This window comes from Paracoccus onchidii (assembly GCF_028294535.1).
GTDB lineage: Bacteria > Pseudomonadota > Alphaproteobacteria > Rhodobacterales > Rhodobacteraceae > Paracoccus > Paracoccus onchidii.
Genome location: NZ_JAQBIE010000010.1, coordinates 1 through 57,671, shown reverse-complemented (window position 1 = coordinate 57,671; position 57,671 = coordinate 1). Strand labels below are relative to the sequence as shown.

Below are 57,671 nucleotides of genomic sequence, written 5' to 3'. Positions count from 1 at the left end.
CGGCTGGACCGAGGTGACGCCCTTGCCAAGTTCCTCGACGATCCCGACGGCTTCATGACCCAGAACGGCGGGAAACAACCCCTCGGGATCCGCCCCCGACAGGGTGAACATATCGGTATGGCACAGGCTGGTGGTGACGATGCGGATCAGAACCTCGCCCTCTTTGGGGCCTTCAAGGTCAATTTCTTCGATCTCCAGGGGGCGGTTCGGCTCCCATGCGATGGCGGCGCGGGTTTTCATGGCTGTCTCCGTTGCTCAGGTCGGCGCGTGAACAAGATCATGGCACCTCAGTTAACGTAATGTTATCACCTATCGCTAATTAGAATCGCGAGGCCCCGCAATTGCAAAATTTCAAACCAAGACTTTCGGTTGAGCAGGTCGAAGAAGGCCATGATCTTTCGCCGAAATTTGACGCCAATGGACTTATCCCGGTCGTCACCACCGATGCCGATAGCGGCGAAGTGCTGATGATGGGTGTCATGAATGACGATGCTCTGCGCCTGTCGATCGAAACCGGCGAGGCGCATTATTACAGTCGCTCACGACAATGCCTTTGGCACAAGGGCGCAACCAGTGGCTTGGTCCAGACCATTGTCGAAATGCGCATCGACGACGATCAGGATGCAGTCTGGCTACGGGTGCGGATCGCAGGCGGGGCCAGCTGTCATGTCGGATATCGCTCTTGTTTCTATCGGGCCGTGCCCCGGGGTGGCGGACCACTGGTCTTTACGGAATCCGAAAAGGCCTTTGACCCGATCGAGGTCTATGGTGATGCGCCGAATCCGACCCGGTTGTGACACGCATGGGGGGCGATCACGCCCCCCATGATGTGAATCCGCGCGGCTACAACCCGCCGGTTCGCGCGACCCGCGCCAGCACCTTCAGGAATGGTTGCGACTTGGCCGACAGCGCCGCGAATTCGGCCCGGATCGCGGCGTCGTCCAACCCGGCGCCGATGATCACCAGCCGCGTGCGCGCCTGACCATCGGGCCAGCTGTCCAAAAGCGTGATCGGATACAGACGGTGCTGCACGGCATGGACCATCGCCGGCACCGAAGGATCATCGCGCAGCGCGACAAGCCCCTTGATCCGCAAGATCCCCGGCCTTGCCGCGATCCCCGCGATGAAATCGCGAAAGGCCATATTGTCGATGGGGTCATCGCGCGTCAGTGGGACCGCCACCACATTGCCATGACGGTTGAGGTCGTGGAAATGGCCCGCATGGCCGATGTGGCTGTCATTCTCCAGCCAATCCTGCACATTCTCGCCCTTGCCAAAGGCGGTATAGCTGCCGGGCGTCAGCAGATCGCGGGCGATCTTCCGGTGTATGCGCACCGTCGGGTTGATCGCGCGCAGCTGCGGCGCAAGATCGGCATCGGCGCGGTTCACCACCACATGATCGGCAAAGGCAATCTGGCGCAGGCTTTCGGGATGGGCGTCCAGCGCAGCCTGCACGCCTTCGCCATTCACGACCGTGATCACCGATGATAGACGAAAGGCGCGCGCCACCGCGTGATCGCGCAGGCTGGTCGCCTGCAGCCCGCCCGGGATCAGGCTGTTAATGATCGGTGCCGGATCGGCCAGCCCCGTCGTTTCCACGATCACCCGCGAAAAGGGCGGCAGGCTGCCATCCTTGCGCCCGGCCAGCAACTGATCCAGCGAGGAGCGCAGATCGCTGCCTGCGGTGCAGCAGATGCAGCCGGTCGTTGTGACCATCGGACGCTCGGACCCCTCGCGGACCAGATCGTGATCCACCGGCACAAGGCCAAACTCGTTGATGATCAGCGCGGTGTCATGCAGCGCGGGATCCTGCAGCAACTGGTTCAGCAGGGTCGTCTTGCCCGCGCCAAGAAATCCGGTCAGCAAGAAGACCGGGATCTGCTCGGCTCGTTTCATGGCGTGTTCCTTTGCAGATGTTGCGGGATTGTCAAGCGATCGCTTTCGGAGGTGCGACCTCGGCCAGCAGCAGATCTGCGGCCTCGGCCAGTGACAGGCTGCGACCACCTTGTTCGCCCAGACGACGGATCGCGACGGTGCCCTCGGCCGCCTCTTTCGCGCCTATGGCCAAGATGACCGGCATCTTGGCCTGCGAATGTTCACGCACCTTGTAGGCGATGGTTTCGTTGCGCAGATCGGTTTTCACGCGCAATCCGCGCGCACGCAGGGTCTGCGCCACCTCGATGGCCCAGGGCTGGGCGTCAGAGGTGATCGAGGCGACCGTCACCTGCACCGGTGCCAGCCACAACGGCAGATGCCCGGCGAAATGTTCGATCAGGATGCCGGTAAAGCGTTCCAGCGAACCAAACATCGCCCGATGCAGAAGAACCGGCACCTCACGCGCGCCCGAGGCTGCGACATAAGTCGCGCCGAACCGTTCCGGCAGGTTGAAATCGACCTGCAAGGTGCCGCATTGCCAATCGCGGCCAATCGCGTCGCGCAGCACATATTCCAGCTTGGGGCCATAAAACGCCCCTTCACCTTCGAAAATCGAATAGGGCTGCCCGGCCAGATCCAGCGCCTGGCGCAGCGCCTCTTCGGCGCGATCCCATGTCGCGTCGTCGCCGATGCGGTTTTCGGGGCGCGTGGACAGCTTGATGCGGATGTCGCTGAAGCCATAGTCGCGATAGATCGACAGGATCAGGTCGTTCACCTTCACGCATTCCTGCATCAGCTGATCCACGGTGCAGAACACATGCGCATCGTCCTGAGTAAAGGACCGCACCCGCATCAACCCATGCAGCGCACCCGAGGGTTCATAGCGATGCACCTTGCCGAATTCCGCGATCTTCATCGGCAGATCGCGATAGCTGCGGTTTTCATGCCGGTAGATCAGCATGTGACCGGGGCAGTTCATCGGCTTCAGCGCGAATTCACGCTGATCCTCGGTCTTGGTCAGGAACATGTTCTGGCGGTAGTTCTGCCAATGCCCCGAGGTTTCCCACAGCCCGCGATCCATGATGTCGGGGGTGTTCACCTCTTCATAGCCTGCCGCTGCTTGCTTGTCGCGCATATAGCCGATCAGCGTCTGGAACAGGTGCCATCCCTTGGGATGCCAGAAAACCGCGCCGGGGGCCTCTTCCTGAAAGTGATACAGGTCCATTTCGCGGCCAAGACGACGGTGATCGCGCTTTTCCGCCTCGGCCAGCATGGTCAGATGCGCGTCAAGGTCGGCCTGTGTTGCAAAGGCCACGCCATAGATCCGTGACAGCATCGCATTCTGCGCATCGCCACGCCAATAGGCCCCCGCCACGCGCGTCAGCTTGAACGCCGCGCCGATCTGGCCGGTGCTGGCCAGATGCGGCCCCCGGCACAGGTCCAGCCAGTCGCCTTGCCGATAGATGCCAAGGGGTTGTTCGTCCGGAATCGCGTCGATCAGTTCCTGCTTGTAGCTGGCCCCCTGTTCGGCAAAGAACGCGCGGGCCTGATCGCGGCGCCATTCCTCGCGGGTGATCGGAGTGTTCCGCGCGATGATCTCGCGCATTCTTGCTTCGATCCGGGGCAGATCCTCGGGGGTGAAGGGACGGTCCGTGGCGAAATCATAGTAAAAGCCATGTTCAATCACCGGGCCGATGGTCGCCTGCGTGCCGGGAAACAGGTCCTGCGCGGCCTCGGCCAGAACATGGGCAGCCGAATGGCGGATCAATTCCAATGCGCGAGGGTCGTCGCGTGTCAGGATTTCAACCGTCGCATTCTGGCTGATCGGCAACGAAAGATCGCCGACCCGTCCGTCAATAGCGACCGCCGCCGCCTTCTTGCGCAGGCTGGGCGCGATGTCGCTGGCCAGATCGGCACCGTTGACGGGCTGGGCGAAATCACGGACCGAACCGTCGGGCAGGGTAATGTGGATCATCGTCTTCTCATTCACAATGCGGCGTCTTCGACCAAGGCGCCAAGGGAAATCAGGTCATCGCGCAACCGGTCTGCGGTTGCGAAATCGCGCCGTGACCGGGCCTCGGCGCGGGCGCGTTGCAATGCGGCGATCCGAGGGTCTGCAGGCGCGGTCAGGGTCAGGCCAAGCGCCTCGGCCGCCGTGCGCAGCGCGCCGGAATGGCCCGCGCGCGCCAGTGCCGACAGTTCGGCCAAGGCGGCCGGGGTGTTCAAGTCGTCATCAAGCGCGGCGTAAAACGGCCGCAGAACCGCATCCTGGCGTGACACTGCCGGGGCATCGCCTGCCGCCGCCGACAGGCGCGCCAGGGTCCGCACCGCCTGTGGCAGGGTTTGCGCGGTCCATCCAAGAGGCTGGTGATAATGCGCCGACAACAGCGCCAGTCGGATCGCCTGACCCGGCGCCTGTGCCAGCAGGTCGCGCATCAGCAGCACATTGCCCAGGCTTTTCGACATTTTTCGCCCCTCGACGGTGACAAAGCCGTTATGCAGCCAGAACCGGGCCCGCGTGCCCTGCGCGATCTCGTTTTCATGATGCGGAAACTTCAGATCGACCCCGCCGCCATGAATGTCGATATGGTGTCCCAGATGATGCTCGATCATGGCCGAGCATTCGATATGCCAGCCGGGCCGCCCCCTGCCCCATGGGCTGTCCCATCCCGGTTGCTGCGCGTCCGAGGGTTTCCACAGCACGAAATCTGCGGGGTCACGTTTGAACGGTGCGACCTCGACCCGCGCCCCGGCGATCATCTCGTCGCGCTTGCGGCGCGACAATGCGCCGTAGTCGGGAAATGACGGCACATGATACAGCACATGACCTTCTGCGGGATAGGCATGGTCCGCCGCGATCAGACGCCCGATCAGATCGATGATCTGCGGGATATGGTCGGTGACCTTGGGTTCGATCGTGGGCGGCAGGTTGCCAAGCGCGGCCATGTCCGCGTGATAAGCCGCCGTGAAACGGTCCGTGACCGCCGAAATGGGACCACCGGCAGCCGCGGCGTTGATCTTGTCATCCACATCAGTCAGGTTCCGGGCATAGATCACACGACCGAAATGCCGTTGCAGGACACGGACCAGAACGTCAAACACGACCGCAGGGCGCGCATTGCCGATATGGGCATAGTCATAGACCGTCGGGCCGCAGACATACATACGGACCTCGTTCGGGATCAGTGGCGCAAAGGGCTGCTTTTCGCCCCCCATGCTATTCGTCAGATATAGGGTCATCCTTGGTACGGCACCTGTATTTCTGGTGTTTTGGCAATGCGCATGGGGGTCGGTGGCCGAAGGCCGGAACCGCCGCGCTTATGAGATGTCATCACGCAACCTCGGCAGACAGATAGCCGCTTGGCAGGATATGCTCGGTCACCGGCACGGCGTTCAGTGCCGCAAACAGGTCTTCCAGTTCCGGATCGGTGAAATCCCGGACGATCATCACGAATTTCGTTCGTCTTTCGGCCCCGTGCCAGTCGTGCAAGGGCACCGGCGGATGAAAGATGTGCTGCACCCCGTGAACGGCGAAGGGATAGGGTATGTCATCCAGATGGATCAAACCCTTGAAACGCAACAGATCCGCGCCGCGTCGGACCATCAGCAGGTCCATCCAGATATCGAAGGCCGTGCCCGAAATCGGCTGATCAATGGTCCATGACACCGAGCGGATGGCCTGCAGATGCGGCGACCCCTCCTCCACGGATGTCTGCCGCATCCATTCCTGCGCGGCCTGCGATTTCATTGCGGGATCGAAATGCCCCAGCCCGGTCAGCCGCGCGGGATCTATCGCCCCATTTACCACGGGCTGAACCGGAACGCCGTGGTTCAGCGACTGGATCCGGTTACGGATCGCAGGCTCGTCGGCTTGCGGCAGGTCGGTCTTGGTCAACAGGATCAAATCGGCCAGACCGATCTGGCGCTGCGCCTCTTCATGCGAGGTCAAACCGTCGATGCCGGTCGCGGCGTCCACTGTCGTGACAACGCCATCGATGACAAAACGCTCGGCCACCTCCAGCCGCGTCAGGATGGTGTGCAGGACCGGGGCGGGGTCGGCCAGCCCGGTGGTTTCGATCACCACCCGCTGGAAATCGAACTCGCCGCAATCCAATCCGTTGCGCAACTCGATCAGTGTGTCCAGCAGATCGCCACGCAACGAACAGCACATGCAGCCCGACTGCAGCAGCACCATGGACTCGGTCGAAGAGACCACCAGTTCGTGATCCAACCCGATCTCGCCAAATTCGTTGACGATGACCGCTGTGCGACCGAAATCAGGATGGCGCAGCAAGGTGTTCAGGACCGTGGTCTTGCCGCTGCCCAGAAAGCCGGTCAACAGCGTGATCGGGATCGGCACAACCTCTGTCATGGGCGGTCATCCCGCACCAAATGATCGGCTGCAGCCCGCTGACAATCGCGGCAGATGCCCTGCAGTTCGATTATGCGGCGCGCAATTTGGAACCCCTGCAGTGCCGCATGACGGGAAAATTCCGCGTCCAGATCCGTCATGTCGATCTGAAACGACGTGCCGCAATCGTTGCAAAGCAGGAATGCACCCCTGCCGACCGTATCGGGACTGGATGGCAGAAATGCGTTTTGTGACTCGATCCGCGTTACCAGACCATGCTGCTGCAAAAAATCCAGCGCGCGATAGACCGTCGGCGGGCCGACCTGCTTTCCCAATCGGTCTTGAAGCGCCCGGATCAACTCATAAGCGCGGGCAGGACCATGAAAGCCAAGTAAAACTTCCAGAACAATGCGACGCAATGGGGTCAGGTTTACCCCCCGGTCAGCACAAATCCGCGCGGCAACAGCCACACTGGGATGCGAAGTCGCTGATGGGGGTGAAACAAGCATGACCAATATTTTGTTATGTTATATCGTGTTATTAATTTTACAGCCGCCAAGTGTCAACCAGCTGATCCCAGCCGCTACGGTGCTTTGCGAAACCTTGATGGCACGAAGAATCCCGGTCGGTGCCAGCCAGCCAGATCGGCCCGTGTGTTTTCTGGGTTCCCTTGTGGCGTGCAACCGGCTTGCGGAACACGAGGGATCGTCGATTATGCCGTTTTGCGGTCATATGCGGCACGACATGCCGATGAAAGTTGATACTATAATCCGCAATAGAAACAGGCGGGTCGCATGAGCATTTCGAACATTCGGCAATTGGACAGCTTTACTCTTTGCCCAAAGGACATGACGCATGCGGATATTCCGCATCTGCACGAGCTTTCGGTTGCCGTCGGCTGGATGCATCGCGCCCAGGATTGGGCCACGGTGCTGGAACTGGGAGAAGGCATCTTTCTGTCCGATGAGATCGGCCGTCCCTGCGGTTCGGCAATGTGGTTTCCGATGTCAGACGATCTGGCGATGCTTGGGATGGTCATCACCACACCCCGCCTGCAGGAACGCGGCGCCGGTCGATGGATGATGGAGCAGATCTTGGCGCGCACCGGCGGTCGCGATCTGGCGTTGAACGCCACCCGCGCGGCATTTCGATTGTATCTTGCGCTGGATTTCCAACCCGGACCAAAGGTCTGGCAGCGCATGGGACTTGTCAGCGCCATACCCGAACAGTCGCCCCGCACCCGGCCCATGTGCAACACGGATCACGCCGCCATTCACGATCTGGACAGCCGCGCCTATGGCACCAATCGACACACCGCGATCGAGCTGTTCCTGCGGCAGTCCACCGGCACAGTGATCGAGGATGCCGGCCGAATTACCGGATACTCGCTATGTCGCCGTTTTGGTCGCGGCCATGTGGTCGGCCCGATCGTGGCTGCGACCGCCCAGGATGCCGCGGCCCTGGCCGCACCCCACATCGCCCATCACCACGGCAGTTTCCTTCGTATCGACACGCAGGAAACCGAAGGACCCTTCATTCAGATGCTGACCGATTGCGGCCTTGCCGCGCGCGATACGGTCACGTTCATGTCGCGGGGCAGAAAGCGCATTTGCGATCCCAGCGCCCATGTTTTCGCGCTGGCCAATCAGGCCGTGGGTTAGAAATCGGAAACTTTGCCCCAACTGGACGATGCAAAACGATCGGGGTGATAGGGGGAAGGGTCCAGGAACGGCTTGGCCCCCGTCACCATATCCGCGATCATCTCGCCCGCGCCGGGTCCAATCCCAAAACCGTGGCCACTGAACCCGGCGGCAAGCACCAGCCCACCCAGTGATGTCTCGCCGATCGCCGGCACACCGTCAGGGGTGCTGTCGATGTAACCGGCCCAGCTATGTCGAACGGTTGCGCCAGCGATGTCGGGCAACAGCTCGCCTGCCCGGCGAAGGGTCACGCCAATCGTCGCAGTATCCGGGCGGGGGTCCAGCACCCGCATACGCTCCATCGGGGTTTCACGATCCAGCGCCCATCTTGCGCGGGTCTCATGCCCCGATCGCCACCCTTCCAGCCCACCGGGACGCAAGACCCGCCAACGCTTGGCGAACATGGGAACAAAATGCTTGGCGTATCGGATTTGCTGAGGCGTCGGATCAACACGCGCATTGCCCGAAATCGCAAGCGTATACCCGCCATCACCCCGACGGGTCAGCGATACCGGCCCCGTATGCAGCGCATCCGGCCCAGAAATGCCCCCCGAGATCGACATGATCGACGAACGCACCGATGCCTGGGGAAAATTGATGCCTTGCTGGTGACAGAATGACGATGCCCACGCGCCGCCCGCCATCACCACGATTTTCGTCCGGATCGTCCCGTGTTCCGTGACGACGGCTGATACATGCCCGGCTTCGGTCTCCAACCCACGCGCGGCGCAGTTCTGATGCACCGTGCCACCGGCGGCAATCACACCCCGGGCGATCACCGGGCAGGCACGTTCGGGATCGGCAATTCCGTCATCTGGAGAAAAGACCCCGCCCCGCCATTTGCGCCCCGTTGCCACCCCGCGCCGCGCAGCTTCATCGGCGTCCAGCACATGGGAAACCACACCCATCCCGCGCGCCATGTCGCGCCAACGCGCCCAGCCTGCGATCTCTTCTTCGCTATTGGAAAGATAGAGCAACCCGCAGCGGCGAAACCCGGGGTCCTGACCGATTTCACCTGCCAGCGCTGCCCACAGATCCAGGCTGCGGGTTGCCATGGGCAGTTCGCGTTCGTCGCGGTTCTGCTGGCGGCACCACCCCCAGTTGCGGCTGGATTGTTCTGCCCCGACCTGCCCTTTTTCCAGCAACGCCACATCGACCCCTTTTCGCGCCAGATAATAGGCCGTGCTACAGCCAATGATGCCGCCGCCGATGACCACCACTTCGGCGGCACTGGGAAGCTGGGGTGACGTATCGATTTTCATAAGCGGTGCGGGCATCGGGATCTCCTGTCCAGCGCAAAATCACATGATCCCGCAAACCGATTCTGCGGATCTGTGTATTAATTCAGCAGAACATGCTTATTCACACATCCGGACTAGATGAATGAATTGCAGTGGTTTTCATATTTCAGAATGCAATGCACATCTTGGCACATTTGCCATGACCGCATATTATGCTATCGCGCCTCATGCGTTTGACTAAGGGGAAATGCGTTGATGAAGCTGGACCGTATCGACATTCGAATCCTGCATGAATTGCAGCGCAACGGCCGCATCACCAATGTCGAACTGGCGGATCTGGTGCATCTGTCACCCAGCCCCTGCCTGATGCGGGTGAAAAAGCTGCAACAGGCAGGCTATATTACCGGATATTCCGCGCATATCGATATTGCCAAACTGGGTCCGGTCCTGACGGTCTTTACCGAGCTGACGCTGAAGAACCATCGCCAGATCGATTTTGCCCGATTCCAGGCGGCCCTGGAAAAAATCGACGAGGCAATCGAATGCCACCTGATTTCCGGTGGATACGACTATCTGATCAAGTTTGTGACCGCAGGCATCAGCGACTATCAGGCCATCATGGAAAGCCTGTTGGATGCCGAGGTCGGGATCGACAAATATTTCAGCTTTGTCGTCATCAAGACCCCATTCGCCAAATCGCATCTGCCGCTTCACAACCTGTTCAAGTCCTAGCGCGCGGCCATCGCGGCAGTAAAGTCGGGATCCTGGGTCAAACGATCAAGCCAGCCGATATCCAGTTTCGGAACGGATGCGAACAGCAGTTTGGAATAAGGATCGCGCGCTGCCTGATGCAGCCCTGCCGCCGGCAGCGTTTCGACCACGCGCCCGTGATGCATCACCATGACGTCATCGCAGATCGCCTCGACCGTGGACAGGTCGTGGCTGATGAAAACATAGGACAGGTTCAGATCGCGTTGCAGCTCTTTCAGCAAATCGATGACAGCAGCCGCAACCACCGTATCGAGCGCCGATGTAATTTCATCACAAAGGATTACCTCGGGGTTTGCCGCCAGAGCCCGCGCAAGATTGACCCTTTGTTTCTGGCCGCCAGACAACTCGCCCGGAAGGCGGTGGCGCATCGCGCCCGGCAGACGCACCATATCCAACAGCTCGGCAATACGGGCGTCATACGCCCCCCCTTTCATGCAATGATAGAAACGCAATGGCCGACCGATACTATCGCCAATCGACTGCGCAGGATTCAATGCGGTATCGGCCAACTGAAACACGATCTGCAGCCGTCTCAGTTCTTCCTTGGACCGGCGCTGCACCTGCGGCGCAAGGTCGTTCCCGCCGAGCGAAACCGTGCCCGATACCGGCGGCAACAAACCAGCCATGCAACGCGCCAAGGTCGACTTTCCGCTTCCGGATTCACCGATGACGCCCAAATTTCGTCCCCGTTCCAGATTGCAGCTGACCTGATGTAACGCGATCTTGTGAGGACGTCCGTGGCGGTCGACCGGACCATAACCGGCTGTAATCTGATCGGCCGCAAGAACGATGCCCCCCAGTTGATCCACATCCTGCGCACGGGCAACACGGGCATCCGGTTTGAATGCCGACAACAGCGATCGTGTATAGGGGTGGCCCGCGGCCTCCAGAATTTGCGTCGCCGAGCCCTGTTCCTGGATTTCGCCGCCCTTCAGCACGATTATCCGATCGGCGATCTGTGCGACAACAGCAAGATCATGGCTGACATAGACACCGGCCATGCCGCCATTTTTCATCACCGATTTGAACGCGCGCAGCACCTCGATCTGGGTGGTGACATCCAATGCGGTTGTCGGTTCGTCGAAAATCACCAGCTTCGGATCACCAATCAATGCCATTGCAGCGGCAAGGCGTTGCAGTTGCCCCCCTGAAACCTGATGGGGATAGCGATCACCGATATTCTCGGGGTCGGGCAATGCAAGGGCGCGGAAAATATCGACTGCTTTGGCACGCGCCTGATCCAACGGCATCAGGGAATGGATTTTTGCGACCTCAACCACCTGATCCATCAACTTTTTGGCTGGATTGAACCCGGCCGCAGCGCTTTGGGGAACATAGGCAACCGTCGTTCCCCGCATTCTTGCGCGCGCGGTTTCATTGGCGGTCACCATATCCGTGCCGTCAACGGTGACCGAACCGGATTCGAAATGACAACCCTGTCGTACATGCCCCATCAGCGACAAGGCGATCGTCGTCTTTCCGCTGCCTGATTCACCGATCAAGGCAACGATCTCACCGGGTGCGATATCCAAACTGACGCCCTTGATGATTTCGACCTTGCGGCCGCTGTCGGTCACTGCGCCAAGATGCAGATCGCGGATTTCGGCAAGGTTCATCATTCGCTCCTGTCGCGGATTCGGGTGGGCAGGTTGTCGATCAGCAAGTTGACGCTGATCGTCAGGGTGGCGATAGCAACCGAAGGCATGATCACGGCCGGTGCCCCAAAGGAAAGACCACCCATGTTTTCTCGCACCAAAGACCCCCAATCCGCGTTGGGCGGCTGCACGCCCAGCCCCAGAAATGACAATCCGGACAGCAGCAAGACTACAAACACGAAGCGCAGACCCATATCCGCCAGGACAGGCCCCAGAATGTTTGGCAGGATTTCGGCCCGGATCAGGTAGATCGTGGCTTCACCGCGTGCACGCGCGACAGTCACGTAATCCATCGTCGCGACATTGACGGCCAACGCACGCGCGAACCGATATGAACCGGGGGTGTAGACCACTGCGAGCACCGCGATCAGAACCGGTATCGAAGAGCCGATCGCCGCAACGACCACCAAACCAAACAGCTTGGATGGAATAGAGCTGATCGCGTCAAGCAGACGGCTTATTATTGTATCCGTCATGCCTCCGATCACGGCAGCTGACATGCCCAGGACGATCCCGGCCGTGCAGGCGATCATCACGGCAGCCAGCGAAATACCGACCGAATAGCGCGCCCCCGAAAAGACGCGCGACAGCATGTCCCGCCCAAGATAATCCGTGCCCATCGGAAACTGTGCCGAAAGCGGCCCGAAGAAATCATAGTCAACAATCTCGCCTGGCGGATGGGGTGTGATCCAAGGCCCGATCACGGCGATAACCGCCCAGAATGCAATGACGCAGGCCGCGACAAGCCCGACAGGATTCAGCCGCCATCCAAGCCGGCGCGGAGTGGGGAAGACGATGGCCATCAGTGACGCAACCTCGGATTCGAGAGGATCGCAACAACATCGGCGATCGTGATGAGAAACAGGTATCCTAGGCAGAAAATCATCGCACAGCCTTGGATCAGCGGCAGGTCCCGCGTGGCGACGGCATCTACCATCAGTTTGGCAACGCCGGGATAACTGAAGATCGTTTCCACGATAATCACGCCGCCCAGCAGATAAGACAGAGACAAGGCCATCGCGTTGACAATTGGACCGATGGCATTGGGCAAGGCATGGCGCAGAACCATCCGGCTGCGGGACGCCCCTTTCAACAGAGCCATTTCGACATAAGGTGCCTTCATCGTCTCGATGACGGCCGCACGGGTCATGCGGATCATCTGGGCAGAAACGACAAAGGTCAGGGTGATGACCGGCATCGCGTAGGCACGCAAAATGTCCCAAATGCTGTCTGTGCTGCCACCAAATGACAAGGCTGGAAGCCAGCCGAGCCACACCGCGAATATCAGCACCGCAAGGGTGGCAACCATGAACTCAGGTATCGAAATGACCCCCACCACCAATGTGCTGACGGCCCGATCAAACAGGCTGCCCCGCCAGATCGCCGTCAGGATGCCCAAGCTCAGCGCGACCGGCACAGCGACAGCCGCAGTGATAGCGGCCAGCTTCATCGTGTTTCCCAGCCTTGTTCCGATCAACTCGGATACGGCCATACGATTGGTATAGGAATGCCCAAGATCGCCATGGGCCATTCCCCCAAGCCATCCCAGAAAACGCATGATCGCAGGCTGGTCCAGATGCATTGCCTCACGCAGACCGGCGACGGCCTCGGGGGTGGCCGCCTGCCCCAACAGCACCTGGGCAACATCGCCAGGCAACATCTCGGTCGCTGCAAACACAAGAAAGCTGACGATCAGCAGCGTGACCAGCGCCACGCCAATTCTGCCGGCAATCAGGGACAGAACCTTAGAGTTCATTGCGTCTCCTTTCAGGAAGCTGCCCCCGGACATGAGCCGGGGGCGATGGGATCAGGCATCCAGCCAGACATATTCGGCAAAGGCATAGCCCATCTGCCCGCCAAGGGGGCTGGGACGCAACCCGCGAAGCTTTTCGCTGTGGACATCGACATTTGACAGGAACAGCGGGATCGCCGTACCGGCTTCGTTCGAGATCATGACCTGCATTTCGTCATAAATTTCCTTGCGGCGATCAAAATCGAGCTCGCCACGTGCCTCAAGCAACATGCTGTCGAATTTTTCGGATTTGTACTGGCTCTCATTCCAGGGGGCATCCGATGCGTATAGCAAAGAGAACAGAATATCCGGTGTCGGGCGCGGGTTGATATTGCCGAAATGGACCGGCGATTTCAGCCAGTAATTCGACCAATAGCCATCTGACGGAACCCTCTGGACGTCAAAGTTCATGCCAATCTCCGAACCCGCCTGCTGCAGGATCATTGCCATGTCATTCGCGGACCCGGCGGCATCCGATGTGATGACCTCGATGGGTTGGTTCAGGACACCAGCCTTCGCAAACAGTGACTTCGCGCGCTCTGGGTCATATTCGCGGGGCTTCAGGTTGGCATTATAGAACGCGCTGATCGGCGCGACGGGCTGATCGTTGCCGATTTCCGCAAGGCCGCGCAGTGCCGACCGCTTGATCAGTTCGCGATCCAGAAGATATTTCATGCCCTCGGCGAAACCCGCCTTGTCGCCGGGCGACAAGTCCAGCCGCATATTGAGGTTGGTATAGTTCCCCGATGTCGTCTTGGACAGAACCACACCCGCGTGTCCTTCGGCAACGCGCGTATATTGGGGTTTGACCGACGCCCCCAGATGGATATCGCCCGACATGACCGCGTTGACCCGGGCATTGTGATCTGAAATGCCGAAATATTCAAAGCTATCGAGATGCGCCTTCTGCGGTTTGAAATAGTTTTCATTGCGCACACCAACCGAGCGAACTCCGGGCTGGAATTCCTGGGAAACGAATGCTCCGGTGCCGTTGCCCTTGCTGAAATCCGTCGTTCCCGCAGCGACGATCATAAAGTGATGCATCGCCAGAATGGTCGGGAGATCGGCATTGGGTGCGGTCAGAGTGATGCGCACAGTGGTCGGATTTTCGGCTTTGACCTCGGCGATCTGCTTGGCCAATGCCGCAACCTTCGATCCCACGGCAGGATCGCTGTGGCGTTGCAAGGAGAACACCACATCATCTGCTGTCAGCGTCTTGCCATCATGGAATGTCACCCCTGATTTCAGTGTGACCGTCCAGACCTTTGCATCGTCGCTTTCGACTGCCTCCGCCAGCTCCATTTGCAACTGACCATGCTCGTCAAGAAAGGTAAGGCGATTGTAATAGGCGCAACAACGCACGTAATCGGTCGCCAGCGACGCGGCCGCGGGATCCAGCGTGTCGGCGGTTGACGAAGACCATCCCGCCGCCCGCAAATGCCCCCCCTTCACAGGGGTTGCCGCCAATGCGGCAGTCGCACGGCCCAATATCGAACCGCCGGCGATTGTCCCGATTCCACCAAGCATGAACATCCGCAACAGGTCTCGGCGGCTGGCACCGCGACGCAACGCGTCTTCGACCATCGCATCGTCGGCGGCGGTCCAATTGGTGATCGTCTTGTCTGTCATTTCTTCATCCCTGTTTTTCTTTGAACCGTAAATTTTGACCAAAGAGGCCAGCCCCGGACCCGCCCACCAGCAGGGTCACCCGACACATTCCGATTTCGCGCAGTCACAGATCCCATCCGCCGGGGTCATGATTCCGGCCACCGGCAGCAGATCTTGCTGTAGAGATCCCCGTGTCTTCGGCTGTCATCTGACGCCTCTTCTCAGGTCTTTCGCCTGAATTGACGCTTATACTGACGCGATACGCACAGCCGATGACACCGAATTTCCGTCCGTCACCGCATATTCTTTCGAACTGGGCCCAGGCCGCAGAATGCCGTGACGCGATCAAGTCAGTATCCCCTGGCGCGATCAATGAGCCCCGGGATTTCCGCGCCAGCGCGATCGGCCCGGATGCCTGCAATAACATGGGTGGCCCCCATTCCTGCATCCGTCTGACTGGCAACATGCGGCGTTATGATGACGCGCGGATGCGCCCAGGCCCAATGGTCCGGGGGCAACGGCTCGGGATCGGTGACGTCAAGAAATGCCGAAGCCAACCCCCGATCCAGTGCGCGCTGCAATGCCTGCATGTTCAACTGCGCTCCCCGTCCCAGATGCACAAGACGCGCATCCCGCGGCAACAGATCGAACAAATCGTCATTCAGGATATCACGCGTCTGCCGCGTCAGGGGCAGCAGACATATCAGGATGTCCGTCTGCGCCAGAAACCGGTCGAGATCGGTAAACACATCTATGCCTGCAAGATCCTTGGGCGATCTGCTCCAACCCGCAAGCCGAAAACCAAACGGGCGCAAGGCCTGCAGCACCGCCTGCCCCAGCCGTCCAAGCCCCATCACGCCAACGCGACAGTCTGCGGTCGACCGGTTTTGTCGTGCCCGCCAAACACCCTTGCGCCCCTGATCCAGATAAACAGGCAAATCCCGATGCAGCGCCAATGTGGACATAACGGCCATTTCCTGCATCTGCCGCATGATGCCCGGCTCCTGCATACGCACCACCCCGACATGGGGCGGCAGGGCCGCCAGGTCGAATTGGTCGATCCCTGCGCCAACCGAAAAGATCAACCGCAGATTGGGCCATTGGCTCAGATCGGTCGGCGCGGTCCATGTCACCATATATTCAACCGCTGCCGGGTCGGGCGCAGTGGCGATATGGAAGGGCAGATCCGGCAGCTCTTGGGCGAAGGCGGCTTGGAAAACTGCGCCGCGTTTCGCTTCGGACAGATACAGAACGGCCATCAGCGCAGGGCGGCCCGGATATCAGGATCATCAAGGGTCAGATCCAGAACCTTTTTCGTGCGCGCAACGATCTGGTCGATATCGTCGGTCGTGCAACAAAGAGGTGGTGCATAACCCAGCACCCCCCAACCGAATGCGCGCAGGACCAGCCCCTGATCCCAGGCGCGATCAAAGATACGCGTTGCGGGCTGGGCGGCAGCGGGAATCCGGGCCTTGGTCTTCTTGTCCGTAACCAGCTCGATCGCCGCCAGCATGCCACGTCCGCGCACGTCCCCAACCAATGGATGATCAGACAACGAAGCCAGCCCGGCCTGCAATCGCTCGCCCATGATGCGACCATTTTCCAGCAAGCCACCTTGATACAGATCAAGAACCGCCAGCCCGACCGCGGCCGAAACAGGATGGGCCGAATAGGTCTGGCCATGCCCCACCGCCGCCTGCCCGGCACCATCGGCAATGACCTGATAGACGTGATCGGACATGAACACCGCCCCCATCGGCACATAGCCCGATGTCAGACCTTTCGCCGTAGTGATGAAATCGGGCACGATCCCTTCGTCAGCACAGGCAAACAGTGGGCCGGTCCGACCAAACGCGGTAATGACTTCATCCGCAATGAATAGAATATCCAGTTCTGCACATAGTTCCCGCATCGCGGCCATCCACCCTGCCGGCGGCACCAGAATCCCCCCGGACCCCTGGATCGGCTCGACATAGAAAGCGGCGACATGCTCCGCCCCGCCCAGGTCTTCGACCTTGGCCATCAAAGCCGATCGCGATGCCTCGATGACAGCCTGCGGATCATCGCCAACGGGATTGCGATACAGGTCATGCGTGGGAATCCGGTGCTGCCAATCATAGGGCACGCCAAATCCCTCATGAAAAGCAGATAGGGCCGTCAACCCTGCGCCGGCCGTGGACGATCCGTGATACCCCTGTTCGACCGAAATGAAATGCTGTTTCTGCGGCAGGCCGCGCGCATGCCAATAATAGCGGACAAAACGAATGGTGCTGTCGACCGCATCCGACCCGCCAAGGGTGAAATAGACGTGATCCAGATCCCCCGGAGCCGCCTCGGCCAGTCGCGCGGCCAGTCGAACGGCGGGTTCGCTGCCCAGCCCGAAATACCCTGTCGCATAGCAAAGCTCGGTCATTTGGCGGGTCGCGGCTTCGACAACGCTTGGCTGACCATAGCCCGCGTTCACGCACCACAGCCCCGCGAACCCATCGATCAGTTCACGACCTTCGCCATCGCGCACCCAAGCGCCCTGACCGTGGGTCAGCAGCCGCATTCCGGCCTGCTCGTGACCGCGCCAGCTGGCGACCGGGTGAATCAGGTGGTTGCGATCCAGTTCGACAAGGGAGTTGGCAAGCATGATATTCCTTTCAACCCAATGCCTGAGCGGCAAGGGCAAGACTACGGTTTGGACCCGTTTGCGGCCGCGGTGCGGTGGACATCGAAACACCTCCGCCAACGCGAGTCAGATTGATTGATTCAAGCCAGGCTGACAGACCGCTATCCGTCTGGGTATCTATACGAACGAAACTTCCGGTCTGATCCGACAGAACAGCCGCCAGCAGGCATTTTCCGGTGTTGGTATCGGGCGCGATCACCGGCCCCGCCACAAGCCCCCGGCCGAAGGGACGAATTCCTGCCCAGGCAATGATCCGCCCGGCCCGGAAAAATGTCGCGATCCTGCCTTGCGCAAGGATTTCGGCCACCAGATCTTTGCGATCCATCCCCGTCGCGCCCGTGTCCAACGCTGCCAGATCAGCAGAATCTGCTGCGCATGCCCAGCCAATGTCAGCAGACGGCACCGCAACGGGCGGAACCACGCCTTGATGCTGGTCGATGTCGCCAATCTCGACAAAACCCATCTTGCGATACAGCGGCAACCCCGCTTGTGTGGCCACCAGACGGTACTCGTCCGCAGAAGTGGCTTTCATCGCCGCGTCGACAAGTTTGCGACCAAGCCCACAGCCTCGCCAAGCATGATCGACAATGATCATATTGACCAATCCGACGCGGCCAAACCCGGTTACCAACGCCGTTCCGACAACCCGACCCTCATCCAGCGCGACCACACCACGGCTCAGCGACAGGATCATGCGCCAGTCTTCACCGCGATGCGGCCAGTTTTCTGCCTGTGACAGCGTCAGGGCCTCTGGCAGATGCGCGGGTTCGAAGGGAACGATTGTCAGCGTGGTGGCAGGCATGATGTCCTCGGGAATCAGAAGCTGCGGTCAGAGTGCAGGAACGGCCACCGATTTGCTGTGCGACTTTTGCGCTTTGACGCAATCTTCGGCCGTTTCCCATCCATGGCGCCGCAGGAAATGCCGCGCCGCATCTGCACCGACATGTCCCGCGCCCTTCGACCGTCCCATGGCGCCCGCGCTCACGACATATGCTGCCGCAAGATCGATTGATTCCGGTGAAATCTGCTTGACACCTTGCCCGATGCGGTGCGTGCGAACTGTCCGGGACGGATAAGGTGGTTTCAACACCTCTCCAAAACAAGGCTGCGATCATGACCTTTCGTCCGAAATTCATAACCTTCGATTGCTATGGAACGTTGACCAATTTCGACATGGCCGGTGCCGCGCGGCGGATTTATGGCGACATGCTGTCCGAACCGGCAATGATCCAGTTCATCAAGAACTTTGCGGCCTATCGTCTGGATGAAATTCTGGGGGCGTGGAAACGCTATGCCCAGGTCGTACACAATTCGCTAGAACGTACCTGCCGGGCAAACGGTGTTCCGTTTCGCCACGAAGATGCCCTGCGCATCTATGAAGAGGTGCCGACATGGGGACCTCATCCCGATGTGCCGGCCGGACTTGCAAAGGTTGCGCGGGAAATCCCCCTGGTCATCCTGTCCAATGCGATGAACAGCCAGATCATGTCGAATGTCGAAAAACTGGGCGCCCCCTTCCACTTGGTGATCACCGCAGAGGAAACCGGCAGCTACAAACCGCAAATGAACGGTTTCGAATATATGCTGGACAAGCTGGGATGCGGACCGAAAGACATCTGCCACGTGTCCTCGTCATTCCGATATGACCTTATGACCGCGCATGATCTGGGCATCGAAAGCAAGGTCTGGGTCAATCGCGGGCATGAGCCGGCAAACCCCCATTATGGCTATACCGAGATCGCGGATATTGGCGGGTTGCCCGGCGTATTCGGTCTTTGATCCATGAAACTCCTTCCTTACTGGCAGGACAGCGCACCCAGCTTCTACGGCGCTGCCAGCGGCCCCGTTGATGGACATTTCGACGTGGCCGTGATCGGCGGCGGGTTCACAGGATTGGGTGCGGCCCGGAAACTGGCGCTGGAAGGCAAATCGGTGATCGTGCTCGAAGCAGCACGGATCGGGGCCGGCGCATCCGGGCGTAACGGGGGCCATCTGAATAACGGACTGGCCCACAGCAATCTTGCAGCCAGACAGCAATTCGGCGCCGACAAGGCGCGTGCCCTGTATCAGGCTTTTGACGCCGGGATCGACACGCTGGAACGCATCATCGGCGAAGAAAACATCACCTGCAATTTCCGTCGTTCCGGCAAGATAAAGCTGGCCTCCAAGCCGGGCCATATCGACGCGATGCGTCGCAATTTCGATGCCGTGAACCGCGAGGTAGACCCGGACACCGAATGGCTTGATCGAAACGCGCTTGGACATGAGGTCGTATCCGATGCGTTTCACGCCGGCGTCCTGCAACATCGCAGTGCAATGATGCATATGGGGCGCTTTGTGATCGGGCTGGCCGAGGCGGCCGTGCGGCGCGGCGCGGTTGTTCATCAGGAAGCGCCAGTGACATCGCATCAACGCTTGCGATCCGGATGGCAGCTGCAGACACCGAAAGGCCGCGTAACTGCCGGTCAGGTCATGCTGGCAACCGGAGCTTATACCGACAAGGCATTCCCGTGGTTTCGACGCCGTATCGTGCCGGTCGGCAGTTTCATCATCGCAACCCGGCCACTAAGCGATGCAGAAATCGCGGGCAGCCTGCCCGGCGATCGCACCTTCGTCAATTCGATGAATATCGGCAACTATTTTCGCATGACACCGGATCGCCGCTTGATCTGGGGCGGTCGGGCACGTTTTTCCGCGCGCTCGGATCAAGGTTCAGACAGCAAAAGCGGCGCGGTTCTGCAAAGGTCGCTGGCAGCCACATTTCCGCAGCTGGCCAATGTCGAGATCGAATATTGCTGGGGCGGGTTGGTCGACATGACAGCTGATCGCTTTCCCCGCGCGGGAATGGCGGACGGCATGTGGTATTCGATGGGCTATTCCGGCCATGGCGCGCAGATTGCGACCCATATGGGAGAGATCATGGCCGATCGCATCTTGGGCCGCGAACGCATCAATCCGTGGCAGGGCCTGCCTTGGCAGGCCGTTCCATTGCATACCGGCAAACCCTGGTTCTTGCCCCTGGTCGGAATGTATTATCAAATGAAGGACAAGCTAACATAATGTCATTGCTAAAGAAAATCGACATCGCCGAGGCCGGAAAACCTGTTTCGTCGAAATGTGCCGCGGAAAAGTTGATTGCCGGCGACCCCGACTTTCTGACCTGGGCCTTCGACGATACCGGAAACGGACAGATCCGCACCGGAATCTGGGAGGCCACACCCGGCGAAAACCATTCCATCAAGGGCGAAACCTTCGAATTTTGCCATCTGCTCGAAGGCGTGATCGACGTGACGGAAGAGGGCCAGCCCACGCGCAGGTTCAAGAAAGGCGACAGCTTCATCATGAAGCCCGGTTATCGCGGTGTTTGGAAAACCATTGAAACAGTGCGCAAGATCTATGTCATCGTTGCCTGATCCGACGGGCGGGGGTTGCCCCGCCCACCGGTCTTACAAACCGGCCATATGGAACGCCTTTGTTTCCAGATACTCGTCGATTCCAGCGCGCGCTCCTTCACGACCAAGGCCTGATTTCTTGACCCCGCCAAAGGGCGATTCTACCATGGAAACAGCGCCGGTGTTCAGCCCGACCATCCCGAACTCCAACGCGTCACCCAGACGCCAGGCGCGCTTGAGATCCTGCGTATAGAAATACGCAGCCAGGCCAAAAGGCGTACCATTTGCAAGCGCCACGGCCTGATCTTCGGTTTCAAACCGAAAGATCGGTGCAACCGGACCGAAGGTTTCCTCCGAAGCAAGCACCATTTCGGGGGTCGCGCCCGTCAGGACCACGGGGGCGGCATATTGTCTGCCGCCGGGAACATCGGCACGGGCGGCAATCCTTGCCCCTTTGGCCAGCGCGTCTTGCACATGAGCGTCGATCTTGTCGATTGCCGCTTGGTTGATCATCGGCCCGACCTGACTTGCAGCAGCTATGCCGGGGCCGACTTTCATGTTGCGAACGCGCTGTGCCAGGCGCTGCACAAATGCATCATGGATCCCGGCCTGAACCAGAATACGATTTGAGCAAACACAGGTCTGCCCCCCATTGCGGAATTTCGAGGCAATGGCGCCCTCGACTGCGGCATCCAGATCTGCATCGTCAAAAACGATGAAAGGCGCGTTCCCCCCAAGTTCCAACGACAATCGCTTCACCGTTGCCGCAGATTGTCCCATCAGGAACGAACCCACGCGCGTCGAGCCGGTAAATGACAATTTGCGAACCGTCGCGCTGCCGGTCAACGCGGGGCCAATCCGGTTTGGCATTCCGGTAACGATGTTGATCACGCCTGCCGGAATGCCCGCACGCTCGGCCAGCACACCAAGCGCAAGCGCGGAAAACGGCGTGAACTCGGACGGTTTGACCACCACCGTGCAACCAGCTGCCAAAGCCGGCCCTACCTTGCGTGTTATCATCGCGTTGGGAAAGTTCCACGGCGTGATGATCGCGCAGACCCCGACCGGTTCTTTGGTGGCCAGGATGCGTCGGTCATGTGAAGATGCGGGGATGATCGCGCCCTCGATCCGGCGCGCCTCTTCCGCGAACCATTTGACGAAGCTTGCCCCATAGGAAATCTCGCCCCGTGCTTCGGCAAGGGGTTTTCCTTGTTCCAGCGTCAGGATCAACGCCAGATCTTCGGCAGAGGCCAGCATCAGGTCGTGCCATGCCATCAGCAGATCCGCGCGTTCGGAAGGGCTGCGTCTGCGCCAAGACGAAAATGCGTCCTCCGCCGCGCTGATCGCCGCCTGCGTCTGCTGCGCGGATACATCCGGCACGCTTCCCAAGACATTGCCCGTGGCCGGATCTGTCACCTCGATGCAGGCTTGGTCATCGGCATCGACCCATTTCCCGCCGATCAGCGCCTGTTGGCGCAGCAAACCGGCATCGCTTAATCCCGTGTTCGGGTCCAGATCTTTCATCGCCTCAATCCTGCAATTGCGCCAATACGGCGGTTGTTATCTCATCCGTGCCATGCTGACCGGGCACGACACCGACGCCATTGCCGCAGACCGTTTCCATTGCCTGCATAATACGCGTGGCGGGTATATCCTGACCCAGATGCTGCAGCATCATTGCTGCCGACCAAAAGGCCGCCATAGGGTTTGCGATGCCCTGATCGGCGATATCGGGTGCCGATCCATGCACAGGCTCGAACATCGAGGGCGCTTCTCTCGTCGGGTTGATATTGGCGGATGCGGCAAATCCCAAACCGCCCTGAATTGCCGCTCCCAGATCGGTAAGTATGTCGCCAAACAAATTTGATGCCACAACGACATCCAGACTTTCAGGCGCCATCACCATCCGTGCACACATCGCATCGATATGATAGCGCGACACCTCGACCTCGGGGTATTCTTTGGCCAGCTCGTCTGTTACTTCGTCCCAGAACACCATGGAGTGCCGTTGAGCGTTCGACTTGGTTACCGACGCCAGCTTGCCGCGCCGTGATTTGGCCTGATCAAAGGCAAAGCGCAAAATGCGTTCGACCCCGGCACGGGTAAATACCGATGTTTCGACGGCGACTTCATCCGAGGTCCCCTGATGGACCCGTCCGCCCGCGCCGGAATATTCGCCTTCTGTGTTTTCACGAATACAGAGAATGTCGAAATCGGTTTTTCTCAGCGGACCTTGAACACCGGGCAACAACCGATGGGGACGGATATTTGCATATTGCACGAATGCCTTGCGGATGGGCAGCAACAAGCCATGAAGCGAAACCGAATCCGGAACCCTCGCAGGCCAGCCAACCGCCCCCAGGAATATCGCATCAAACCCGCGCAAGGTTTCTATGCCGTCAACGGGCATCATCCGGCTATGTTCCAGATAATAATCGCAGGACCAGGGAAAGCTTTGGGTGGTGATCGACGCGCCGCTTGCCGCCACGACGCGCATGGCGGCCTCGGTGACGGGAACGCCAATCCCGTCACCGGGAATAAGGGCTATGCGATGCTGGGTCATGAATCAGGTCCTCACAGGTCGATCAGTACGGTCTTGGACTGACGGTTGGCATGATAGGCTTCGCGGCCCAAATCCTTGCCGATGCCAGATTGGCGATACCCGCCAGTAGGTAGAATATGATCGCGTGACCGGCCATAGCGATTGATCCAGACCGTTCCCGCCTGAACACGCCGCATGGCCCGCAAGCCACATGACAGATCACGTGTAAATATACCTGCGCACAGGCCGTAGATTGGGTGATCGGACAAATCGAACGCTTCATCTTCGGTTTCAAATCGCTGCAGAGTCAGAACCGGACCGAAGATTTCCTGACGGATCGCGATATTGTCCTGTGTAACCCCATCCAGCAATGTCGGCGCAAAGAAATAGCCAGGCCGATCCATGGCATGACCGCCACAACGAATTTCAGCGCCTTGTTCGACCGCCTGACTCAGGATGGAAATGATCCTGTCGCGTTGCCTTGCAGAGATGATCGGTGAATAGTCCGTATTCGCATCCCATGTCGGCCCCGGCCGGTCCGGATATAGTCGGGCAATCAGCCGGCGCGCCAGATCATCCGCGACCGACTGATGTACAATGACACGGCTACCCGCAACACAGGCCTGCCCTGCGTTGAACGTAATCGAACGCGCGATGGCATCTGCCGCCTGATCCAGATCGGCGTCGGCAAAGACGATCTGGGGTGATTTGCCGCCCAGTTCCAGGGTCATTGGCTTGACCCCGGTGCGCGCGATATTTTCCATAATGGCCTGACCCGCGCCCGTCGATCCGGTAAAGCTGACCTTGGCGATGTCGGGATGACCTGTGATCGCGGCACCTGTCACCGGCCCATCGCCCAGCACCACATTGATCAATCCCGCCGGAATGCCCGCGCGCAGGGCAAGTTGCGCCATGCGAATGGTAGAGAACGGCGTCATCTCCGAAGGTTTCAGCACGACACCATTGCCCGCCGCCAGCGCCGGACCCAGCTTCCACCCTGCCATGGAAATCGGAAAGTTCCAGGGGGTGATCGCACCCACCACCCCATATGGCTCGGTCACGGTCATCCCCAGTGACCCTGACCGGGTCGGTGCCAGACCGCCCCCTTCCTTGTCAGCCATTTCCGCAAAGAAGCGTATCTGTTCTGCAGTGACCGCGATATCGCCCGCGGCAATCTGTGCTATCGGTCGCGTCGATGACAACGCTTCCAGCTGGGCCAGCTCGGTCGCGTGTTGCTCGATCAGGTCAGCCCATTTCTGCATTGCACGGGTCCTGTCCCGCGGCGTCGCATCCCCCCAGCCCGAAGCCTGCGCATGTTTTGCCGATTGAACCGCACGATCAACGATATCGGAATCTGCGACAGGGCAGCTGGCATATGCTGCGCCATCCGAAGGTCGATACATTGCCAACCCGTCTGCCGAGGAAACCAGCTTTCCATCAATCAGGTGGCCGATCGGCAACTCGATACTGTCAGGGTTGAACGAATAAGTCATGTGCGCCTCGCATGCTGTGCGTGGTCAGCATATCGGGCAGCACAAGCAGATTTGCCCGCTTTCCCGCGAAACTCGACGGAATGTCCTGTTCCACACCTGTGCTTCGGCAGGATCTGCGCATCCCGACCAGCATAGTATCCCGAACAGGAGATATCGATGAACCTTAGGGAAATACTGGCCGATCTGGTGGCAATACCTTCGTTGCCCGGCACCAGAAACGACAAGATCGCGGACGCCATATGTAATCATCTGGACCTGCCGGGCGTCACCCTGCATCGGATCCCCACACCCGAAGGACGCTGGAACATCCTGGCCAGTATCGGCCCCACCGATCAGGCAGGTGTGATGCTGTCAGGCCATAGCGATGTTGTCTCGGCCGAGGGGCAGAGTTGGTCAACCGATCCGTTTCGACTGACGCAGGTCGAAGATCGGCTTATTGGCCGCGGAACCAGCGACATGAAGGGATTTCTGGCCGTCATGCTGACGCTTCTGCCAGAGTTTCTGCAAATGCCGCTGCGCCGTCCCGTGCATCTGGCGTTCTCTTGCGACGAGGAAATCGGCTGTCAGGGGGTGCCCTATCTGATCGAACGCTTGCCCGATCTGATTGCGCTGCCGCAGTATTGTATCGTGGGCGAACCCAGCGGCCTTCGCCCCGTGCGATCGCACAAGGGCAAACAATCCATCGAGGTGAAGTTGACCGGAAAACCGGGTCACTCCTCCGATCCCGCCGCCGGACTGAACGCGCTGTATCCGGCCGCAAAACTTGCCTTGGAGATTCAGGACATTGCAACGTCCCTCACTGTCGAGGGGCCGTTCGATCCTGCCTTCGCACCAGACTGCTCGACCCTGCAAGTCGGCCTGCTCGAAGGCGGAGTCGCGGTCAATATCATCCCCGAACATGCCAGCATGCTGATCGAGGCGCGCATGATCCCGGCACAATCCCCACATGAGGTCATAAATCGCGTGCTGGAGGTGTTGAGACATATCCAGCAATCGGCATCGGTCGCGGATGTTCCGCTGCAAAGTAAATATCGGGTTCTGGCCAGCTATCCTGCCCTGTCGTCAAACGACAATGCCGAACTTGCGACGAAATTGGGTAAGCTCGGCGGATACCCCGTTGTGCCCGCTGTCAGCTATGGCACCGAGGCGGGTTTGTTCGCCAAAGCCGGGATCACGTCGGTGGTTTGTGGGCCGGGCGACATCGCGCGCGCGCACCGAGCCGATGAGTTCATCCACGAACATGAACTGACGGCCTGCGCCGAGATGCTGCGACGTTTCGTCGTTCAGTCCTGTCAGGCGTGAAGCCAAGCAGGGAACGTGACGCAAAAAAGGCCCGACCAGATTCTCGGACCTTTCCTTCAAATTTGCGGGGGCAGAGCCTGCCTGCCCATATTGCCATTATGCGGCGTCTATTGCGTGCCGGCAGCCTTTTGCGCAAAGGACTTCAGCGCGCCGTCCATTTTGGCCAGATAAGGGGCGTCGTCGTCGATATCCAGATCGTCAAACATCTCGTCCGGTTCTTCCCACGCAATACGGGTTTCGCCGTCCTGGCTGAATACCAGCATTTTCAGCGGCAGATGCAAACCTGCACGGATATCCTGTTGCATCGGCAGGGTCCCAAGCTTGGGGTTGCCAAAAACAAGCAGCTGGGAGTCGGCCAGTTCCATATCGACCGATGCCGCACCCTCGGCATGATCCACCCGCAGGAACAGATTTGCACCCGCCTCCGTGATCGCGGTTTCCAGACGGTCGGCCACTTCGGCAACCGAACCCTCGGCGGGGATTTCTTCCAGATCGGCCAATGCCGGTCCGGCAAGGGCGATTGATGCAATCAGTGCGGTCATAAGACGGGGCATTTCAATTCTCCTGTCTGTCAGATGTGCCCGAAACGGCATGAACTCGGGCCGGTTTCCAAGGCCCGAATGATTTGATGCCACGTCAGCAACCGGTCAGCCAGCCCCCCGGCGATCACGCCCGTGTCAGCGACAGCACGCGCCGGACGGCGGCTTGATACCCTTCGACACCCAGGCCCGCCAAAACCCCATCGGCACGTTTCGAGACATATGAGAAATGGCGAAAGGATTCGCGCTTGTGGATCTGGCTGATATGCACCTCGATCACCGGACCGTCGAACATGTTCAGCGCATCCAGCACGGCAACCGAGCTATGCGTCAAGGCGGCGGGGTTGATGACAATACCGCAGGCCTCGGTCCGTGCCTCTTGGATCCAGTCGACAAGCTGGCCTTCCCAGTTCGATTGCAGGAACCTGATCTGCGCTTTTTCCCCGGCCGCTTCGCGACATAGCTGTTCGACATCCTCCAGCGTTTCCGAGCCGTAAATCTCAGGTTGGCGCTGCCCCAACAGGTTGAGATTGGGTCCATTGAGGACATATATGGTCTTCATCCAGATCCCTTGAATTAGAGTGACGGCGCACGCCGATCATAGCGCCGCCGCCAGAATTGATAAGCCGAAAAAGATGACTGTCAGGCGATCAGCGCATCCGGATTGACCTCTTCGCTGTCATCGGGCGCGATCATTTCGGCCACCGTCTTCGACAGCGTGACCATACCAATATGGTTGCCCTGGGGATCAACGACATTGGCGCGGTTGGTTTCCGCATCGGTCATCGCGCGCGCAGCCTCTTCCAGCAGAGTCGAGACAGGGACCGTCACAGGTGTCTCGGCACGCTGTCCCTTGCGCATGATGGTGCGCACCGTGATCACATGGCCACGCTTTACGTCACGCACGAAACTGCTGATATAGTCATCGGCAGGACGCAGCACGATTTGCTCGCCCGTTCCCTGCTGGATGATCCGTCCGTCGCGCAGGATTGCGATCTTGTCGCCCAGGCGCAAAGCCTCATCCAGATCATGGGTGATGAAGATAATCGTTTTACGCAGCTCTTCCTGAAGATCGAGCAATACGGACTGCATATCGGTGCGGATCAGCGGATCCAACGCCGAGAACGCCTCATCCATCAGCAGAATTTCGGCGTCATTGGTCAATGCGCGTGCCAGGCCGACCCGCTGCTGCATACCGCCGGATAACTGATTGGGGTAATTTCCCTCAAACCCGTCAAGTCCGACACGGCTGATCCACCTGCGCCCTCTTTCTTCGGCCTCCTTGTCACTGACACCACGAATCTTCAGGCCATAGATCGTGTTTTCCAGAACCGTGCGGTGCGGAAACAGCGCAAATTTCTGGAAGACCATTCCGGTCTTTTCCCGGCGGAACTGCCGCAGATCACTCTGCGGCATCTGCACGATATCCTGACCGTCAAAGATCACTTCCCCGGCCGTCGGCTCAATCAACCGGTTGATATGCCGGATCAGGGTGGATTTCCCTGAACCCGAAAGCCCCATCACAACCTGGATACGGCCAGCAGGAATGGTCAGGTTGATATTGTCGAGGCCCAGCACATGATTGTGTTTGGCATTCAGTTCTTCCTTGGTCATCCCCGCCTGCACATCGGCGACATGACGTTGGCCATTCGGGCCGAAGATCTTATAGAGATTCTTGATCTGAATGTCGTGAATTGCCTCAGCCATGCACGGCCTCCAGATGTTTTTGCAGCCGCTTGCCATATGCCTGCGTGGCGCGATCGAAGATGATGGCAATGGCCACGATGGCCAGGCCGTTCATGACACCCAGGGTGAAATACTGGTTGTTGATGGCCTGAAGAACCGGTTGACCCAGCCCCCGCACCCCGATCATCGACGCGACGACGACCATGGCAAGGCTCATCATGATGGTCTGGTTCACGCCGGCCATGATGGTCGGCAGAGCCAATGGCAATTGCACGTCTTGCAGTTTTTGCCGCCCGTTCGAGCCAAAAGCCTCGGCCGCCTCCAGAACATCTGCCGGAACCTGGCGGATCCCCAGATTGGTCAGACGAATGATCGGCGGAACCGCATAGATCACCACGGCAATCACACCCGGAACCTTGCCAAGCCCGAAGATCATGACGACGGGAATAAGATAAACAAAGCTGGGCATGGTCTGCATCATGTCCAGAACCGGCGTGATCAGCGAATTCGCGCGATCAGAGCGCGCCATAAGGATGCCCGCCGGTATACCTATGACAACAGCAATCAGGGTACATACCGCGACCATTGCGATGGTTCGCATCGTATCTTCCCACATGCCGAAATAGCCGATCAGGCAAAGCGCAATCACCGTGCCAAGAACAATATTCCAGCTTCGGCTCAGCCCCCAGATCATCAAGGCCAACGCGGCGAGCACGATGATCCATGGCGTATTGATCAGCAAGCCCTCGATAAAGACAAGCAGCACCTGAATAGGGTGAAAAATATTCTCCAGCATTTCACCATAAGCGCGGGTGAACTCGCGAAAGCCGGTATCGATCGTCACGCGCAGATCACGCAAGTCGCCCCGACTCATGGCAGGAAAATCGACAAAATCCATTGTTCTTCTTCTTTGCGTTTGGTTCCGTCGGGAACCGGGAATCCGAAGGCAAGGCGGGGCGCGTCATGCGCCCCGCCCCCTTTCTGCGATCAAAGTGCGTCCTGCACCTTCGCAGCAACATCTTCGGCAAGCCACGCAGCCCAGACCTCTGGATAGTTTTCCAGGAAGTAATATGCACCGTCTTCATTGGTGGCTTGATTGTCGCCCATCCAGGCGAGCAATTCGTTGACGGTATCATTGGACCAGGCACGTTTGCCCAGATATTCCATCGTCACGGCGTTGTTGTCGGCAAACTCTTTGGTCACGGCCGTAAACACATCCGAGCGCGGCCATTCATTCAACTGCGGGTCGGGGCAGTTGTTTACCACCATGCAGTTGTCCCAGGTTTCCTTTTCATGTTCTACGCCAAGATCCAGCTTGGTCATAGCATATTTCCCGAGGATCGCCGTCGGCGCCCAGTAATATCCAAGCCAGCCTTCTTCACGGTTGAAAGCACGGGCAATTGATCCGTCAAGACCAGCCGCCGAGCCAGAGTCGACCAGCTCGAACCCCTTGTCTTCAGCCCCTAGTGCGATGAACTGGTTTGCGGTGATGATCTGACAAGCCCAGCCGGAGGGGCAGTTGAAGAATGCTCCTTTTTCGGAATCTTCCGCCCCGGGGAACAATTCCGGATGGGCCAGTGCATCTTCGATGGTCTTGATGCCATGCTCTTCGGCAAGGCTGGTCGGAATCCAGAAACCTTCGACCCCGCCATCGGTCAGGATTTCTGATGCGATCACGATGCGGTCTTCTGCAACCGCGGCATCCAGCGGAACCTTGACCGCGTTCACCCACAGTTCGGGCGCAACATCGGGTTCGCCTTTTTCATTCATCGAGGTGAAGGTCGGCACCGTATCGCCGGTCACCAGGGCGACATCGCAACCATAGCCTTCTTCAAGGATGATCTTGTCGACCCATGCGGCCAGGCCCGCCGAAGCCCAGTTCATCTCGGCCAACGTGACGTCGCCGCATTCTTCAGCGGCGAATGCCGCCGGCGCCGCAAACATCAGGCCCAGAACCGCGAGTGCGGATTTTGTTGCTGTCATGAAACTCCCCTTCATCGTTTTTTGGGATCACGCACCGTAGAGCACGTGATTGACCGCATTGGTGCGATCGTAAGCGCTAACTGCTTGATCGAATGATAGGACAGCCGGTCCAGCTTGTCACACATTCGCGCAATTTTGTTAGCAAGCCATTGTGTTGAATTGATATTTTCTGAAACTGTCGCGATTCTTTCAACCCCCTAATTCTCTGTCGGCGCTAGCTACGTCACGTTCCGCCGGGGATGACGATCTGATTGGCCTGAAATCACGCGCATCGTCAGAGCGGACCGATTGTTCGACGATATCGAACAGAGAAAGCGATAGATCAGGTCTAATCACCGGTCTGGATGCGGCCTATCTCAGCGTCACGAAAGCGCAACAATGCGCCGGAACAACAAATATGAGGACTAATGTGATGAAACGCTTTGCTATTGCCCTGACCGCCCTTTCGCTCGCTTCGGGTGCCGCTTCGGCTGCCACCTTCGGCAACGAACGCCCCGGTGAACCCGCTCAGCCCACCACGGCCGTTGAAACCGTTGACGTTCGCGCCGGTTCGGTGATGACCGCTTCGGAACTGCGCCGCGCCGGTCTGGACGCTGATGCCAAACTGACCGTGACCAACTTCCCGTCGAGCGAATGGGCGCTGGCCCATCCCGAGCGTTGATCGCCTTGTCAGAGACGCTTGCACCCCTGGCAAGCGTCTCTTGACACCCGATTGTAACGGGTCTGTGAAGGAGCCGCCCGAAATGGGCGGTTTTCCTTTTCGCTTTTTTGGCGCATTTACAGCTGCGTCGCGAGCGAATGGACCAGACCTTCCTATGGAAACAACGATACTGCGAACCTTCATCGCGATTATCGATGAAGGCAGTTTTTCCGCCGCCGCGCGGAGAATGGGAATATCGCGCAGTATTTGCAGCAAGTATATCACCGATCTGGAACATGATCTGGGTGCGCGCCTGCTGACCCGCACGACCAGATCCGTCAGCCCGACCGCCGTCGGCCTGGAATACAGTCAGCGCGTTCGCGAAGCCCTGCGCATGATGGACGCCGCCAACGAAGGCGTTCGCGCCGCAAGCGGCCATCCCTCGGGCGCCTTGAAGATCGGCGCACCCGTTGGCTATACGTTGAAGGTGCTGCAACCGCATATCTTGCGTTTCACGCAGGAATATCCCGAAATTCAGCTGGAATTCGTACTGGATGACGGTTTTTCGGATCTCGTTTCTGATAGCTTTGATGCCGTGATCCGCATCGGCAACCTAGAGGATTCCACCCTGCATGCGCGCAAGCTGGATGAGGCCGAGATCCTGTTGGTCGCCTCGCCGGATTATGTCGCGGCCAAAGGCGCACCGCAGGAACCCGCCGATCTTTTACAACATGACTGCCTGCACTACACCAATCTTCGCGGCACGGGCACCTGGCCGCTAAGGCGTTCAGGCCAGGTGATATTTCAACGGGTGCAGCCCGTCTTTGCGGCGAATAACTCCGAGATGCTGCACCAGATGGCACTTAGCGGCCGCGGCGTTACCCTGATGCCGAAATTTGCCGTCGCTGGCGATCTGGAGGCCGGAAAGCTAATCCCCTTGATGAGCGATTATCGCTTGCCCGGTATTCCGATCCATCTTGTTTACGCTACGGGCAAGCTGATGACCGCGGCCATGCGCACCTTTATGGAGTTTTTACTGCAGTCGCCTCGGGGATAGGTCCCTGCCCTATTCTTGGCTTGCGGTACAGCTCGTGCCGGAATCTTCGTCTTGAAGATCTGTCAGAACGGCCCCGTCACCTTTTGACCACCATTCCAATGATCCGGAAACATAGCGTGCCCCGGATGCCGACATGACGTTGACGAAAACCCGCTCTTCCCCGTCGACCTGCAGCAATGCCAGGCTATTTGCGCCGACATTCACGTAGGTCACGACCAGATCACCATCATCACAACGATATGTCGCCGCGGTCGTTTCGCCCGCAGGGCCAAGATCCAGGGTCAAGGCAACGCCCGCCATCGCAGGCGCCCCCATCAATGTCATCGACATAATTCCGGTTGCCGTCGCGTGCAGCAAGGTCATGGCTATCCTTTTTCTCGAGGGGAAAACACTATCCAACCTTGATGCCAACGCAGCAAGGTCGTCAACAGACACGCTGTCGCAAAACAGGATGCGATCACGGCGAACCGTTCTGGCCAAAGGCACATCGCGACAAAAACGACGATCGTCTCGAACCCTTCGGTCAATCCCCCCAGATAATAGATCCCCTTGGTCGGATAATGGCTGGTCGTCAACTTGCGACGTTCGGCAATTGCCGCAAAGGCCAGAAAGGATGATCCGGTTCCGACAAATGCCGCAATCAAGATCGCTGCCGGCAGCGCATTCGCAGCAGGGTCGTCAATCGCGAACCCCAAAGGCACCAATGCGTAGAATACGAAATCCAACGCGATGTCCAGAAATGCCCCTCGGTCCGTTGGCGATCCCGCGCGGGCCACCGCGCCATCGACACCATCGAACAGACGGTTCGCCAGTATCAGCCCGGCCCCCAGAAATGTTTGCCCCATCGCGATCGCGACAAAGGCAAACACCCCAATTGCGAACCCGACCAACGACACCCAATCCGCCCGGATGCCGCGCTTTTTCAGGCTGACGCCCACAGGGCGCAGAACTGCCCGCTGAAGTGGAAGGATCTTGGCGTCTATCACCCCCGCCTCCACGCATGAAAACGCGCAAGAATCGCAAGCAAGGTCGGATTGACATTGTTACGCCGCCATTCACCTGCAACCTGCTTATTCGCCTCGGCCATGGTCGGATAGATATGGATGGTGCCAAGGATCTTGTTTAACCCGATGCCATGCTTCATGGCCAACACGAATTCCGCGATCAGTTCCCCTGCCTGATGCCCAACGATGGTCACCCCCAGAATCCGATCCTTGCCCTTCGCCGTCAAGACCTTGACGAATCCGGTTGCACCGCCATCGGCAATGGCACGATCGAGGTCATCCAGACCGTATCGCGTCACATCGACCTCGACCCCTTGCTCTGCGGCCTGAGTCTCGGACAGACCGACACGGGCGACTTGCGGGGATGTAAATGTCGCCCAGGGGATGACACGGTAATCGGCTTTGAACCGCTTGAGATTGCCAAACAGGGCGTTGACGGCGGCAAACCACGCCTGATGGCTGGCTGTATGCGTGAATTGAAATGGTCCGGCAACGTCACCTGCGGCAAGAATATTCGGATAGACCGTTTCCAGATATTCATTCGTCTCAACGACGCGTGAAACCTCGACCCCCAACTCTTCCAGGCCAAAGCCCTTCAGTCGAGGTGCGCGGCCGACAGCCACGATGATTTCGTCGAACGGAATACGCTTTTCGTCCGGTCCCATACCGACCGCTATCCATTTCCGACCGTCAGGATCGATTCCCGCCGATGTTGCCGTCTGCCCCAGCAAAATCTCGATTCCGTCCTGTTGAAACGCATCGCGCACAAGATCCGAAACCTCGGGATCCTCCTTGGCAAGCAGCCGGTCACCCGCCTCGATCTGGGTCACATGAGAACCAAGGCGCGCAAATGCCTGGGCAAGCTCTGAACCGATAGGACCTCCGCCCAGCACGACCATGCGTTCGGGCGCGTGATCTCGGTTGCGCAAACTCTGCCACATATTGTCCGATGTCAGCGGCCCGACCCGATCCAGCCCCGGAATATCCGGGACGACGGCCTGAGCACCGGTCGCGATGATCAGGGATCGCGCAGTAAGCCGTCGCGTGCCGCCGTCATGCAATGCGATCTCGACCGTCCAAGGATCGATGATTCGGGCGTATCCACGCAGAACTTCGACGCCCAGCTTTTCGTATCTCTCGACGCTGTCATGCGGTGCGATGGCGGCGATGACCGCATGCACCCGGTCGATGACTTTCCGAAACGGCACGACCGGCTCGGTCGGTGACAAACCATAGCAATCAGCATTGCGCATTTCATGTGCAAGTTCTGCACTGCGAATCAATGCCTTGGACGGCACGCAACCGGTGTTCAGACAATCACCCCCCATCTCGCCAGCTTCCACCAGGGTCACCTTCGCCTTTGTGGCCGCAGCAATATAGGCCGATACAAGACCTGCCGCGCCCGCCCCGATCACGATCAGATTGCGGTCAAAACCGGTGGGTGGTTTATGTCCCGCATATATACGCCGCCGTTGAAGCCGCTTTTGGATCAGGCGCAGGACCCAAGGAAAAACAGCCAACAGCGCGAAGGATAGGAACACCTCGGGTGACAGGATGCCCGACAGGCTTTCCAGTTGCCCGATTTGTGTTCCGGCATTCACGTATAGCGCCGTTGCAGGTAGCATCCCGATCTGGCTGACTGCATAGAAACGCAACGCCGGAATCCTGGTCAGCCCCATCAACAGATTGATGATAAAAAACGGAAAGACCGGCACGAGGCGCAAAGAGAACAGGTAAAATGCACCGTCCCGATCCAGCCCTTGCTTGATGGCCTTGGCGCGCTCACCCAATTTTGCCTGCACCCAATCCCGAAGCAGATAGCGCGAGGCCAGAAAAGCAAGGCTGGCACCTATACTTGCGGCGAAAGAAACCAGAAGCAGCCCGTATCCGAACCCGAACAGGGCCCCTGCCCCCAGCGTCAACCACAGAGCAATCGGCAATGACAGCGCGGCAACTGCGACATAAGCAAGGAAATAGGAAACCCATGCCGTCATGGGATTGGCGTCAATGGTGCTGCGTAGATTGCTAATCTGAAGCCGAAGCCAATCCAGCCCCAGTTGGTCGGTCGGCAATACAAGCCAGGCCGATGCAACAGCAGCGACGAGGAGAATGAATATAAACGGGCGCAACACGGGCCAAGATCCTTCCTGCGATTGATGAGGCCGCACGACGAATGCAGCGCAATACCCGCCTGTTCGCAAAAACGCGCGCCATTGTTACATGCCCGTCAGATCCCTCTGGCAATGACCCGCACTACGGAAACCGTGCCATCCATACGTCGCAACGCCATCTGCAACCGTTTCAGAAGATGCGTCCGCACATAGGCCGCATGAAACTTGCTTGGGGCGAGCAGTGTCTGGCAATCATCCTCGATGCCGCCGTCAGCCAGACTGGCGATCCAGGCATCGAACAGCGCGGGGTCTTCACCAGCCAGATAGTCGCGTGCCGCGCCCCATAGACCATTTGCCTGAACTGGCGTGGCCCTGCGAATCGGAACCACCTTGGTGTCGACAGCCTCGGGCGTTCCGCCAATCCGTGACGCGAAATCCTCGCCGATATTGGGCCAGACCGGTTTGGTGTCCAGCATGATCCGCTCGATATCCAGTCCGTGCATGGCGACGCGCCCACGCACCCCTGCCCGCTTCAACTCCAGCCAGCCCAGGCTGCGCAACCGTGCCATATCCCGTTTGACGGTACGTTCATCGACGGACCACAAGCGCGCGATTTCCCGTTGCCCCATGGTCAATTCGTTGCGCTGCCAGTTGTATCGTGTGGTAATCAACGACATCAGACGCATGATCAATCGTTGACGATGCTGATCCCCGGCCAGCGCATATGCCATCATCGCTGACAGCAAGTCATATTTCTTGGCTGCGGCCTCACGACCGACAGGTCTAAGAACCTGCATCACTGCTCCTGCTTGCCGGGGTTCCGGCTATCTGCCCATCTTGCCGCTTGAGCGGCTTGTTGCCTGGAAATGTGCCCCGGTCTCTGCCGATATGCTTTCAAGAGCGGCCATCCCAAACGCTTTTTGCCTCTGGTTTGGCATTAGCGTCCTAAATGCCGATTCTGTCAAGGGCTTTTGCCTCGCCAGTTAGACAGCACTTTGTATCAACTATGAAAATGGGTATTAATGGTAAAGGGTGACATCTTGAGCGTCACCTTATTGGCCGCAAATGTCACCCTATTCGTTCGCCGTCTGGTTCGCGTGACACCTTAATGGCCGACTTTCGCGATTTTGCGTGCCCGCATTCGCCTTGGCACCATTTCCGAAGGTAAGCCCTGCATTTGCTGCCAAAAGCGTCGGCCTAACCGCGTTTCCCTTTCCATTAAAAACTCATTTTGCCAAAAGCGCAAATTGCGCGTAAAAGCAAGAACAGCAGTAATCAACGTCCTTGAATGCAGGCATATCATGTACACTCACGAAGATCTCGCGCGGCTGCAGTCGCAATCCCTGAAGATGCAAGGGTGGATTCGCCGACAGACATTTAGCCCGGCGAACGAGAAGACCTTGCGTCGGTTTTCCAGCTGGGAGGTCTCGGAGCTTATATTCCGGATCAATCAGTCGACCTTTCGGGGCAAGCTGGCCGCGGATCCGAATCTTCCCCTCGGGGAAGTTGAAGAAGATGGCCGGCAGCGGTGGTTCTCGCTTGATGAGATCAATGAACTTCGTCGCAGGATCCGGGTTGGCAAGCGTAGTCTGCTTCCCGAGCGACCGGCCGGCAAGCGGGCCTTCCGTGCCGCGATCGCCAATTTCAAGGGCGGTGCCGGAAAGTCGACCGTCGCCCTGCATTTTGCGCATGCCGCGGCATTGGATGGCTATCGGGTGCTGGTGGTTGATTTCGACCCGCAGGCCACGCTTTCGCACTCGATGGGGCTGACCGATGTGGGTGAAGATCACACGGTTTGGGGGATCATGGCTCGCGATCTCGAGCGCGAGACCGATCGCATGAATGCGGCGGCGGCCGGCGCAGAGTCGGGTACCGCCCTGCCCCAACGCAAGCTTCCGGCATCGATCCGGGATATGGGCTTGGGAACGCTGCGTCCGGCTGATTTCATCAAACCGACCGCGTGGCCGACAATAGATATAGTGCCCAGTTGTGCGAACGCGGCCTTTGTCGAGTTCGCAAGCGCGCAATATCGGCATCTTAATCCAGAGTGGACGTTTTTCGGCGCCGTCTCGCGGTTTCTGGACGGATTGGCGGATGATGCTTATGACTTGATCTTGTTCGATTGCCCCCCCGCCATTGGGTATCAGTCCATGAACGCGGTGTTCGCGGCTGATATGCTATATATTCCTTCGGGGCCTGGTTACTGGGAGTATGATTCAACCACTAGCTTTATCGGACAGTTGTCCGAAGCGCTTGAAGATCTGTCGCATGGTTTTGAAAACTTCCCCACGGGGAAGATTGCACTCCCGAAGGCTTTTCAGGACATTCGCTTTCTGATGACACGCTATGAGCCTTCCAATGAATTGCACCAGGCGATGTTGAACGCGTTTCGTCAGGTGTTCGGGGATCGGATGGCCGAGCACCCTGTGGAAATGACCCGCGCTGTTGAGCAGTCAGGCCGCTTCCTAAGTTCGATCTACGAGATAGACTATCGTGAAATGACGCGTGGCACCTGGCGCCGTGCCCGCGCGACCTTTGATCAGGCCTATGAAGAATTCAAGATGTCCTTTCTACAGGCGTGGATTCAATTGGAGGATGAAGCATGAGCAAGAAGAGGCGCATGTTTGATATTGAGGTTCCACAGGATGAACCCGAGAACTTCCCCGCAGGGAAGATGGACGAAAAAGAGACCCGGCGCGGTCCAATGGCAACAGCAATCGCTGAAACCGTCGAATCCAGCCGCGACCGTGCGCGCATCGAGGCGCAAATTCGGGCTGAAAACGATGCCCTGGCGCAAGAGCATGTCCGGCTCAAGCGCGCAGGATTGATTACCGATCTTATCGCGCTGGACGCGATCGACGCCGATAAACTGATCCGGGACCGCGGGGCAGGGGTCGATGAAGACCTCCCCGAGTTGATCCGCTCTATTCGTGATATAGGGTTGTCCAACCCAGTTCGCGTCGAGCCGTCATCCAATGGTAGATACGAGCTGATCCAAGGTTGGCGCAGGCTTTCAGCCTATCGCGCTTTGCTTCAGGAAACAGGTGACGAAGCGCGCTGGGGCAGAATTCCTGCCGGGATCTCGGCAAAAGGCGATCAACTGGAGCAGTTGTATCGGCGTATGGTGGACGAAAATCTTGTGCGTAAGGACATCTCGTTTGCAGAGATGGCCCAGCTTGCGCTGCAATACGCTGCGGACCCCGGTACTGAAACTGACGAACCTGAAAAGGCTGTTGCGTCCCTTTTTAAATCTGCGGGCTATCAGAAGCGAACATATATCCGTCACTTCATCACGGTTATGAGGGCATTGGGCGCATCTCTTCGATTTTCACAAGAAATCCCACGCGCATTGGGCTTGGCCTTGGCGCAACGTATCTCTGATACGCCTAGCGCTGTGCCCGCAATAGTCTCCGAGTTGGATGCACATGAAGACCGTTCGGCAAAAGAAGAACTGGATATTCTGCGAGGTTATGCAGGGCAGGGGGCAGAACCCGTAAAAGGTCGTAAGTCCGCCGCGCGACCGACAGCAAGCAAGGCAAAAACAACGTTTCAGGTTGCTCGACCGGAAGGGAGCGCGAAATGTACTGCTGCGAATGGAAGGTTGGAAATTCGATTGCCCAAAGACTTTTCAACCATAGACCGACGGCGTCTAGAGTTGGCTGTCGCGGAGCTGTTGCAGCAGATTGATTGACCTTCCCCACGGGGAAGATACTGGAATGTGAAGATGTCAAATATAGCTCACCCCCGGTAATCGCGATTACCGGGGGTGAGCTATACGCAATGACAGGTCGGATGATTTGGCTCTTATTTAGCGCCGTCAGAACGTTTCGCCGGCACCCAGCGAATACCTCGTGCCGAAAACAACGATCGACAGAGGCCCTTTGGCCAAACTCTTGTTGCGTTGGTCCACAGCACGGTTTGCAGCCTGGAGCTTATTGATCGCAAGTGCGAAGATTTTCAGTCTGCAGGACGAGGTCAACCATTAGACCAATCTGAGCAAAAGCGCTTTTCCGGTACTACTATAAGGCCCCTTGCTTTTGCTTTGGCCGTGATCCTGAAGTTTTCTTCCGCAGTCGCTCGGGTGTTTCCGTCCTGTAACCGTCGGAAGGTTTCACATTGTCGTTTGGATAATATGCAAAACTAGACTATTTTGCACATATGAATGCAAAGAGCACTTCTTTTACGGACAATTTTCTAATGCCTTCCGCTACCACCCAGTCGGACGAAGATACTGCAGATGAGGCTCTTTGGTTTCTGCCGGGGCCGATGGAGGAAGAACCGGATTATCTTCTGCCCGGGCCGCGGGCGGAACCTTCCGAAACCTCTGTCATCAACGATTGGGCGAAGGCAGAGGGGGGGCACGCTGCGCGTCTGGCAAGGGTTGCCGGGCGCCTTGGTGCGCTGGATGACCGGCTGGGTCGCGGCGCGGAAGGCTGGCGGCACAGACTGGCATTGATCGAAGCGGCGGATCTCAGTTGGTTCGCAGGTGATCGGGTGAGCACCGATCGTCTGGCCCTATGGGTGTCGATGCGTCTGTCCGGTGTTCAGGATGATACAAATTCCCTGGCCCGGATCGGTTGGGTCGTTCGGCGCCTGACCGGCGGTGCGGCGCCGATGGTCGATCTGGCGGCATTTCTGGACCGCCGCGACCCTGAGAATATCGAAGACAGCGCCGAGCGTTTCGAAGATCGTGCCGGCGGATGGCAAGGCGTCATGGCTGCGGCGACGGGGCTTCACCCGATCACGCGGGCCTGCTTGGGGTTTCATCTTTGGAACCTTGCGGGGCTGGGGCAATACGGCGATCAGATTGAATCAGCCGTCACCGCGAGCAGAATTGCGGCCAGCGAAGGGAACGGTGCCGTCTTCGCGCCGCTGGCCATGGGCGGGGCAGGGGGGCTGCGCGGCTCCGGCTTGCCGCCAGAGCGTCTTGCCCGTTGGCTGGATGGAATGGACAACGCCATTCTGACGGCGATGCGTCATCTGGATAGCGTCGAGGCATGGAATGCCCGGGCCGCGGGGGTCATGTCTCGACTGTCGGGTCGCACGCCGACCGTGCTGCGCTCGGTGCTGACTGGGTGGCCTTTGGTCTCGGCCCCAATGGCGGAAACCTTGACAGGCGCAAGTCGCGCGGCTGTGCAGCGAAACCTCGCCTGGATGGAGGAACATGGGCTCGTCCGAGAAGTCACACAGCAGGGGCGCTTTCGAATGTGGCGGATCACGGATTAGACGTCCAGTCTCGTTGCTGCAGTTCTTCGCAACAGGGCTAGCAGTTGGTGTTTCTGTAGATTGTCGAGATCCGGCCGCTTCTGGCCTCACGCAATCAAGCAGTAAGTTCCTCATTTGATTTGTGCATCAACGCCAATCCCCAAGTGCTGCGCCATTTTGAGCCAATGCCCGTTTGACGTGACTTCGCAGTCGCAAGGAGGTCGGCTTCCCGCTTGATCGGGGCGGAACTGCGAAATGTTCCCTTGCAGATCGGGCTCTGCGCATTGCAGCATGCATTTGATGTCCTTGCTGGATGCGCAAGACGGAACCGATGCTCAGATTTCTGAAACCAAAGCTGCTCCAGAACCTGCAGACCCTTCGGCGGGTCAGCCGTATCCTGTGGGTGCGGGTTGCGTTGATTACCGCGCTGTCGGTGCTGGCGGCGCTCTTGGCGCAGCCGTTGGACGGCCTGCTTCCCAGCAGTTCGAAGGATCGCTTCTCGCAATCGTCCACGCTGCCCATTCTGACTATTCTGGCCAGCGGGATGCTGTCGGTGGCGACATTTTCGCTGGGGGTGATGGTGGCGTCGCATCGGACGCTTGCCGACCAGTCGACGCCCCGCATTCACAGATTGCTGGTCGAGGACACGTCCACCCAGTCGATGTTGGCCACCTTCATTGGCGCATTCGTGTTCTCGCTCTGCGGGATCATCCTGTTTCGTGCGCAATATTACAGCGACGGCGCTGCGGTCATCGTTTTTGCCGCGACCGTTTTCGTTGTTGGTGCGGTTGTGATTTCGCTGATCCGGTGGATCGGACAGCTGACGCGGATCGGTTCCATGGAATATGCACTTGATCGCGCCGAAGCGGCCGCGCAAGAGGCGCTTTGGAACATGCAGCGATATCCGTGTCTCGGCGGCATCGCCTGGAGCGGCCGGGGCGAGTCGGTCCCGGACATGGCGGCGTTTCGCAGCCCTGAATCCGGGTTTCTGTGCCGTGTCGACATGAAGAAGCTGCAATCCCTTGCCGATGAGGGCGACACCAGAATCTATGTGAAGGCAATACCCGGCGATCGGCTCTTGCGGGGGGAAGTCTTGGGCTGGACGGCCGACCATCTTGCGGCTGAAGGACTGGCTGAATGCTTTGCAATCGAATCCAGCCGGTCGGTCGACCATGATCCACAATATGCGCTGACCATCCTGCGAGAGGCGGGCTCAAAGGCCCTGTCGCCCGGGATCAACGATCAGGGGACAGCGCTCGAGGTTGTCGCCCGGCTCGAACGGCTCTTGTGGAGCAAGGGCGAGGCGGATGACAGGGAAGACCCGCTTTACCGCTCGGTCTATATCCCCGCATCGGATTATACTGGGCTGTCGATCTGCGCGTTCCGGATCCTTGCACGTGATGGCGCGTCTAGCATCGAGGTTCTGCTGGCTTTGACCAATGCCATCTCACGGTTGTCGACGCGCGCTGATGTTCTTGACCGCGAAACGGCGACCGCATTACTTCAGGACATCCACGACTATGGCAATACCGGTCTCAGCACCCGGCGCGAGAAAGACCGGCTGGGGAGTGCTTTGAAGGAAGCTGGTCTTGAGGCGGGATGACCATCGCAAAGATCCCGGACACTGACCCAAATCAGCAAGGCCGGTGATCCTGTGCGCCCTGATCGGAATGCACCGTGACCCGGTTCATGGGTTTACGCCGCCACACGGCCATCAGCCAGTTCCGTGCTCATCCGCGATTGGGCCGACCAGCCGACCACGCGGCGAGGGAACAGGTCGATGACGACGCAGAGGGATAGCCAGCCTTCGTGGGTTTGCCGCCATAGCGGCCGGGACGGCGCCTGCAACCGATCTGCGCGGCGATCCCGGCCAGCGACGCAAGCCGCGCAACCCGGTTCTCGGAAATGCTCGGCGGCCGGCACACCGCCCTCCATCTGCCGCAGCACGCCCATGATCCGGGCCTCGGTGAATCGTGTCTTCGTCATCGGAATCTCCTCGTTCATCCTGCCGAGAAAATTCTACTTCCGCATCCCATTAAGATCGGGGGGATTACCAAAGGAGCATCTACACATGGCTTCTTAACCTACGGCGGAAAATCTCAGCACGCGGCTGAAGATCACCCTTACCCTTCGAACAGAGAGCCGCTTAACATAAACAAATGGCCGGAACAAAACCGGTGAGGATTTATCAGACTACGGTATAGACTGAAAACTTAACGAGCCTCGCGCCCCGTGTCCCAAATCATTTGACGGCGGACAGTTGCAATCTACCCATGCGATGCCAGCAGGCGATCTGCCAACAGTGCGGCCGAGGTGCGGTTGTCTACGCCCAGCTTGACGTAGATCTGTTCGAGATGCTTGTTCACCGTGCGCGCGCTCAGTGTCAGGATGTCGGCGATGTCGCGATTGGCCTTACCCTGCGACAGCCAGAAGAGGACTTCGGATTCGCGCGCCGTCAGCCCGAAATTTTCGGCAAGATGTGCCTCGGGGGCTGCGCGCGGTCCGGTTTCGATCCGGATCAGCAGGTCGCCGCCAGCTGTGCGACCCGAATAGTACAGCTCCACTGATCCTATCGTCAAGGAAGGGGCCCGTGACACAGGCTGATCCGGCAGATGGCGCAGCCAAGTCATCACCTCGGCAGAGGGCGCACCATCCTGCATCAGAATGCCCGAACCGGACATGCAGCCAAGAGCGGCGGGCGACCCCCAGGCGATCCGGCCCGCGACGTCCATCGCGACCAGCGAGCGGTTCTGTGTGTCGAAGGCGTCGCGCAGATCGCGCATCTGGCGGGCGTTCAGGATATGGGTCGTTACACGGGCGATAAGTTCGTCGATCTTTACGGGCTTGGTGACGTAATCCACGCCACCGGCCTGCAGGCCGCGGCGGACATCCTGGGAACCGGTGAGGCCGGTCATGAAAATGATCGGCGCATCGGTCATTACGGGGGCGGACTTCATGCGGCGGCATGTCTCGAACCCATCCATCACGGGCATCATGGCATCCAGAAGGATCACGTCTGGATCGACCCGCTGCAGCAAGTCCAAGGCACGCTGCCCGTCGCGCGCAACGATGACCGTGGTGCCGCTTTCCTCCAGCGCCGCAGAGACCATGCCGACGGAACCGGGATCGTCGTCCACGATCAGTGCCATCGAGGCGATCGCCGTGTCACTTTGGATCATGCGTTTATCCACTTTGTCACCGTCTTTTCGATTTCCGTCAGGTCATACTTCTCGAGATGTCCGCGCAATGTCCGGATCCTGTCGGAAGGTCCGCCATGGTCACCTTCGATCCGGTCCAGATGCGCGGCGACGCCGCGGGCATGACCGATCCGTGCGCTGGACAGCAATGCCTCCAGATCGGCGGCACTGATGGCAGGGGCGGTACTGGCCGGCGCGACCGGGCGGTCATGGATCAGTTCAAGCCGCAGCAGGCTGGCGATGGTTTCCAGCATGTCGGTCAGCGTGTAAGGCTTGACCAGGAATCCGTCATGGACCCGCATGTCGGCATTGACCGGCCCCGCCTCGAGCGCATGCCCCGTGCACATGAGGATCGGTGTTGTCCGATGGGCGTTGCCGCGCAACCAAAGTGCAAAGCTCCAGCCGTCCTCGGCCGGCATGTCCACATCCAGCACGAAAAGATCCGGTGAGATATCTCCCAGCATCGACCGGGCCGCACTCGTGTTTGCGGCACCTACGACATTGAAGCCTAGCGGCGCGAAGAAGCTGTCGAAAAGGTTCAGGTGGTGCAGATCGTCATCAACGATCATCAGGGTGCGGCGTCTGCCAGCATAACCGGTAGGGCGGATCTCTTCGTCCAGATCGGCCTGTCGCCCCGGCCGAGCGGCGTGGTCGGGGACCGATGGCAGCATGATGCGCACGCGGAAGCTGCTGCCGCGACCGGGCGTGCTCTCTGCGGTGATCTCTCCTCCCAGAATATCGACGAGCAGCTTCGTGATGGTCAGGCCCAAGCCAGAGCCGCCGGGATGTTGGTCGCCGCCGCGTTCGAAAGGACGCCAGATCCGCTCCATCTGTTCGGGCGCGATGCCTTGCCCGGTATCGGTCACTGTGATGGTGGCAACCTCGTTGCGATATGAAAAGGACAGCTCGACCGAGCCTTGCGCCGTGTAGCGCACAGCGTTCGTCATAAGGTTGATAAGGATCTGGCGCAGTCGCTTTTCATCGGACATTACCCAGACGGGCATGCTTCCGCTGGTGGCGATCGACAGGTTTAGCCCCTTTTCGGCAGCCTGTTGTCGAAAAAGTGACCCGATCTGGTTCAGAAATCCGGGCAGGTTGATACGCTCGCGGGTCACTTCGATCTGGCCGACTTCGATCTTTGAGATGTCCAGCAATCCCTCGATCAATCCAGCCAGATGCTCGGATGACCTGCGGATCGTGCGGACCGCTTCGCGACGGCGGGGTGGAATGTCGGGGTCAGCCTCGACGATCTGGGCAAAGCCGAAGATGGCGTTAAGGGGTGTGCGTATTTCGTGGCTTAGTCCGGCAAGATAGCGGGTCTTGGCGGTATTTGCGGCCTCGGCCTGTTCCTTGGCAGCCTGAAGCGCCAGATCGGTGCGTTTGTGCGCGCGGATTTCCTGAAGCAAGCGCAGGGTCTGGCGGTCAGCCTCGTCACGGGCGTTGCGGCGGCTTTCGCGGCCAAGGATGAGCATCCAGATCCCGACACCGATCAGCACCACCGCCCCGCAGAACAATGCGCCCAGAATTGCGCCGTAACCCGGGGACATGCGCGCGCGATACAGGAAGGTTAGTACCAAAGCCAAGGCTGCGACTGCTGCGGAGAAGCAAACCGAAAAGATACCCGCACGCGAGACGAGGTACCGCGCGACGGGAGCGGGCATGATCAGTTCGATGGCATTGCGGATCGTCGCGGGCGCACGGCCCTGAGGTTTGCAACGATCCCCGCATCCGCCTTCCAGCGAACAGCAGAGTGAACAGATCTGTCCTTCGATAAAGGGGCAGGTCGCCATGTCTTGCGCTTCAAACAGGTAACCGCAAGTGTCACAGGCATGTTCTCCGGCTGCGAATTTGGCGGGCTTTCGGGCAATATAGAACCGCCCATGGCTGACCCACGCGATCAGCGGTGCCAGAATGATCGCTGCTATCAGCGATACGAAAGCTGAAAGTCCCACTGCCACATGACCCAATATTCCACTGCTTGCCATCAATCCAAGGATGACAGCCCCCAACATTGAACCCAGCCCGACAGGGTTCAGGTCATGAAGATAGGCCCTGCGAAATTCGATCCCGGCGGGGCTGAAGCCGAGTGGTTTATTGATCACGAGATCAGCGAATATGGCCCCGATCCAGGCAAGCGCGACGGTTGAATAGAAGCTGAGCGTTGCTTCGATGGCGTGGAAGACGCCAAACTGCATCAAGAGAAACGCGATGGCTACGTTGAACACCAGCCAGACCACGCGGCCCGGATGCGCGTGGGTCAGTCGGGAAAAGAAATTCGACCAGGCGATCGACCCTGCATAGGCATTCGTCACGTTGATCTTCAGCTGGCAAAGCAGGATGAAGATGCCGGTGACGGCCAGTGCAGCGCCTCCGTCACCCAGTGTCAGGTCAAAAGCCACGAAATAGAGATGCGCGGGATCGGTCAGATCGCCGACCGCCGTTCCGGCAGAGATGGCCAGTACTGCCAGGAACGCCCCAGCGATCATTTTCAGTCCGCCAATGACAGCCCAGCCGGGTCCAGCCGCGACAACTGCAGCCCACCAGCCAATCCGTTGACGGCGCGTCTTGGGCGCAGGCAGGAAACGCAGGAAATCGACCTGCTCTCCGATCTGTGCGATCAAGGATAACCCCACCGCCGATGCAGCGCCGAAAGACAGAAGCGTCAGTTCAGCCTTGCCGTCCAGCCCACGGAACTGCGTCCATTCGGCGTCGCCCAGGCCCATCGTCGCTATCAGGACAAACGGCATCGTGTTCAGCGCCAGCCATGGGATCTGGGTCCAGGCCTGAAAACGCGAAATGCGCGAGAAGCCATGCGCTACCAGCGGGATCACCACTATCGCAGATGCAATGTAACCCGCCCAGAGCGGAATACCGAAACAGAACTGCAATGCCAGCGCCAGGATCGCTGCTTCGAGCGCGAAGAAGATGAACGTGAAGCTTGCGTAGATAAGCGATGTCAGGGTCGAGCCAAGATAGCCGAATCCCGCGCCCCGTGTCAGCAAGTCGATATCAACACCATATCGCGCGGCATAATAGGCAATCGGCAGGCCCGTTATGAACAGTACCGCACAGACAGCCGCAATGGCGGAAGCCGCAGTCGCGAAACCAAAGCCTAAAGTCAGCGCCGCGCCGATCGCCTCGAGTGCCAGAAAAGAGATCGACCCGAGGGCGGCATTCGCGACCCACCCCGACGACCATCGCCGCGCGCGATGCGCGGTGAAGCGAAGGGCGAAATCCTCCATGGTCTCGTCAGCGACCAGACGGTGATATTCGCGCTTGGCTGTGGTCGCGTGCAGCAATGTACTCATTCTGACGGCCCCTTTTTCACGCAAGAAGCCGACTGGCCGGCCGATGTCTTTCTGGTTCGGGGATCGGGATAAGGGGAAATTCGACGCATTCATATACGTCATTCGACGTATTCCGCGACGTCGGTTCGCAGGACAAGCTTCGGGCAACCACGATTCAAACCGACGAGGACATCATGGCCGACCAGAAGAAAGTTCCCATCTCTCCCATTTCGCGGCGTGCAATCCTGGCGGGGGGCGCGGCCCTTGGCGCTTCGCTGTTCTTGCCCAAAGGGCTGCGGGCGCAGGACTTCCCGACCGACCAGATCAATACGACCGGGCTGGCGGTGACGGACGACACCGTGCAGGTCGGTATCCTGCATTCGATCAGTGGCACGATGTCGATTTCCGAGACCGGATCGGTTCAGGCCGAGAAGCTGGCGATCGAGCAGATCAACGCGCAGGGCGGTGTTCTTGGCCGCAAGATTGAAACGATCCAGGAAGATGGCGCCTCGGACTGGCCGACCTTCGCGGAAAAGGCACGCAAGCTTCTGGTGAATGACAAGGTTGCCAGCGTCATGGGATGCTGGACCTCGGCCAGCCGCAAGGCAGTGTTGCCGGTATTCGAACAGCATAACGGCATGCTGTATTACCCGACTTTCTACGAGGGCCTCGAAGAAAGCCCGAACGTCATCTATACTGGCCAAGAGGCGACCCAGCAGATCATCGCGGGCCTGGACTGGGTAGCCCGAGAGAAGGGCGCAGAGTCCTTCTATCTGCTTGGATCGGATTACATCTGGCCACGAACGTCGAACAAGATCGCGCGCAAGCATATTGAGGACAAGCTGGGCGGCAAGGTCGTTGGCGAAGAATATTATCCGCTCGGACACACGCAGTTCAATTCGGTCATCAACAAGATCCGCCTGAAAAAGCCGGACGTCATCTATGCAATCGTTGTCGGCGGGTCGAATGTCGCGTTCTACAAGCAGTTGAAGGCTGCGGGTATAGACATGACCGAAGAGGCGCCTCTCTTGCTGACCATCTCGGTTACCGAGGACGAGATCCGGGGTATTGGTGGCGAGAATATCGAAGGCGCCTACGCCTGCATGAAGTATTTCCAGTCCCTGGAGAACGAGAACAATCAGGAATTCGTCGCTGCCTTCAAAGAGATGTGGGGTGACGACATGGTCATCGGCGACGTGACGCAAGCCGCCTATCTGGGGCCGTGGCTTTGGAAGGCTGCAGTCGAGAAGGCCGGTTCGTTCGACGTCGACAAGGTTCGCGAGGCAAGCCCGGGGATCGAATTGGCAAGCGCCCCCGAAGGCTATGTGAAGATTCACGAAAACCATCACCTCTGGTCCAAGACGCGCGTGGGCCATGCATTGGCCGACGGGCAGTACGAAGTTGTCTTCGAGACCGCCGATCTGGTCGAGCCAGATCCCTTCCCCGAGGGTTATCAGTAAGCCTGCTTTGGCGGCCTGTGCAGCGCCGCCAGCCATCCCCCTAATTCAAGGAGAGTTCCGATGTTCTCGGGCTATTCCCTGCCAGAACTTGGCGCGATTATCACCATGCAGGGCTTTGCCGGGCTGATCCTGTTTTCGGTCTTCGTGCTGATGGCCCTGGGACTTGCGATCATTTTCGGTCAGATGGGCGTCATCAATATGGCCCATGGCGAGTTCATGATCCTGGGCGCCTATGTCACCTATCTGGTCTCGAACGCCTTTGCTGCCTATATGCCGGCGCTGTTCGGGGCCTATTTCTTTGTCGCGATGGTCCTGGCGTTCTGTGCGTCGGGTTTGCTTGGGATGATTGTCGAATGGGCGATGATCCGGCATCTGTACAAGCGGCCGCTGGATACGTTGCTGGCGACTTGGGGTCTGAGCCTGATCTTGCAACAAACCTTCCGGTCGCTGTTCGGAGCGCGTGAGGTTGGCGTCACCATTCCACAATGGATGATGGGATCTCTGCCTGTCACCGATCTGATCGAGATTCCGATCAACGGTATCTTCGTCATGGTCTTGGCCCTTGGTATTTCGGCGGCGGTCTATGTCATGATGTACAGGTCGGCCTGGGGCCGTCAGGTTCGCGCGGTGACCCAGAACCGGGTAATGGCGGGGGCCGTCGGGATCGACACCGAACGCACAGACCGGATGACCTTTGGGATCGGCTGTGGAGTTGCCGGCGTGGCGGGCGCTGCCTTTACCATGATCGGATCGACGGGCCCGACCTCGGGACAGGCGTATATCGTGGATACCTTCCTGGTCGTCGTGTTCGGCGGCGCTGCAAGCCTGCTGGGCACGATCGCCTCGGCTTTCTCGATCAGTCAGGCGCAGTCGATCCTGGAATTCTTTCTCTCTGGCTCGATGGCAAAGGTCATCACGTTGCTGGTGGTCGTGGGCATCCTGATGCTGCGTCCGCAGGGCCTGTTCGCCATGAAACTTCGGAAATGAGGGCCTGACGATGACAAAGACTTCGTTCCTGACGCGCAGCGAGGCCGTGGGCCTCGCTATCCTCGCGCTGATCATCTTCGTGGCCTTCCCGGTCATGCTGGACGATTTTCGCCTGAACCTGTTCGGCAAGTACCTGTCCTATGCTTTCGTGGCGATCGGGCTGGTCTTGTGCTGGGGTGCCGGTGGCATCCTCAGCCTTGGCCAGGGGGTATTCTTCGGGCTAGGGGGCTATTGCATGGCGATGTTCCTCAAGCTTGAGGCATCGACCCCCGAGGCGACGGCGATCCAATCCACACCCGGCATCCCGGACTTCATGGATTGGAACCAGATCTCGGCGCTGCCGATCTGGTGGCAGCCCTTCAACAGCTTCGCCTTCACGCTGATCGCGATTTTCGTCGTGCCCGCGGCTTTCGCCTTTGTCATCGGCTATGCCATGTTCCGCCGCCGTGTCAGCGGGGTCTATTTCGCCATTATCACGCAAGCGATCGCAGCGATCGCCACGATCCTGATCGTGGGGCAGCAGGGCTATACCGGTGGGGTGAATGGCATCACCGACCTGCGTACGCTGATGGGGTGGGACATTCGCCCCGATGGTGCCAAGACTGTCCTCTATTTCGTCAATGCGATCCTTCTGTTTGGCTGCTTGGTGGTTGCAATGGCAATTCGCAAGTCCAAATTCGGTCGCGTCCTCGTGGCGATGCGCGATGCCGAAGACCGGGTCCGTTTCTCGGGCTACGATGTCGCCAGCTTCAAGATTTTCATCTTCTGCGTGGGCGCAATGATGGCAGCAGTGGGCGGGGCGATGTTCACGCTGCAGGTCGGCTTCATGTCCCCGACTATCGTCGGCATCGTCCCGTCGATCGAGATGGTGATCTTTTGCGCGGTCGGCGGGCGTCATTCGCTGATGGGCGCGGTCTATGGGGCGCTGCTGGTCAACTGGGCCAAGACGACATTCTCGGAAAGCTTCCCCGAGTTGTGGCTGTTCGGACTTGGCGCACTGTTCATTGCCGTCGTGATGGCCTTCCCCAACGGGTTGGCGGGTCTGTTTGACGATTACATCAAGCCGCGCCTGCGGGGTTGGCGTCAAACCCCTGCGACCGCTCCCCAGCCGGCAGAATAAGGCAATCATCATGGAAAACCCAAACTTCATTCTGACAGTCGAGGATCTGAGCGTGTCCTTTGACGGGTTCAAGGCGGTCGATGGCCTCAGCTTCTATATCGAGCCGAACGAATGCCGCGTCATCATCGGTCCGAACGGGGCCGGGAAGACGACGGTCCTGGACCTGATTTGCGGACGCACCCGCGCCACCGCCGGATCGATCGAGTTCAAGGGGGCCGAATTGACCCGTATGCGCGAAGACCAGATCGTCCATGCGGGCGTCGGGCGCAAGTTCCAGACGCCGTCGGTCTACGAAGATCTGACTGTCTTCGAGAATCTCGAGATCAGCTATCCGCGTGGGCACACGGTATTCGGCGCGCTGACCTTCCGTCGCGATGGCGATGTGGATGCCCGCATCCGCGAGGTCGCCGAGACGATCTTTCTGGGCGACTTTCTGCAGGAACGTGCGGCCATTCTCAGCCACGGGCAGAAACAGTGGCTCGAAATCGGGATGCTGCTGATCCAGGACCCGCAGTTGATGATGCTGGACGAACCGGTTGCGGGCATGTCGGTGGCAGAACGCAAGAAAACGGCAGAGTTGCTGAACCGGATCATCCGGGACCGTGCAGTCATCGTGATCGAACATGACATGGGCTTTGTCGCCGACATCGCGACCCGCGTGACGGTTATGCACCAGGGCAAGCGCCTTTCGGAAGGATCGATGGCCCATGTTCAGGCCGATCCGAAGGTCGTCGAAGTCTATCTGGGCCACTGAGGAGCATGTGATGCTGACCATCGATAAACTTACCTCGGGCTATGGCGAATCCGAGGTTTTGCACGGCCTCGACCTTCAGGTGCCCAAGGGCGAAATTGTCGCGATCATGGGCCGCAACGGCATGGGCAAGACCACGCTGATGAAGTCGCTGATGGGCATCGTTCCTGCGACCGGGGGGGCGATCACGGTGGGGGACTGCAAGATGACAGGCCTGAAATCCCATGCCCGCGTTGCCGGGGGGCTGGCCTATGTGCCGCAAGGGCGGCAGATCTTTTCGGCCATGACGGTCGAGGAAAATGTCGAGACCGGCCTTACCGTCACCGGCAAGAAGACCGTGCCGGACGACATCTACGAGTTGTTCCCCGTCCTGGTTGAGATGAAGCACCGGCGCGGTGGCAACCTCTCGGGCGGACAGCAGCAGCAGCTTGCCATTGCGCGCGCCCTGGCATCCGACCCCAAGGTCCTGTTGCTGGACGAGCCGACCGAGGGCATCCAGCCCTCGATCATCCGTGACATGGCCCGGACGCTGCGCCGCATCCGCGATGAACGCGGGCTGACCATCGTCGTGTCCGAACAAGTGCTGAGTTTCGCGCTGGATGTGGCCGACAGGGTGATGGTTCTCGAAAAGGGCGCCTTCGTCCATGACAGCCCCCGCGCGAGCGTCGACGAGGCGCATGTCTCGAAATTCCTATCCGTCTGAACCCAGCATGAAGAAGAGGAGGCCCGCCATGGCCGACACGTTGATCTCTGTAAACCTGAGCGAAAGCCCCCATACGAACGAGGCCGTTCACAACCGCTGGCATTGCGACATCCCGATGGCCTGCTGGGTGGAACCCGGCGACGATTTCAAGGTCGAAACCTATGACTGGACCGGGGGGCAGATCGCCAATGACGACGACGCATCCGACGTGCGCGACGTTGAACTGGAACAAGTTCACTATCTGTCCGGCCCCATCGGCGTGAAAGGTGCCGAGCCGGGCGATCTGCTGGTGGTCGATATCCTCGATATCGGCGCGAAAGAAGAGATGAACTGGGGTTTCAACGGCTTTTTCTCCAAGCAGAACGGTGGCGGTTTTCTAACCGACCACTTCCCCGATGCGCAGAAATCCATCTGGGACTTCGAAGGCATGTTTACCCGGTCACGCCATATTCCCGGCGTGCGCTATGCGGGCTTGATTCATCCAGGCCTGATTGGCTGCCTGCCTGACCGAAAGATGTTGGACATGTGGAACGAGCGCGAAAAAGGTTTGGTCGCCACCGACCCAAACCGCGTGCCTGGGCTTGCTAACCTGCCGACCACGCAATCGGCACATATGGGAAAAATGAAAGGCGAGGCCCGCGACAAGGCCGCTGCCGAAGGTGCGCGCACCGTGCCCCCGCGTGAACATGGCGGCAATTGCGACATCAAGGATCTGAGCCGCGGGTCGAAGATCTACTTTCCGGTCTATGTTGACGGTGCGGGCCTCTCGATGGGCGATCTGCATTTCAGTCAGGGCGATGGCGAGATCACCTTTTGCGGCGCGATCGAGATGGCGGGGTGGTTGCATATCCGGGTCAGCCTGATCAAGGGCGGGATGGAGAAATACGCCATCAAAAACCCGATCTTCCGCCCTTCACCCATCGTTCCGAAATACGACGACTTCCTGATCTTCGAGGGAATCAGCGTGGATGAGGGGGGCAAGCAACACTATCTGGATGTTCATGTCGCCTATCGGCAGGCCTGCCTGAATGCAATCGAGTACCTGAAAAAGTTCGGCTATTCCGGCGCGCAAGGCTATTCCATTCTGGGTACCGCACCTGTGCAGGGGCATATCTCGGGGGTGGTCGATGTTCCCAATGCTTGTGCGACCTTGTGGTTGCCGACGGACATCTTCGAGAACGGCTCGGCGCTGATGCCGTCTCCAGATGGCCCGACCCAGCTGGTCGATGGATCTGTCGACATGCCAATCGCGCCCGATCTTTGACAAGCGTGGGCCGCGTGGGACCCACGCGGTCTGCCCCCCAGCCTATCTGAAAGAATTGGCCATGCCCGTTTATGATTATGCCTGCCCCGATTGCGGTCCTTTTGAAGCACTGGCTCCCATGTCCGCATTCACCGACCCTTGCGCCTGCCCCAGCTGCGCGAAAGCTGCGCCGCGTGTGATGCTGACCGCGCCTCGTCTTGCCAATATGGACGCCAGCCGTCGGACCGCGTTTGCGACGAATGAACGCAGCGCCGACAGCCCAAAGCGGCTTAGCAGCCATGGCCCTGGATGCGGCTGCTGTTCAGGGGGAAAGAAAAAGCCGAGCCGGACTTTGCACCGCCCGGATGGTTCGAAATCGCTGATGGGTACGCGTCCCTGGATGATCTCTCACTGAGTTTGCCGCCATCTGTCGGCCCGCCAATGGTTTTGCGGGTCATGTGTGCTGATCACATCGGGATTATTCGCGGGCATTTGCGAGTAGCCTGCCGGATGTTGACTGGCTGCTCGGATATCGCGGCTACGATGCCAATTTGTTCAGAAGAGCGTAGCAAGACAAAGTGTAGGCGCTTTTATCGCCCGGGCGAAAGCGGCGCAATCAGATCGAAATCATATTTGGCAGAACCCGCTAAGACCGCTGTCCCTGGGTATTCCTGCCCGCCGTCGCGCTCGCCGCAACGGTTTTGTTTTGGCTATGATACATGAACGTGTCCGCATCCTAGGCTGTGGTGCGCCCGACCGGCGCACCACAGCAAGCGAGAATCCGCTTTTTTGCTTAGGATCAAACACCTGAACAGTGGGAATTGATCATTCCACCTTTGTCAGGTCGGTGGGCTTCCATGTCTGATCATAGAATGCATCTTCCGCACCATAGAGGCGCAAGCAGGCCACGAAGTTGCGTCCCGGAACCGTCTGGATGAAGGCCGCGTCTGCGACGCCTTCGGGTTTTTCGGGTCCGAACCAGATGTCGATCGAGCCGTCCTCGTTCTGCGGAATGTCGTAATATCCGTTGGTCGAGGGCAGAAGTTGTTCGGTTTCCGGCATCGTGCCATCGGTCACGTTATAGGCTGTTACCGCCCAGAAAAGCGCCGCGGGGACGTTGGGCGGCAGGGTCAGCTTGTAGGTATTGCCGCCTTCAAGAAAGTTCCCATCCGCATCGCGGATCGTATAGGGATATTTCGATCCCGCACCCGTTGTGCGCATCACCATCGCCGGGGCCGAGGAATAGGCGTACTGGAAGAAACGCGACCGCGCTGCAAGATCCAGATAGCTTTCCTGCATCCAGTCATTGGTGCCGCCGGTCCAGGCGCGTTCCCACTGACGATCGTCATAATACTTGTTGCGCTCGTCCTCGCGCCCGGTCTGGGCCGCGGCAAGGATCATCCTGGGTGCGTTGGTCAATGCCTTTTCAAGCGCCGCCTGCTGCCAGTCGTTCGGCTCGAACGGTTCGCCCTTGACGATGCCGATGGTGGCCAGAACGCCGCGCAACTCGGGCGTGATCGCCTCGACGGGTTCGTAATCGACAAACTCCTTGAGCTTGGTCCAATAGTCGAAATCCGTCGGATACATCATGTTGACACGAACGCCGCTGGCATTCGGGAATTCCATTGCGGGAATGTCCTTTTCCTGTTCCCACAGCGGATAGACCCGCGTGGTTTCCGCCGTCGCGACCGCCGGGGCCGGATCGGGCTTGCCTTCGCCCTGTGCCATGATCGTGCGGAAGAACAGGAAAACATTATAGGTCGAGGATTCGAATGCGAAGTAACCCTTCGGCACCTCGCCCTGATAACCCGGTGGTAGCAACAGATACAGGCCGCCGCGCGCCCGGTCGGGACCGATGGCGCCGACATCGGTGATGGTGCGCTGGAAGAAATCGGTAAACATCCCGATCACATTGGGCGGTGCCTTGACGACAAGCGGCCCGGTTTCCTTGAGGTCGAGATAGCTCATCGAATAGATGACATCGGCATTGGGCGTGGGCACCCATGCACGGCTGTCCATCCGGTCCTTCCAGATCGGCAGGACATTGTAGCCGGCGCCGAATTCCGCCTCGGAACCGTCGCGCATGCCGATCACGTTCAGGGCCGGCAGCATGGTCATATAGGCATAGACCGCGCGCTGATAGAACACTTCGGCCAGCAGGTCCTGCGCCTCGTCCTCGGCCAGCCAGTTGCCTTCGTTGATCTGTGTCGCCAGGGGAGGCAGCGGGGGTTCGGCGTCCTGCGCGAGAGCCGGAGAAAGGGTGGAAGCGGCGATCGCGAGCAGGCACAGCGCCGAGGTGGTGCGAAGACGATTGAGCATGGTCGATCCTCTGTTGGGAAATATATCTGGCGCGAGATAATCCGCGCCAGAGGGATTCATCATCGATGACGGCCTTTAGCCTGCAACTTCGATCACCGGCGGTTGCCAGGTTCCGTCGGTGATCGGATCCTGCCCCCAATAGGCACGGATATAGAGCGAGAACTCTCCTTCCGGGGCGGGCAGCCAGTTGCTTTCCAGATCCTCGCCGGGCGAGGTGTGGCCGACATGGATCGTCAGAGAACCGTCATCATTGCGCTGCATGCCTTTGCTCTTGGTGCCGAGCGAATAACGATCCAGTTCGTTGGGCGCGAAAAGGTGCTTGTCGTTGTAAAGCGTCAGCGACCAGAACCCGTCAACCGGTGGCTCTTGTCCTGCGGCAAAGGTGACTGTGTAGCTTTGCGCGCCTTCAAGCTGATCACCCTCGACGTCGTAATCGGTGTAATAGTACTGTGTTTCGTTCGGGCGGTTGTCGAACATGTTCGATTTCGCGGTGCCGGTACGATCGAAATAGTCCACACCCCATTCGGCATTGTTGACGGACCGGTTCCAGCCATTTCCGGCAGGCTTGCCATTATGTTCCCAGCGGAAAAACGGCTGAATGAGCTCTTTGTCAGCCAGAACCGCTTCGTCCACCATGGCCTGCTTCAGCTCTTCGTTGTTCGCGGCGACGTCCAGCAGCCATTTGAACTGGGCATACATGGCCTCTTCGCCCGGCAGGGGCGCCACACTTTCCAGAACCTTGCCGAACTGGTCGAAGAACTTTTCCGGGACCACCCACTGGGTTTCACCACCGTCCGTATCGGCTGCAGGGTTGGGAATTTGGGGAAGTTCGCTCCAATCGGTGGTTTTCATGGTGCCGTCGAACTGATCCAACGGATAAACCACGACCTGGTCGATCAGTGCCTGTACGGCCTCGGCATCTTCGGGCGTGTCGTCCTTGAATACCCGCGGGATTGTGTTTGCCAGTGCGGTCGATGACCGGATGACATCGGTCACGCCTTCTGGCACTTCGCCATCCCAGTTCGGCCCGACGAGCATATAGAACCCCGGCTCTGTGCCATAGGGTTTTCCAAGTTCGCCAAACTGATCGGTCCGCGCATCATAGAACGCATAGACCCAGAAACGGTCGCCAAAATCCGGCACCTGGGCAATGACGGGCTGTTCGTCGAGATTGAAGAAACCAAGACCGTAAACCACGTCCTGGTTCGGACAGGTGACGAAGGTTTCGGACGGCAGGATATAGTCGCTGAGCATGGCGATCTGGCCCTGAGGCGCGACAGGCAGGATGCCGCCCAGCAAACCCGGCTGAGGGGCCTGGGTGATCTGGTCATGCCGGTTCTGCATGTTCACCATAGGCCAGCCCCAGACAAAGGCCTGACGCGCGAGCATGCGGACATATTCCTCGTGCGGTGTCGCCTGGGCATTCGGCATTGACAGGTCGGAGAACTGGGTTGCCTGTTGGGCGATGGCCGGCGCACCGGCAAGAAGCGCGACGGTCGACGCCGTAGCGGCGATATATTTCAGCATGATGTGGTCTCCCCGGTTAGTCAGAATTGAAGGTTGGTACATGTAGAAGCGCCCCATTCTGGTTGGTCGGGCCCTTGGTTTCGATTGAGTGTTGCGGTTCAGGAAACGCGTTGATGGTGGCGCGATCAGTTTGCGTTACCTTCCCGGTATCGAGGTCGATTGGAGCGGCACGGAACAATATATTGGCAAAGCCGGTCGACCATTTCTCTGATCCGGGACTGTTTTCCGTGGCCGTCGGCAATGCAGGCTGTGGACCAAGGTCAAAACCAACGGCCGGGTTGCCGGTATCGAACAGATACGCCGTAAACATGTGTCCGGTATTGTTCACGCCCGCACCATTTCGTCGAAAAGCTGTTTTCGGTTCTTGACGTGCCGTTTCAACAATTTTCGGGTTTCGCGTTGCCTGGTTACTCGGCGCGCGGGTGACGGGATGGTGCCCGGCATATCCAGTTCGGG

General features: G+C 59.0%; 50 protein-coding genes and 3 pseudogenes (1 of these 53 running past the window's edge). 21 read left to right on the top strand and 32 right to left on the bottom strand.

All coding sequences use genetic code 11. The features are described 5' to 3' along the window. Positions 1-240, bottom strand: the 5' portion of a protein-coding gene (locus PAF17_RS09120; protein ID WP_271888798.1) for an S-(hydroxymethyl)glutathione dehydrogenase/class III alcohol dehydrogenase. It extends 924 nt beyond the left edge of the window; only the first 240 of its 1,164 coding nucleotides appear in the window; the start codon lies at positions 238-240; its stop codon lies off the left edge, out of view. A gap of 101 nt (positions 241-341) precedes the next feature. Here PAF17_RS09120 and hisI point away from each other — a divergent pair, with 101 nt between their 5' ends. Beyond that, on the top strand, positions 342-797 hold the full coding sequence (gene hisI / locus PAF17_RS09115; protein ID WP_271888797.1) for a phosphoribosyl-AMP cyclohydrolase: 456 nt from the start codon (positions 342-344) through the stop codon (positions 795-797). 46 nt (positions 798-843) lie between these two features. Here hisI and PAF17_RS09110 read toward each other — a convergent pair whose 3' ends face one another. The 5 genes from PAF17_RS09110 to PAF17_RS20170 all read right to left on the bottom strand — a co-directional run bounded on the left by PAF17_RS09110 (position 844) and on the right by PAF17_RS20170 (position 6,735). Then, positions 844-1,896 carry a CobW family GTP-binding protein gene (locus tag PAF17_RS09110; RefSeq protein WP_271888796.1) on the bottom strand — a complete coding sequence of 351 codons (1,053 nt, stop codon included), beginning with the start codon at positions 1,894-1,896 and terminating at the stop codon, positions 844-846. Positions 1,897-1,927: 31 nt separating this feature from the next. Next, complete coding sequence (thrS, locus tag PAF17_RS09105; RefSeq protein WP_271888795.1) at positions 1,928-3,850, bottom strand: threonine--tRNA ligase; 1,923 nt, start codon at positions 3,848-3,850, stop codon at positions 1,928-1,930. 11 nt (positions 3,851-3,861) lie between these two features. Then, positions 3,862-5,115, bottom strand: coding sequence for a cysteine--tRNA ligase (cysS, locus tag PAF17_RS09100; RefSeq protein ID WP_271888794.1), 1,254 nt, complete (start codon positions 5,113-5,115; stop codon positions 3,862-3,864). A gap of 91 nt (positions 5,116-5,206) precedes the next feature. Next, complete coding sequence (locus tag PAF17_RS09095; RefSeq protein WP_271888793.1) at positions 5,207-6,247, bottom strand: CobW family GTP-binding protein; 1,041 nt, start codon at positions 6,245-6,247, stop codon at positions 5,207-5,209. After that, positions 6,244-6,735 (bottom strand): Fur family transcriptional regulator, encoded by a 492-nt coding sequence (locus tag PAF17_RS20170; RefSeq protein ID WP_408636394.1) that lies wholly within the window; start codon positions 6,733-6,735, stop codon positions 6,244-6,246. Before PAF17_RS20170 ends, PAF17_RS09095 begins: the two co-directional genes overlap by 4 nt. Before the next feature lie 285 nt (positions 6,736-7,020). Here PAF17_RS20170 and PAF17_RS09090 point away from each other — a divergent pair, with 285 nt between their 5' ends. Then, on the top strand, positions 7,021-7,887 hold the full coding sequence (locus tag PAF17_RS09090) for a GNAT family N-acetyltransferase (protein ID WP_271888792.1): 867 nt from the start codon (positions 7,021-7,023) through the stop codon (positions 7,885-7,887). Here the strand turns inward: PAF17_RS09090 and PAF17_RS09085 are convergent. Next, a complete protein-coding gene (locus PAF17_RS09085) occupies positions 7,884-9,203 on the bottom strand; it encodes an NAD(P)/FAD-dependent oxidoreductase (protein WP_271888791.1) in 1,320 nt (439 codons plus the stop codon). The genes PAF17_RS09090 and PAF17_RS09085 overlap by 4 nt on opposite strands. Before the next feature lie 219 nt (positions 9,204-9,422). Between PAF17_RS09085 and PAF17_RS09080 the strand changes: the two genes are divergently transcribed. Continuing rightward, positions 9,423-9,899, top strand: a complete 477-nt coding sequence (locus PAF17_RS09080; RefSeq protein WP_271888790.1) for an Lrp/AsnC family transcriptional regulator — start codon at positions 9,423-9,425, stop codon at positions 9,897-9,899. Here PAF17_RS09080 and PAF17_RS09075 read toward each other — a convergent pair. The 7 genes from PAF17_RS09075 to PAF17_RS09045 all read right to left on the bottom strand — a co-directional run bounded on the left by PAF17_RS09075 (position 9,896) and on the right by PAF17_RS09045 (position 18,469). Next, positions 9,896-11,554, bottom strand: a complete 1,659-nt coding sequence (locus tag PAF17_RS09075) for an ABC transporter ATP-binding protein (RefSeq protein WP_271888789.1) — start codon at positions 11,552-11,554, stop codon at positions 9,896-9,898. The genes PAF17_RS09080 and PAF17_RS09075 overlap by 4 nt on opposite strands. Then, complete coding sequence (locus PAF17_RS09070) at positions 11,554-12,396, bottom strand: ABC transporter permease (protein WP_271888788.1); 843 nt, start codon at positions 12,394-12,396, stop codon at positions 11,554-11,556. Before PAF17_RS09070 ends, PAF17_RS09075 begins: the two co-directional genes overlap by 1 nt. Further along, positions 12,396-13,349 (bottom strand): ABC transporter permease, encoded by a 954-nt coding sequence (locus PAF17_RS09065; protein ID WP_271888787.1) that lies wholly within the window; start codon positions 13,347-13,349, stop codon positions 12,396-12,398. The genes PAF17_RS09070 and PAF17_RS09065 overlap by 1 nt, the downstream gene beginning before the upstream one ends. A 51-nt stretch (positions 13,350-13,400) precedes the next feature. Further along, positions 13,401-15,014, bottom strand: coding sequence for an ABC transporter substrate-binding protein (locus tag PAF17_RS09060; RefSeq protein WP_271888786.1), 1,614 nt, complete (start codon positions 15,012-15,014; stop codon positions 13,401-13,403). A gap of 329 nt (positions 15,015-15,343) precedes the next feature. Beyond that, positions 15,344-16,252, bottom strand: a complete 909-nt coding sequence (locus PAF17_RS09055) for a 2-hydroxyacid dehydrogenase (protein WP_271888785.1) — start codon at positions 16,250-16,252, stop codon at positions 15,344-15,346. Continuing rightward, positions 16,252-17,628, bottom strand: coding sequence for an aminotransferase class III-fold pyridoxal phosphate-dependent enzyme (locus PAF17_RS09050; RefSeq protein ID WP_271888784.1), 1,377 nt, complete (start codon positions 17,626-17,628; stop codon positions 16,252-16,254). Before PAF17_RS09050 ends, PAF17_RS09055 begins: the two co-directional genes overlap by 1 nt. Before the next feature lie 10 nt (positions 17,629-17,638). Next, entirely contained in the window at positions 17,639-18,469 is an 831-nt protein-coding gene (locus PAF17_RS09045) for a GNAT family N-acetyltransferase (RefSeq protein WP_271888783.1), read from the bottom strand. Positions 18,470-18,780: 311 nt separating this feature from the next. On the opposite strand from PAF17_RS09045, the gene PAF17_RS09040 reads away from it, so the two are divergent. From PAF17_RS09040 to PAF17_RS09030, 3 genes are read left to right on the top strand one after another with little or no spacing between them, the layout of a single operon-like run. Continuing rightward, entirely contained in the window at positions 18,781-19,446 is a 666-nt protein-coding gene (locus PAF17_RS09040; protein WP_271888782.1) for a haloacid dehalogenase type II, read from the top strand. 3 nt (positions 19,447-19,449) lie between these two features. After that, positions 19,450-20,727 (top strand): NAD(P)/FAD-dependent oxidoreductase, encoded by a 1,278-nt coding sequence (locus PAF17_RS09035; RefSeq protein ID WP_271888781.1) that lies wholly within the window; start codon positions 19,450-19,452, stop codon positions 20,725-20,727. Beyond that, positions 20,727-21,080, top strand: a complete 354-nt coding sequence (locus PAF17_RS09030; RefSeq protein WP_271888780.1) for a cupin domain-containing protein — start codon at positions 20,727-20,729, stop codon at positions 21,078-21,080. Before PAF17_RS09035 ends, PAF17_RS09030 begins: the two co-directional genes overlap by 1 nt. Before the next feature lie 33 nt (positions 21,081-21,113). Here PAF17_RS09030 and PAF17_RS09025 read toward each other — a convergent pair whose 3' ends face one another. Genes PAF17_RS09025 through PAF17_RS09015 form a run of 3 tightly spaced genes read right to left on the bottom strand, consistent with a single transcriptional unit; the run spans position 21,114 to position 25,094 of the window. Then, positions 21,114-22,583 carry an NAD-dependent succinate-semialdehyde dehydrogenase gene (locus PAF17_RS09025; protein WP_271888779.1) on the bottom strand — a complete coding sequence of 490 codons (1,470 nt, stop codon included), beginning with the start codon at positions 22,581-22,583 and terminating at the stop codon, positions 21,114-21,116. A gap of 4 nt (positions 22,584-22,587) precedes the next feature. Beyond that, a complete protein-coding gene (locus PAF17_RS09020) occupies positions 22,588-23,622 on the bottom strand; it encodes a tartrate dehydrogenase (protein WP_271888778.1) in 1,035 nt (344 codons plus the stop codon). An 11-nt stretch (positions 23,623-23,633) separates the two neighbouring features. Continuing rightward, positions 23,634-25,094, bottom strand: coding sequence for an aldehyde dehydrogenase family protein (locus tag PAF17_RS09015; protein WP_271888777.1), 1,461 nt, complete (start codon positions 25,092-25,094; stop codon positions 23,634-23,636). A 156-nt stretch (positions 25,095-25,250) separates the two neighbouring features. On the opposite strand from PAF17_RS09015, the gene argE reads away from it, so the two are divergent. Next, on the top strand, positions 25,251-26,396 hold the full coding sequence (argE, locus tag PAF17_RS09010; protein ID WP_271888776.1) for an acetylornithine deacetylase: 1,146 nt from the start codon (positions 25,251-25,253) through the stop codon (positions 26,394-26,396). Between the two features lie 107 nt (positions 26,397-26,503). On the opposite strand, the gene PAF17_RS09005 is transcribed toward argE, so the two are convergent. The 5 genes from PAF17_RS09005 to PAF17_RS08985 form a co-directional block, all read right to left on the bottom strand. Further along, entirely contained in the window at positions 26,504-26,950 is a 447-nt protein-coding gene (locus PAF17_RS09005; protein WP_271888775.1) for a DUF302 domain-containing protein, read from the bottom strand. A gap of 112 nt (positions 26,951-27,062) precedes the next feature. Beyond that, positions 27,063-27,497 carry a type II 3-dehydroquinate dehydratase gene (gene aroQ / locus PAF17_RS09000; protein WP_271888774.1) on the bottom strand — a complete coding sequence of 145 codons (435 nt, stop codon included), beginning with the start codon at positions 27,495-27,497 and terminating at the stop codon, positions 27,063-27,065. Between the two features lie 80 nt (positions 27,498-27,577). Beyond that, on the bottom strand, positions 27,578-28,642 hold the full coding sequence (locus tag PAF17_RS08995) for a quaternary amine ABC transporter ATP-binding protein (protein WP_271888773.1): 1,065 nt from the start codon (positions 28,640-28,642) through the stop codon (positions 27,578-27,580). Then, complete coding sequence (locus PAF17_RS08990) at positions 28,635-29,519, bottom strand: ABC transporter permease (protein ID WP_271888772.1); 885 nt, start codon at positions 29,517-29,519, stop codon at positions 28,635-28,637. Before PAF17_RS08990 ends, PAF17_RS08995 begins: the two co-directional genes overlap by 8 nt. A gap of 89 nt (positions 29,520-29,608) precedes the next feature. After that, positions 29,609-30,604: an ABC transporter substrate-binding protein gene (locus PAF17_RS08985; RefSeq protein WP_271888771.1), complete on the bottom strand. Its 996-nt coding sequence runs from the start codon at positions 30,602-30,604 to the stop codon at positions 29,609-29,611. A gap of 412 nt (positions 30,605-31,016) precedes the next feature. Between PAF17_RS08985 and PAF17_RS08980 the strand changes: the two genes are divergently transcribed. Both PAF17_RS08980 and PAF17_RS08975 read left to right on the top strand, forming a co-directional pair. Beyond that, on the top strand, positions 31,017-31,265 hold the full coding sequence (locus PAF17_RS08980) for a hypothetical protein (protein WP_271888770.1): 249 nt from the start codon (positions 31,017-31,019) through the stop codon (positions 31,263-31,265). 154 nt (positions 31,266-31,419) lie between these two features. Continuing rightward, on the top strand, positions 31,420-32,301 hold the full coding sequence (locus tag PAF17_RS08975) for a LysR family transcriptional regulator (protein WP_271888769.1): 882 nt from the start codon (positions 31,420-31,422) through the stop codon (positions 32,299-32,301). Between the two features lie 9 nt (positions 32,302-32,310). Here the strand turns inward: PAF17_RS08975 and PAF17_RS08970 are convergent, their stop codons facing one another. The 4 genes from PAF17_RS08970 to PAF17_RS08955 all read right to left on the bottom strand — a co-directional run bounded on the left by PAF17_RS08970 (position 32,311) and on the right by PAF17_RS08955 (position 36,213). Further along, positions 32,311-32,664 (bottom strand): MliC family protein, encoded by a 354-nt coding sequence (locus PAF17_RS08970; RefSeq protein ID WP_271888768.1) that lies wholly within the window; start codon positions 32,662-32,664, stop codon positions 32,311-32,313. A gap of 2 nt (positions 32,665-32,666) precedes the next feature. Next, positions 32,667-33,287, bottom strand: a complete 621-nt coding sequence (locus PAF17_RS08965) for a CDP-alcohol phosphatidyltransferase family protein (protein ID WP_271888767.1) — start codon at positions 33,285-33,287, stop codon at positions 32,667-32,669. Beyond that, positions 33,284-35,437 (bottom strand): FAD-dependent oxidoreductase, encoded by a 2,154-nt coding sequence (locus PAF17_RS08960; RefSeq protein WP_271888766.1) that lies wholly within the window; start codon positions 35,435-35,437, stop codon positions 33,284-33,286. Before PAF17_RS08960 ends, PAF17_RS08965 begins: the two co-directional genes overlap by 4 nt. Positions 35,438-35,532: 95 nt before the next feature. After that, positions 35,533-36,213, bottom strand: coding sequence for a hypothetical protein (locus PAF17_RS08955; RefSeq protein ID WP_271888765.1), 681 nt, complete (start codon positions 36,211-36,213; stop codon positions 35,533-35,535). Between the two features lie 504 nt (positions 36,214-36,717). Between PAF17_RS08955 and PAF17_RS08950 the strand changes: the two genes are divergently transcribed. The 4 genes from PAF17_RS08950 (at position 36,718) to PAF17_RS08935 (ending at position 42,224) form a co-directional block, all read left to right on the top strand. Further along, entirely contained in the window at positions 36,718-38,022 is a 1,305-nt protein-coding gene (locus PAF17_RS08950; protein WP_271888904.1) for an AAA family ATPase, read from the top strand. Beyond that, positions 38,019-39,107, top strand: coding sequence for a ParB/RepB/Spo0J family partition protein (locus tag PAF17_RS08945; RefSeq protein WP_271888764.1), 1,089 nt, complete (start codon positions 38,019-38,021; stop codon positions 39,105-39,107). The genes PAF17_RS08950 and PAF17_RS08945 overlap by 4 nt, the downstream gene beginning before the upstream one ends. A 506-nt stretch (positions 39,108-39,613) precedes the next feature. After that, positions 39,614-40,642, top strand: a complete 1,029-nt coding sequence (locus PAF17_RS08940; protein WP_271888763.1) for a hypothetical protein — start codon at positions 39,614-39,616, stop codon at positions 40,640-40,642. A gap of 310 nt (positions 40,643-40,952) precedes the next feature. Next, positions 40,953-42,224: a DUF2254 domain-containing protein gene (locus PAF17_RS08935; protein ID WP_271888762.1), complete on the top strand. Its 1,272-nt coding sequence runs from the start codon at positions 40,953-40,955 to the stop codon at positions 42,222-42,224. Between the two features lie 49 nt (positions 42,225-42,273). Here PAF17_RS08935 and PAF17_RS08930 read toward each other — a convergent pair. The 3 genes and pseudogenes from PAF17_RS08930 to PAF17_RS08920 all read right to left on the bottom strand — a co-directional run. Then, a pseudogene (locus PAF17_RS08930) lies at positions 42,274-42,519 on the bottom strand (DDE-type integrase/transposase/recombinase); the annotation flags it as partial. A gap of 369 nt (positions 42,520-42,888) precedes the next feature. After that, entirely contained in the window at positions 42,889-43,800 is a 912-nt protein-coding gene (locus PAF17_RS08925) for a response regulator transcription factor (RefSeq protein WP_271888761.1), read from the bottom strand. Further along, on the bottom strand, positions 43,797-47,126 hold the full coding sequence (locus PAF17_RS08920) for a hybrid sensor histidine kinase/response regulator (RefSeq protein ID WP_271888760.1): 3,330 nt from the start codon (positions 47,124-47,126) through the stop codon (positions 43,797-43,799). The genes PAF17_RS08925 and PAF17_RS08920 overlap by 4 nt, the downstream gene beginning before the upstream one ends. 173 nt (positions 47,127-47,299) lie before the next feature. On the opposite strand from PAF17_RS08920, the gene urtA reads away from it, so the two are divergent. From urtA to PAF17_RS08880, 8 genes and pseudogenes are all read left to right on the top strand, one after another. After that, positions 47,300-48,565: an urea ABC transporter substrate-binding protein gene (gene urtA, locus PAF17_RS08915; RefSeq protein ID WP_271888759.1), complete on the top strand. Its 1,266-nt coding sequence runs from the start codon at positions 47,300-47,302 to the stop codon at positions 48,563-48,565. 60 nt (positions 48,566-48,625) lie between these two features. Beyond that, positions 48,626-49,552: an urea ABC transporter permease subunit UrtB gene (gene urtB / locus PAF17_RS08910; protein WP_271888758.1), complete on the top strand. Its 927-nt coding sequence runs from the start codon at positions 48,626-48,628 to the stop codon at positions 49,550-49,552. Positions 49,553-49,562: 10 nt separating this feature from the next. Continuing rightward, positions 49,563-50,672, top strand: a complete 1,110-nt coding sequence (gene urtC, locus PAF17_RS08905; protein WP_271888757.1) for an urea ABC transporter permease subunit UrtC — start codon at positions 49,563-49,565, stop codon at positions 50,670-50,672. Positions 50,673-50,682: 10 nt separating this feature from the next. Continuing rightward, positions 50,683-51,426 (top strand): urea ABC transporter ATP-binding protein UrtD, encoded by a 744-nt coding sequence (gene urtD, locus PAF17_RS08900; protein ID WP_271888756.1) that lies wholly within the window; start codon positions 50,683-50,685, stop codon positions 51,424-51,426. A gap of 10 nt (positions 51,427-51,436) precedes the next feature. Continuing rightward, positions 51,437-52,126, top strand: a complete 690-nt coding sequence (urtE, locus tag PAF17_RS08895) for an urea ABC transporter ATP-binding subunit UrtE (RefSeq protein WP_271888755.1) — start codon at positions 51,437-51,439, stop codon at positions 52,124-52,126. Between the two features lie 28 nt (positions 52,127-52,154). After that, a complete protein-coding gene (gene fmdA / locus PAF17_RS08890) occupies positions 52,155-53,390 on the top strand; it encodes a formamidase (protein WP_271888754.1) in 1,236 nt (411 codons plus the stop codon). Continuing rightward, positions 53,332-53,784 (top strand): FmdB family zinc ribbon protein, encoded by a 453-nt coding sequence (locus tag PAF17_RS08885; protein ID WP_334223662.1) that lies wholly within the window; start codon positions 53,332-53,334, stop codon positions 53,782-53,784. Before fmdA ends, PAF17_RS08885 begins: the two co-directional genes overlap by 59 nt. A gap of 67 nt (positions 53,785-53,851) precedes the next feature. Further along, positions 53,852-54,085 (top strand): annotated as a pseudogene (locus PAF17_RS08880) (IS5/IS1182 family transposase); the annotation flags it as partial. A gap of 109 nt (positions 54,086-54,194) precedes the next feature. On the opposite strand, the gene PAF17_RS08875 reads toward PAF17_RS08880, so the two are convergent. From PAF17_RS08875 to PAF17_RS08865, 3 genes and pseudogenes are all read right to left on the bottom strand, one after another. Further along, entirely contained in the window at positions 54,195-55,688 is a 1,494-nt protein-coding gene (locus PAF17_RS08875; RefSeq protein WP_271888752.1) for a DUF1254 domain-containing protein, read from the bottom strand. A gap of 75 nt (positions 55,689-55,763) precedes the next feature. Next, positions 55,764-57,215, bottom strand: a complete 1,452-nt coding sequence (locus PAF17_RS08870) for a DUF1254 domain-containing protein (RefSeq protein WP_271888751.1) — start codon at positions 57,213-57,215, stop codon at positions 55,764-55,766. Positions 57,216-57,231: 16 nt separating this feature from the next. After that, a pseudogene (locus tag PAF17_RS08865) lies at positions 57,232-57,671 on the bottom strand (hypothetical protein); the annotation flags it as partial.

What these genes read in the sequence shown, in the direction of transcription:
- PAF17_RS09110 (WP_271888796.1), bottom strand. Translation starts at nt 1,896, where the DNA reads ATGAAACGAGCCGAGCAGATCCCGGTCTTCTTGCTGACCGGATTTCTT.
- thrS (WP_271888795.1), bottom strand. Translation starts at nt 3,850, where the DNA reads ATGATCCACATTACCCTGCCCGACGGTTCGGTCCGTGATTTCGCCCAG.
- cysS (WP_271888794.1), bottom strand. Translation starts at nt 5,115, where the DNA reads ATGACCCTATATCTGACGAATAGCATGGGGGGCGAAAAGCAGCCCTTT.
- PAF17_RS09095 (WP_271888793.1), bottom strand. Translation starts at nt 6,247, where the DNA reads ATGACAGAGGTTGTGCCGATCCCGATCACGCTGTTGACCGGCTTTCTG.
- PAF17_RS20170 (WP_408636394.1), bottom strand. Translation starts at nt 6,735, where the DNA reads ATGCTTGTTTCACCCCCATCAGCGACTTCGCATCCCAGTGTGGCTGTT.
- PAF17_RS09090 (WP_271888792.1), top strand. Translation starts at nt 7,021, where the DNA reads ATGAGCATTTCGAACATTCGGCAATTGGACAGCTTTACTCTTTGCCCA.
- PAF17_RS09085 (WP_271888791.1), bottom strand. Translation starts at nt 9,203, where the DNA reads ATGCCCGCACCGCTTATGAAAATCGATACGTCACCCCAGCTTCCCAGT.
- PAF17_RS09080 (WP_271888790.1), top strand. Translation starts at nt 9,423, where the DNA reads ATGAAGCTGGACCGTATCGACATTCGAATCCTGCATGAATTGCAGCGC.
- PAF17_RS09075 (WP_271888789.1), bottom strand. Translation starts at nt 11,554, where the DNA reads ATGAACCTTGCCGAAATCCGCGATCTGCATCTTGGCGCAGTGACCGAC.
- PAF17_RS09070 (WP_271888788.1), bottom strand. Translation starts at nt 12,396, where the DNA reads ATGGCCATCGTCTTCCCCACTCCGCGCCGGCTTGGATGGCGGCTGAAT.
- PAF17_RS09065 (WP_271888787.1), bottom strand. Translation starts at nt 13,349, where the DNA reads ATGAACTCTAAGGTTCTGTCCCTGATTGCCGGCAGAATTGGCGTGGCG.
- PAF17_RS09060 (WP_271888786.1), bottom strand. Translation starts at nt 15,014, where the DNA reads ATGACAGACAAGACGATCACCAATTGGACCGCCGCCGACGATGCGATG.
- PAF17_RS09055 (WP_271888785.1), bottom strand. Translation starts at nt 16,252, where the DNA reads ATGGCCGTTCTGTATCTGTCCGAAGCGAAACGCGGCGCAGTTTTCCAA.
- PAF17_RS09050 (WP_271888784.1), bottom strand. Translation starts at nt 17,628, where the DNA reads ATGCTTGCCAACTCCCTTGTCGAACTGGATCGCAACCACCTGATTCAC.
- PAF17_RS09045 (WP_271888783.1), bottom strand. Translation starts at nt 18,469, where the DNA reads ATGCCTGCCACCACGCTGACAATCGTTCCCTTCGAACCCGCGCATCTG.
- PAF17_RS09040 (WP_271888782.1), top strand. Translation starts at nt 18,781, where the DNA reads ATGACCTTTCGTCCGAAATTCATAACCTTCGATTGCTATGGAACGTTG.
- PAF17_RS09035 (WP_271888781.1), top strand. Translation starts at nt 19,450, where the DNA reads ATGAAACTCCTTCCTTACTGGCAGGACAGCGCACCCAGCTTCTACGGC.
- PAF17_RS09030 (WP_271888780.1), top strand. Translation starts at nt 20,727, where the DNA reads ATGTCATTGCTAAAGAAAATCGACATCGCCGAGGCCGGAAAACCTGTT.
- PAF17_RS09025 (WP_271888779.1), bottom strand. Translation starts at nt 22,583, where the DNA reads ATGAAAGATCTGGACCCGAACACGGGATTAAGCGATGCCGGTTTGCTG.
- PAF17_RS09020 (WP_271888778.1), bottom strand. Translation starts at nt 23,622, where the DNA reads ATGACCCAGCATCGCATAGCCCTTATTCCCGGTGACGGGATTGGCGTT.
- PAF17_RS09015 (WP_271888777.1), bottom strand. Translation starts at nt 25,094, where the DNA reads ATGACTTATTCGTTCAACCCTGACAGTATCGAGTTGCCGATCGGCCAC.
- argE (WP_271888776.1), top strand. Translation starts at nt 25,251, where the DNA reads ATGAACCTTAGGGAAATACTGGCCGATCTGGTGGCAATACCTTCGTTG.
- PAF17_RS09005 (WP_271888775.1), bottom strand. Translation starts at nt 26,950, where the DNA reads ATGCCCCGTCTTATGACCGCACTGATTGCATCAATCGCCCTTGCCGGA.
- aroQ (WP_271888774.1), bottom strand. Translation starts at nt 27,497, where the DNA reads ATGAAGACCATATATGTCCTCAATGGACCCAATCTCAACCTGTTGGGG.
- PAF17_RS08995 (WP_271888773.1), bottom strand. Translation starts at nt 28,642, where the DNA reads ATGGCTGAGGCAATTCACGACATTCAGATCAAGAATCTCTATAAGATC.
- PAF17_RS08990 (WP_271888772.1), bottom strand. Translation starts at nt 29,519, where the DNA reads ATGGATTTTGTCGATTTTCCTGCCATGAGTCGGGGCGACTTGCGTGAT.
- PAF17_RS08985 (WP_271888771.1), bottom strand. Translation starts at nt 30,604, where the DNA reads ATGACAGCAACAAAATCCGCACTCGCGGTTCTGGGCCTGATGTTTGCG.
- PAF17_RS08980 (WP_271888770.1), top strand. Translation starts at nt 31,017, where the DNA reads ATGAAACGCTTTGCTATTGCCCTGACCGCCCTTTCGCTCGCTTCGGGT.
- PAF17_RS08975 (WP_271888769.1), top strand. Translation starts at nt 31,420, where the DNA reads ATGGAAACAACGATACTGCGAACCTTCATCGCGATTATCGATGAAGGC.
- PAF17_RS08970 (WP_271888768.1), bottom strand. Translation starts at nt 32,664, where the DNA reads ATGACCTTGCTGCACGCGACGGCAACCGGAATTATGTCGATGACATTG.
- PAF17_RS08955 (WP_271888765.1), bottom strand. Translation starts at nt 36,213, where the DNA reads ATGCAGGTTCTTAGACCTGTCGGTCGTGAGGCCGCAGCCAAGAAATAT.
- PAF17_RS08950 (WP_271888904.1), top strand. Translation starts at nt 36,718, where the DNA reads ATGTACACTCACGAAGATCTCGCGCGGCTGCAGTCGCAATCCCTGAAG.
- PAF17_RS08945 (WP_271888764.1), top strand. Translation starts at nt 38,019, where the DNA reads ATGAGCAAGAAGAGGCGCATGTTTGATATTGAGGTTCCACAGGATGAA.
- PAF17_RS08940 (WP_271888763.1), top strand. Translation starts at nt 39,614, where the DNA reads ATGCCTTCCGCTACCACCCAGTCGGACGAAGATACTGCAGATGAGGCT.
- PAF17_RS08935 (WP_271888762.1), top strand. Translation starts at nt 40,953, where the DNA reads ATGCTCAGATTTCTGAAACCAAAGCTGCTCCAGAACCTGCAGACCCTT.
- PAF17_RS08925 (WP_271888761.1), bottom strand. Translation starts at nt 43,800, where the DNA reads ATGATCCAAAGTGACACGGCGATCGCCTCGATGGCACTGATCGTGGAC.
- PAF17_RS08920 (WP_271888760.1), bottom strand. Translation starts at nt 47,126, where the DNA reads ATGAGTACATTGCTGCACGCGACCACAGCCAAGCGCGAATATCACCGT.
- urtA (WP_271888759.1), top strand. Translation starts at nt 47,300, where the DNA reads ATGGCCGACCAGAAGAAAGTTCCCATCTCTCCCATTTCGCGGCGTGCA.
- urtB (WP_271888758.1), top strand. Translation starts at nt 48,626, where the DNA reads ATGTTCTCGGGCTATTCCCTGCCAGAACTTGGCGCGATTATCACCATG.
- urtC (WP_271888757.1), top strand. Translation starts at nt 49,563, where the DNA reads ATGACAAAGACTTCGTTCCTGACGCGCAGCGAGGCCGTGGGCCTCGCT.
- urtD (WP_271888756.1), top strand. Translation starts at nt 50,683, where the DNA reads ATGGAAAACCCAAACTTCATTCTGACAGTCGAGGATCTGAGCGTGTCC.
- urtE (WP_271888755.1), top strand. Translation starts at nt 51,437, where the DNA reads ATGCTGACCATCGATAAACTTACCTCGGGCTATGGCGAATCCGAGGTT.
- fmdA (WP_271888754.1), top strand. Translation starts at nt 52,155, where the DNA reads ATGGCCGACACGTTGATCTCTGTAAACCTGAGCGAAAGCCCCCATACG.
- PAF17_RS08885 (WP_334223662.1), top strand. Translation starts at nt 53,332, where the DNA reads ATGGCCCGACCCAGCTGGTCGATGGATCTGTCGACATGCCAATCGCGC.
- PAF17_RS08875 (WP_271888752.1), bottom strand. Translation starts at nt 55,688, where the DNA reads ATGCTCAATCGTCTTCGCACCACCTCGGCGCTGTGCCTGCTCGCGATC.
- PAF17_RS08870 (WP_271888751.1), bottom strand. Translation starts at nt 57,215, where the DNA reads ATGCTGAAATATATCGCCGCTACGGCGTCGACCGTCGCGCTTCTTGCC.